The following is a 56,753-nucleotide window of genomic DNA, read 5'->3' as shown; positions in this document are numbered from 1 at the left end:
CGCCCTGTTTATCTATAAATTTATCAAAGACTTTTCGGTCATGGACGAAGTCAAGCAACGGGTCCAATTGGAAGCCGTGGTAATCGGTTTTTCATTTACCGTGATGTTGATCATGCTATTGTTTTTGCTGAGCTTGTGTGCTATTTCGAGCCCCGACTGGTTCAGTTATGGGTATCTGGTTATGTATTGCTGGCTCTTTTATTTTATTGGCTGGGCTATTTCGAATAAAAAGTACGGGGTATGAGAAACACGCTTAAGGTGGAACGAGCGAAGAAAAACTGGACACAAGCTGACTTAGCCAAACACATCGGCATATCCCGACAGGGGTTAAATTCGATTGAAACGGGGAAATTTATTCCCTCCACGGTCTTGGCCTTACGGATGGCTAAAGCGTTTGATACGACGGTCGAAGTGTTGTTTCAACTGGATGATAACGAGTCGTGATGAGGGGCAAGTCAGATTGCATGTAGAAGAAGATCAACCCATGAACCTACAACAGGTATAAACCGCTCATCGAGCATGCCCTAGTGTTTAACCAAACTTCCCACAAATCAGCGTGAGCAATATTGGTGAATACGGACTCGATTGGCTGGCTATCGACAGGGGTTAATGGTAACAGCAAGTTTCTCTTATCCAGTTCAATATCACGGCCGCCTAGGTAACTGATGCCTATGGTCACGGTGCAAGAGGGATATGAGGTTATTCTGGGGAAGTTTAACGCCTAGCAATTTCTCGGTTGATTTATCGTATCTGCTTGGAGAGATAACCGTTGTTGGACCGTCTGGTTTGAAGTAGAAGCCCAAAGCTCATGGTTACGAATATGAATACTCCTGGGTAACACATAGGAGCGTTTTAGGAGAATTGTCTTTTAAGAAATATATCTTAAGAAGGACTGTCCGTCCGAATGACACCGTTTAACCTATGGGGCTTAGACAGGCAAGTAAACACTAAACGTGGCCCCTTGACCAGGCTGGCTCGTGGCCGTAATAGCCCACCATGATTGGTCACCACCTTCTCACAAATCGCCAGCCCGATACCTGTGCCGGCAAATTCGTTTTTGCCGTGCAACTGCTGAAAGACCTGGAAGATGCGATCCAAGTACTTAGCCTTGAAACCCAACCCATTATCTACCACATTAATCCGGTGATACTGGAGAGCCAAACCACTGGGCTTCACCCCGTCTGGTAAGTCGACGGATGCCACTTCTTGCGCCCATACCTGAATCAGGGGCGGGGTATCGGCCTTATGAAACTTAAGGGCTTTACTTAGCAGGTTCTGGAACAGCTGACTTAGCTGGGAGGCATCCCCCGTGAGCGTAGGCAGTGGCCCCACCTGTTGCTGAGCCCTTGTTTGCTGAATCGTCCAGTCCAACGTATTGAGCACGATGGCGACAATGGTCTGCAGCGAGACGGGGGCACTCTAATCTCGCTGGGGGCAATACGGGAGTAATCCAGCAGGTCCCGAATCAGCGTCGACATCCGGGAGGCCGCCGTCTGCATCCGTTCAAGATACCCGAATGCCTCGCTGGTTGAGTTCGTGTACCGCCTTTTCGGGTAAATCTAAAAAAAGGGAGCAAATTCGTCACGTTCATTTTACGAATCTATTTTACTGTTCTGGCACTGAGTATCTCATGCAATTTAAAGATAGTCGATAGGGGGCTATCGTCGCTAAAATCATACTCGCCTTGCAGATTGACATGATGCCAGGTGTGGGTGTTAGTTTGCAGAATGGCTTCCAATAAAACCTTACGTTCCGCCGAATTCGCACAACGTTTGAGCTGTTCACTTAAGTACAAGAGATTCCAGTAATTGATGGCGTTCATGATTAAACGCTTACAGCCCTCAGCAATTAATTGTTCCTGATACGTAGCCCAGCCAAGCTCGCCATTATTGCCCAGATTGACCGCTTTGGCAAACCGATTCGCATGTTCCACGCGGGTTAGAATTCCCTCAACGGTTTCCCTCAACTGGGGTTCGCTGATATAACGCAGAATGTATTCCGTCTTGAACAAACGCCCTAAATCCCGTAATGCCCGGTAAAGTGGATGCTGTCGGTCGTACGAATTAAGCCGCTTAAAAAGCTGTGATGCTTTAGCGTAGCCTAGTTTGATCGTGGCCACCAAACGCAGAATCTCATCCCATTGACTGACAACATGCTCATAATCGATACGCGCATCTGGCCCAATCCGACACCCCTGCTCTTTATAAATTGATACGGCATCAAGGCTGTAAAGCCGCTGTCGATGGATCGAGGCAAAGCGAGGACGAAACTCCACGCCAATCAGGCCGGTAACCCCGAAGATAGGTTCCGAAAAGCCGTGCTGGTCGGTGGCGTGGGCGTCAGGTGTAATCACTTCATTATACGTAATGGCGTCCAGCATGTACGGGGCTTCCCGATCAGCGGCACTAAACGCCGTCGAATAAATTAACTGACCGGCTTCATCCAGATGGGAGTAAATCGTAATGCCCTGACCATTGCCAAAATACTTGTAAGAGGCTGAAGCCCGTAAGAGGGGAATTGATACGTCATATTTCTGACCATCCGAGCCGGTTTGAATAAAGTTTGCCCGGCGCCGAAACTGTTCGGTCAGGGGTAATTCGTTGCTTTTGGTTAGAATCAGATCGTTGGCCTTTAAGACGCTTTCGGGCGAAAAGTAGTGAGTTGCCACGGTTTCCAGACTGTTGATCGGAATGTTTTTGGAAATCATGGCCATTTTGCGAATGCCAATATTCTCCCCATAACCAATCAGGGCGGCTAACAGCAGGCTATTGTCGGGTCGAGACGGTTTGTGAGCGAAACCCTGGTGTTCAAAGGCGGACAGGAAGTCCGTTAACTCATCCACGTCCAATAGCACATCCCGCAACGAGATGACCCGGCTGGTTGGATAGAGATTGGTTTGAGGAGATGGTTGTTCTGATTCTCGCCCCCGGTAACGATGTAAATGCCAATCCCCGGCCTTGTCGAAATAAACCTGGGCGTTGGTGTTGAGGTGCTGGTTGGTCAGCCTAAACTGGGCGTTGAGTCGCTCATTGATCTTGGCTAACGTTGGTTCGGCTTTTACATAGCGAAGTAGATTAGCTTTTTGTAAATACGCCTGACGATGGATCTGCCACTGGCGACGGGGTATCAGGTATTCATCAAAAGCACGATGTTCATAGGAGGACAACACATTTAGACTGCCATCCCGTAAATGATCACGGATCTTCCAAAACAACAGCGCTTTGTAGAGTGATACCCGCAATTTACCGGTTAGGGTGAAGATGCGTTGCCGGTCCGCCATATCCAGAAAGTCGAGAGGAAGGTTATTACTTTGAGTGAGTTCACCTTTAGTGGCTTGAAACAGGCGAAGGGCGGCTACCAGGGCGGGGGGTGAGCTTTGCTCATCGAAAACTAAGGCTTGGACCACTCCTGCCACACGAGTCTGAAGCTTCAGCGACGCTCTTTCCAAAGCGTCATAGAAGTCATCCCGGTCATGAATGGACTGATTGACCGTTTTCAGATCGATCAATCGCTCTTTATCGGTTTGCAAATCGTTACCCGACAGGCGATGACGTTGAAATAAGTCCCGAATCTGGTCAATCTTCTGGGCAGCCTCCAGGCCCGGCAAATCAACGATTTCTTCGATCTGAACTAGCGCCTGAATATGGATGTCGCTCCGCCGGGTGACCCGGTGAACCAACTGGGCGTTGGCGTATCGGCTTTCGAACTGCTCATCCTTGAGGGTTTGTTCACATTCATTGAGAATGTTGGTTACCGCCTGTCGCAGGGTGAGCACTAATGCGTCACCCACACTTAAGTACTGATGAATAATAAATGCAATCAGTCGTAAGTACCGTTCGCTGGTGCGTTGAACAGTCTGTTTGGACTGGGTGTCTAATACGTATTGCGCATAATAGCGGATGGCATCATCCGATAAATTTAATCGGACAATCAAGGGAGCCAGCTGAGAAAAGAGTAGTTTTAATTCCCGGAATAGCTCGACCCGCTGTTTAATTTGACCTGGCTGCATCGACTGACTGATTCGTTTGAAGTGAGTCAGTCGATACGGAAATAACTGAGTAGCTGAACCGGCTGGGCTGCTCTGCCGCCCCAACAGCGTATCCAATAATTGGCTGTCGTTTTCCTGGAGGTAGCGGTCAATAATTTGCTCCAGATTCGCTTGAAAGGATTGCAGCGCTTCAATTAGGATAAGCCGCAACGTATTATAGGGGGGTATTTCAATCCGGCGTTCCTGCAAATAACCCGTCAGGGCATCCAACACTAGAGCAGGGCGGGTTTGGAGGTGGGCCAATCGCTGGGCTTCTACCAGTAATTCCTGCTCGTGGGTCCGATCAAAAGCCTGATAGCCTAAATGAGCTAAAATGGTTTCTCGGTGGCGGAAGGCTGTCCGGCTGCGGGTATATTTAGTTAAATCGATTTGGTTGGGATCAAGCTGCGTTCTTGCACAGAGCCAATTGATGATGTCAGGCTCAAATCGATCGGCCACGAAGAAGCGGTTAGTGATTCGGAAGTAGCCAAGTTGTAGCAAAAAGCCGATTTTATTGGTTGAGGATTGGATTTGCCCCATATAGGTCGTAGCCCAGGTTGGCAAATCCAGCAAGATGGTTCGGTGCTGTTGAGTTAATACAGGCGGGGAATCAAATCGAATTCGCTCTTCAGCAGAGATAAAGGCTCGACGTGGCATTCAACAGACGATTGAAAGTAAGCACTGCTCATGGGGAAAATAAATGATTAGGAATAACTGAGCAACGCATAGACCCACTGAGTAGCCAATAGGAATCATTCTATCTGCAACTGCGTACTACGACTGAGTGACATCAAAATAAATGGATATTAAAGGTGGATTTCGCGAACATGGTATTCTACGCTATGTACGACATCCTTTGTATCTGGGGATGATTCTGGCGCTGTTTGGCGTTCTTGTATATCAACCCACCTGGGCCAACCTTATTTTCCTTTTGGCCGCCAGCCTTTACATACGCATTGGAATTTATTTCGAGGAGCGGAAACTCATCGAGGAATTCGGTGAACTCTACAGGCACTATCGCCGACGGGTTCCCATGCTCGTGCCACACTGGTCAAAAACTGGTTAGAACGTACTTCGTTTGATACGTTGATCGACAGATGATTCAACATGCTTAATTCTAAATACCTGCCAAGGCTATTGACTCAAGTTTTCTGAGTAAGCAACTTGCCGGTTATGTTGACTGTTACACTATCAGCCTATTAATATAAGGACTATTCGATGACATTGACGACCACTTATTTGCAGGAAACGTTTGCTGGTACGTTCGAACTCGCGTTACTGACTGACATGGCGCAGGCAGGACTCTATAAGCGGGTGCCCACGGGTGCTTATTTAATTCGACCCGGCGAATACATTCGGTCCGTACCCATTATTATTCGCGGTTCGGTCAAGATCATGCGACCGGATGAGCTGGGTCGGGAAGCCCTTCTGTATTATCTGGGCGGTTTAGATTCCTGCGCCATGTCGCTTACCGGCTGTCTGGGCCAAAAGAAAAGTGAGATCACGGCCCTGGTCGAAGAAGAAACCGAGCTGATTGCCATTCCCATGGAAAAAGTCGATGAGTGGATGTGCCGCTATTCAACCTGGAAACAGTTTATATTTCATACGTACCAGAAGCGATTTAACGATCTGCTAGGGACAATCGATCAGGTAGCGTTTCATAAACTCGACGAACGGCTACTGGCTTATCTGCGTAAAAAGACCCAAAGCTGCCAGTGTACCGTCATTTCAATCACCCATCAGGAAATCGCCCAGGAACTGGCTACGTCACGGGAAGTGATTTCCCGCTTGCTGAAACAGCTGGAGAAAGCAGCCCATATAAAATTGATGCGCCATAAAATTGCCATACTCTAGGAGAATTCGGGGTTCCTGTAACATTTGTCACGGAAGCCTAAAAGAAGGCCCGCTACTTTCGTTAAAAAAGTAGCGTTTATGACCACTCTGCAAGTCGCTGGTTTCTCTTCATCCATTCTGATCGGTATTAGCCTGGGCTTACTAGGGGGTGGTGGCAGTATACTGACTTTGCCCGTTCTGGTATACCTGCTCCACATTAATCCCATCCTGTCAACGGCTTATTCCCTGTTCATTGTTGGCACAACCTCCCTGGTAGGGTCAATCAATTACATGAAACAGGGGCTAATTAATTACTCGGCGGCTGTTGCCTTTGCACTCCCTTCCCTGGTTACGGTCATCCTGGCCCGTCAGTTTATGCTGCCTCATATTCCCGCTCAACTTCCGCTTTGGGCCGGATTTGTGCTGACGAAACCAGTCGCGCTGATGGTTCTGTTTGCGCTGATTATGCTGGCCGCAGCCTATTCAATGATTCGGGAGAACAAAGCCGTCTCCGTAACTGAGCGGGAGGATAAGGGAACTAATTTTCCCGTCATTGCCCTGGAGGGAGGGCTGGTTGGCCTGGTGACCGGTATCGTTGGGGCGGGTGGGGGATTCCTGATTATCCCGACGCTGGTGCTCTTTGCCCGGTTGCCCATGAAAACAGCCATTGGTAGTTCGCTGCTGATTATCGCATTCAATTCACTCGTTGGGTTTACCAGCAGTCCAGCCGACCAGGTAATCGATTGGGGCTTTCTGAGCGTATTTACGGCACTTTCCGTGGGCGGTATTTTTCTGGGCAGTCAGTTGGCCCGCTATATCGCCGGGCAGCACTTGCGGAAAGCCTTTGGCTGGTTTGTGCTGGGCATGGGCGTATTCATCCTGACAAAAGAGTTGCTTTTTTAGATGATTTTGAGGGCTGTGTGACAAGTATCACAGAACCCCGGAGATCCACTTCCTAGTTTTGATTCACTATTCAGTCCGTATGTTAATCCAATCGTTTTATGAAAATTGAGCAGATTTATACCGGTTGCTTATCGCAGGGAACCTACTATATCGAAAGCAACGGGGAAGCCGCTGTCATTGATCCCTTACGGGAGGTGGCTTCGTACCTGGAGAAAGCTCATAGCGATGGGGCGACGATTAAGTATGTATTTGAGACGCACCTGCACGCTGATTTTGTGTCGGGTCATCTTGACTTAGCCCGGCAGGCAGGCGCACCAATCATCTATGGCCCCAACGCACAGACTGGCTTTGAATCCTATAGTGCCCGCGCCGGAGAAGAATTTCCACTGGGTGCGCTAACGATTCAAGTACTGCATACACCGGGTCATACGATTGAATCGAGCTGTTATCTGCTCCTGGATGCGGCCCGGCTGCCCATCGCGCTTTTTAGTGGCGATACCTTGTTTATTGGCGATGTTGGGCGACCCGACCTGGCACAGGGATCTGCATTGACCACGCCGGATTTAGCCGGCATGCTCTTCGATTCGCTTAGAACTCAGATTATGCCCTTACCGGACAACGTAGTGATTTATCCGGCTCACGGAGCGGGCTCCGCTTGTGGCAAAAGCATGAGTAAAGAAACCAGCGATACGCTGGGCAATCAGAAACGGGTCAATTATGCGCTCCGAGCCGACATGAGCCGGCTGGAATTTATTCAGGAAGTAACCGACGGACTAGCCAAACCGCCCCCTTATTTTCCTGAAAACGTCCGCATGAACCGGGAAGGCTACGAACAGATTGACCGTGTGTTGAAACGGGGCGCGCAGCCACTTAGCCCACAGGCCTTTGAAGCGGCCGCCAACCAGACCGGTGCGCTCTTGCTGGATACCCGCGACGCACAGCTCTTCGCTACCGGGTTTGTGCCCAACGCCATTAATATTGGCCTGAATGGGCAGTTTGCTCCCTGGGTAGGCGCACTCATCCCAGACGTGAGACAGCCAATTTTGCTCATTACAGAAGCGGGCAAAGCGGCTGAATCGCTGGTTCGATTGGCCCGGGTGGGTTACGATCAGGTTATTGGCTACCTGGATGGCGGACTAAACGCCTGGATCAATGCCGGTCATGAGGTTGACTATATTCCGTCTCTTTCAGCCGATGAAGTGGCCACTCGGTTAGCGCTGGATGAGCTTACCCTCGTGGATGTACGTAAGCCGGGCGAGTTTGCCGCTGAGCACATCGATGGGGCGATTAATCTACCCCTTGATACGTTGAATGACAGGATGGCGGAAATAAAAAAAGAAGGGTCGGTCTATGTGCACTGCGCAGGCGGATACCGCTCCATGATGGCCCTGTCGATTCTGAAGGCCCGTGGCTTCGATAACCTGATCGACATTGCCGGTGGGTTTGCCGCTATGCAGCAAACCGGGCGTTTCAACACGACTAATTTCGTTTGTCCCGCTACCCAGCAGTAATTTATCACTATCATGACTGAAAATCATCAACACTGGGAAACCGTTTACCGGACCAAACAACCCGACCAGGTAAGCTGGACGCAGGCTATTCCCCAGACATCGCTGGAATTCATTCGCCGTTGCCAGCTACCCAAAACAGCCCCCATCATCGACATTGGGGGGGGCGATAGTACCCTGGTTGACTGTCTACTCGCTGACGGTTACGAGCAGATTACCGTACTTGACATTTCGGCCCACGCCCTGACCAGAGCGCAACAACGAATCGGCCAGCAGGCAAACCGGGTCAACTGGATCGTGAGTGATGTGCTGACCTTCCGGCCAACGTCGACCTATGCCATTTGGCACGACCGGGCCACGTTTCATTTTCTAACGTCGACGGATCAGATTGCGACCTACCTTCAGACGGCCCGACAGGCCGTTACCGGATTCATCACCATGGGTACCTTTTCGGAGAATGGGCCGGACCGATGCAGTGGACTGGCCGTTAAACAGTACTCTGAACCGGAGCTGGAAGGGCAACTAAAGGCGGGCTTTACGAAGCTTCATTGCGTGACGGAAGATCACCAAACCCCATTAGGTACCACCCAGAACTTTCTGTTTTGTCGCTTTAAACGGAATTTATCAAGTAGCTTATAGCCAATCGAGTACCTTATGGAATTTCTGCATATAATCCGTCAACCCTGGCCCTGGTACGTAGCGGGGCCGCTCATCGGCCTTACCGTTCCCACGCTGCTACTGATGGGCAATAAGTCATTCGGTATCTCGTCGTCGCTTCGGCACATCTGCGCGGCCTGCCTGCCCGCTAACATTTCCTTTTTTCACTATGACTGGAAGAAAGAAGCCTGGAATTTATTTTTTGTGGCGGGTGTGCTACTGGGTGGCTTTATAGCCACCCGCTTTTTGGCCAACCCTGATTCGATGCGCCTAGCACCTCGGACCGTAGTGGCTTTACAGGCTCTGGGGATTCGGGATTTTTCGGGACTGATGCCCGCCGACCTATTCGCCCTGTCGAATCTGTTTACGCTCAAAGGGTTGTTCTTCAGCGTTATTGGGGGGTTGATGGTGGGCTTCGGAACCCGGTGGGCCGGAGGTTGTACATCGGGGCATGCCATCATGGGCCTCTCCAACCTGCAATGGCCATCATTGGTGGCGACAATTTGTTTTATGGTGGGCGGCTTTGTGATGACGCACCTCTTACTGCCGTTTATTTTCGCCTGGGTCAACTAAACCATCCTTCCCCTTGAATCAATCCTTTCCCCTAAAGCCGCGTTCATCGACTGTCCTGGGATCTCTCCACGAAGCGCCCGGGGCAAAAACTAAACCCGAAACGGGGCTTGCCAATCTAAAGTACCTGATTGTCGGTCTGCTGTTTGGCGTTGTCTTCGTCAAAGCTGAAATCATTTCCTGGTTCCGGATTCAGGAAATGTTTCGGCTTGATTCGTTTCACATGTACGGGGTTATCGGCAGTGCCGTTGTGGTAGGGCTCTTATCCGTACAACTCATTAAGCGCTTCGGTATCAAAACGATGACTGGCGAGCCGGTTCATATTGCGCCTAAGGTTTTTTACAAAGGCCAGATCTATGGCGGGCTTATTTTTGGCTTGGGTTGGGCCATTACCGGTGCATGTCCAGGCCCCTTATTCGCTCAGATTGGCAGTGGGTATGGCCTTGTGGCGGTTACACTGCTGAGTGCTATAGGAGGTACGTGGCTGTATGGCTACTTCCGGGAGAAACTGCCGCAGTAATAGGGTCGTTTACGTTTCCACACGGCGGTTTTCACGATTTATAGTATAACGGCCTGTCCTGGTTCGGTCATGTAATGAAACTGAATACCTAATTTCTCAACGTAAGGCCCGTATGTTTCATACCGTTGCTTAAGAAAGAACGATTTGGCATACCCATCGTGAACGGGCAGGATCTGTTTGGGTTGCATCTGTTTGGCAAAATCGGCCACCACGAGCTCGGTCAGAAACGGAGCCATGACGGGCAGCACCAGCAACTTGATCCCTTATTAGTCAGCAAAATAGGGGAGAACGAGTCCGCGGGATTGAGCACCTGATTGTCAATGACAAAGGCAAACATCTTAGGTAAGTGATCGACCAAAACGGGCTCATGAGGAACCGAAATCGCTTGTAGGGTAAACGGACCGAGTTGAAGGGTTCCTTCCTCAATAACCCGCACCGGAATTGCCTGCGGGTGGAGTTTATCGGCGACTTCCTGCGTCGAAAATACCTGGGTTCAACTCAAGTTGGAGATTTCAGAGGCATAGAGCAATGGTCCCGCTCCGGCGTACAGGCCGTGCGGTGGATTCCGTAGCATTTTGACCGGGTCACGCCAGACCGGGTCACGCCAGACCGGGTCACGCCAGACCGGGTCACGCTTGACAGCACCACGGTCAGTTTAACGTGAAATAAATAGCCGCCGTGGCGCGGTCCGTCATTTTTGAAATTGGGCGGCCCCGCGGGGTGGTCAGTTTCGCTGAAATCTTCAAGTTGTCAATTAAATGAGCTAAAAAATGCCTTAGAGTTAGTGAGTCTTTATACTGATTACAATCATTGGGTATAGCCGAGCAGGTGTGCCGCGGCAGACGGTCAGTGTCCAATTAGTTTAAATCCAACCCCTAATTTTTCAATAATAAATAAATTTTTTGAGACGAAACCAGATACCACTGTGGTAAAGCAGCGGGCGACAGCTGCCAACAAAACACTTGTAACCATGTAATCCAGTCCTTAATCCGTATCATCCAGCCAATGTGTTATGGCAAATTTGATGTCGCGCAGACAGACTTGCCGATTAACTTCGCTGCCCGCCGGGTAAGCCGTCGTTCTTTGGTGCCGAATGGATGTAACGCCTGACTGATTGATCGCCTGCTGGACGGGTTTTTCTATCGCCTTCATCAGCAGAAGCAAACTGGCGGGCTGGTAACTACGCAGCCGTTGACTCAGGGAGTCTATCGCTAGGTGACGATCATGCTGCCGTTGGCGTTTACTGGATGTATCGATGGGTTGCCAACTAAGATGATCCAGGTAGCAGCCCAAGGAGGCAAAAAAGTAAAGAAAGGCTTCCGTTGATGCAAAGGGCCCAAACACGTCCTTAAAGGCAGCATAGACAGTTCGGTATAGATTGGTGTTGCCCAAATAAAAATGCTTTTCGGTCGTGCCGGGGGCTTCGGCCACAAACAGTACGTTGATTCGGGCTGGTCTGTAGCGTTGATCGAACCGATTCCGATCAAACTCAGGAGTGGTCATTGTTTAAGTATTTATACTAATAGGTGAGACGCACGGTTACGGAACTCCCGGCAAAAGATAAGTCGCCAGGCCGTAACGCGTTGATTCGGTTTTTAAAAAAAGACAGTTAACTAGATCGATTGGACAAAAATCGTACGTTGTCAACAACCTTAGGCGCACTGACAACGCACGATTTTTCTGGCTACAATCAAGTAGGATAACCTACCGGGTATGCCACTTAGGCGTCTCAAGCGGGAGTCTACGCCCGTCGAAGGGCGTTTTGATAGGACCGTAATTCTTGACCAGATAATCCAGAATCGGCTTTTCTGTCTCGCCCAGGTCCCAGAGTTTCTGGGTGCGCTGCATCCACCGAATCCGCTCGACCCACTTCTCGCGGTCGAAATGACTTTGCAGAATCAGCTTGCTGCTGTGGCAGACGGTGCATTGGCCTTTCACCAGAATCATGTTCTCGCCCAGGGCTAGCCCCGTTGCTTCATCGACCACCACGCCCTGCGCATTAAGGGCCGTCGCGTCCATCGGGGCCGTTTCGGTGGCTACCACAGCGGCTGCTTTGGCTTTAACGGGCTTTTTTGTCGTCGTGGTTCGGCGGACCGGAGCCGCCGTGTGCGCTTTGGCCGGGGCTTTCTTCGCCGGAACCGGCTGCTGGGCTATCCAGGCACAGAGCAACCACACGCACAGACTGGCCAGTAGCCAGCGGAACTTCGCCGTCCGCCGGGTATTCCCGGTTTCTTTATACATGTCTTTCTGTTTCATAGTATTTTTCCGTTTGTCCCTCTCGTCCTTTCTCCTTTTCTAAACCACCTTCACCGCAATCCGGTGGCAGGCGTTGTTGAGGTAGCCTTCGGGGTTCCACTGCGGCATCACCATCGGCTGCGATACGCCCTTGTCGTCGGTGGCCCGCGCCCACACTTCGTAGTAGCCCTGTATCGGGAAGTTCACCTCGGCGCTCCATTGCTGCCAGGCCAGCCGGTTTTTCGGGGCCTTCAAATCAGCCTTCTGCCAGGTTTCGCCAAAGTCAATCGAGACGTAAAGTTCTTTCACGACACGGTCGCCCGCCCAGGCGTGGCCGCGCAAGGCGAGGGGTTTGCCCATCGGCGTTTCCAGTCCCGTCTGCGGGAAGGTAATTACCGATTTGACGGGCATCGACTCGATAATCTTGAAATCACTATCCGGCGGATCGACACCCGGTACCACCGGATGGATGGGGACGCGGTAGCTTTTGCCCGTCATCTTGGCCCCGTCGTGCACCTTGTTGCGGATGGCAATCGTGTGCAGCCACTTGCCCGACACCGACGCGGGCCAGCCGCCAATTACCAGCCGCAGCGGGTAGCCGTGCACCAGCGGAATGTCCTGCCCGTTCATGGCCCAGGCTACCAGCGTTTCGTCTTCCAGGGCTTTGGCGATGGGGACGCCCCGCGAGATGACCGGCTGATTGGGGTCGCCACTCAGGTGCAGGTCCTGCCCGTAGTAGCCGATGTATACCGCCGTGTCGGTGATGCCGACGTCGGCCAGAATGTCTTTCAGCCGGACACCCGTCCACTCGGCGCAGCTAACGCCCCCTTCGGTCCACTGGTTGCCCGCCGTTTTGGGGAAGTACCCCGCCCGGCCGTTACCCCCGCACTCGACCACCAGTTGGTAGGTGTAGGGCTTGAATTTAGCTTTCAGCTCGGCGAGCGTATAGGTTTTGGGTGCTTTGACCGATTCGCCGTTGATGGTCAGCTTCCAGCCCGCCAGGTCGATGCTAGCCGGAATCTGCCCGTTGTTGCGGATAAACATCTTATCGGCGGGCGTTACGTCGTCGTCGAGCAGGTAAGCGGGTGTTTCGACGTTCCAAGGCTTGTCGTTGAGCACCACCATATTTTTGTTTTTGGTGGCCATCGGGTTGGTAGGGTCGTCCAGCCGGAAAACCAGCGGTAGGTAGTGTTTGGGTAGCCGGTCGGCAAAGGCGATGGGGATACCCAGCAGGCTCGTCAGTGTGGCCAGCGAGGAGGTCTTGAGAAAGCCCCGCCGGTTAAAAAGCGACGCGTCGGATTGATTGGTTTTCATACGAACTAGAGTAAAAGGGTGATGCAATTTACGAGAGAAGTTGAACGAGGAAAGACGCAGGAAGAAAGATAATGGCCGGTCGTCAGGTCTTTCATCTCTCCTCTTGCGTCTCTATACTAAAACGTCAGAATCGCCCAGAGGGACGCGGCCGAGATGAGCATCCAGAGCACCACGCCCTGCGCCAGCGGCTGCCAGCCCACCGCCCGGATTACCTTGCCCGACAGCCCCGCTCCGATCAGAAACAGCGTCAGCGTCAGACCAATATGCGCCAGTCTGACCAGCACGTCGGCTACCGGCTGAATGGCGGGTACGTAGGTGTGGACGATCATCGCCAGGATAAACAGGCCGATGAAGTAGGGCATGGTGATGGTGCCCTTGCCGGTCTTGAACAGAGCCGCCGTACCCAGCGCAACGGGGATGATCCACAAGGCTCGCGCCAGCTTGACGGTGGTAGCGACCTGCAAGGCTTCCGGGCCGAATTTGGCTGCTGCGCCCACGACCGAGCTGGTATCGTGAATGGCCAGCGCACACCACAGCCCGAACTGATTCTGGGTCAGGTGCAGCCACTGCCCGATGGCCGGAAAGACCAGCAGAGCCACCGAGTTGAGGATAAAAATGGTACCCAGTGCGACGGAGAGCTGCTTTTCTTCAGCCTTCATCACCGGCGACAGGGCCGCAATGGCGCTGCCCCCGCAGATGGCCGTACCGGCGGCAATCAGGTGAGCGGTAATCTTATCGATCTTGAGCCATTTGCCCAGCAGAATCCCGACTGTCAGCGTACCGGCGATGGATGCGACGGTAAACAACACGCCTTCTTTACCCGCCTGCACCGCGCTGTGGACGTTCATGCCGAAGCCCAGCCCCACCACCGATGCCTGCAAGAGCCAGTGGGTTGCTTTATGGTTCAGGTGCAGATATGGATGACCGATGAACTGGGCGATTATCAGCCCCAGCAACAGGGCCAGCGGGGGCGACATGATCGGCGTCAGGCAGAGGATAACGGCCCCGATAAACACCAGTTGGCGGGTAGTAAAGCGGTGGTCGAGCAGGTGTTGCGCCCGTTGTTTCCAGAGGTGCAGTTGGGTAGCGGGGCGTTCGGCGGTTGCGTGGGCAGTGTTCATTACGTGTCCTGATTTGTCTACAACAAAGGTACCGCCCCTATACCACCGGGGCCAATCACGGCTACTGATGCCCAATTACCGGGCGTTATACTGCCGCCGGACAAAGCGCATGAACGTATCGGCCAGCCCTTCACTCATCCCTTGTAACTGGATCGCGTAAAAATCGCGCTCGATCGTCAGATCGGCCACATCGAGTACGCGCAGCGTCCCGCTTTTCAGTTCGTTTGGCAAGGCGAAGATCGACACGAAGGCCATGCCCGATGAACTGCTCAGGTACGTTTTGATACCCTCAGTGCTGCCCAGTTGCATCGCCTGTCGCAACTCCGTCGGGCGCAGGCCCGCCCCGCGCAGCGCGTGTTCGACCACCTCCCGGGAGCCCGACCCCGGTTCGCGCAGTACCAGTGGCACCGTCTTCAGCTCGTCCAGCGTGATCTCGTCGCGTCCGGCCAGCGGGTGATCCGCGCGACAGACCAACACCAGTTCGTCCTTCACGAAGGGCGTGTAGCGAACGTCGCTGTGGTGGGTACGGCCTTCCACCAGTCCCAGGTCAATCTCGTCGTGGAGCAGTGCCTGTTCGATCTGCTCGGTGTTGCCACTCAGCAGCGACAGCGTGACGTCCGGGAACTGCTCGCCGAAGCGGGCCAGCACCGCCGGAATGACGTACTGGGCGATGGTGGAACTGGCCCCCAGCCGCAGTCGTCCGCCGGGCTTTCCCTTCAATTCGTTGAGGTCAAACTCGATCTGCCGGTACACGCCCATGATGGTTTCAGCATGGCGCAGTAATACGTTGCCCGCCGTAGTCAGGCTGATCTGATTACCCCGCCGGTCGAAGAGGGCCGTGCCCAATTGACTTTCCAGTTCCTGAATGTGCTTGGTGACGGCGGGCTGGGTTACAAACAGCTCGGCGGCCGCTTTGGTAAAGCTCAGCCGCCGGGCCACGGTATAAAAAACGGTTAGGCGAAAGTCGAACATAAATGCGTATGAGTGAACTAATAAATCAGAAAATGCAACCGGACTTACTCATAGCGTGATGACTGGTCAGCTCGTATCAATAAGAATCTGTCGGCTGTCATTTCTTTGCGATCAGAAACAGCCCGGCGGCGCCAATGACATAGACAATCAGTACCACGAATGAGTCCAGCCCCATGCGGGCGATCTGCCGTTTAGGCCGGAACAGCGCACCGTAGAGATAGGGAATCGTGACCAGTATGCCCAGTCCAGTCAGGTAAATATCGCTCTTCTGGGCTGTCGGCAGCACTGGCTTGCCTGTAATCACGGTTGCCAGCACCAACAACACCGGTAGGAATGCATTACCGCCGAAAATATCGCTGACTGCCAGCGTATAGTCCTTTAGTTTAACGGCGGCCAGACCCGTCGATACTTCGGGCAGGGACGTGGCCGCAGCGAGGATGGTCGCTCCGAAAATGACGCCATCCATGCCCAGCGTTTTCGACATCGCATCCCCGCTTTCTTCCAGTGCTACCCCGCCCGCCAGCGTCGCCAAGGCCGCTACGCCGAAAACAAGGAGCATCTTACCCGTGCTGCGTTTATCAGACGTATCATCGTCTTTCTCGGGAACTTTTTCGGGCGGGTTTGTCCGCCAGGGAAGGCCCTTCTGTGCTTTACCAGTAAGCCAGACACCCACCACCCATGTGCCGACGAGCAGCAGACTGTCGGGCGTGAGCCGAGCAAAAATAAGGTCCTTCGGGAGCTGATGCCCTATAACGACCAGCGTCAGCATGGCAATGACCAGGGCTCCCTCCAGCACCAGTGTCAGCGACGATTGCTTCGCGGTGAGCGTATCCTGCTTGCCTATCCCCACCGCATCGAGCAGCACCAGCACGACGGTTTGCAAGGCAATACCGCCCAGGATATTACCCACCGCTAGTTCGATTTTGTCGCTGAGTGCTGCGCTGACGGTAATAGCAATTTCGGGCAGGTTCGTGACGATGGCCAGGATAATAGTACCGCCTAACGCTTCGCCCAGTTTAAAGCGTTTGTCGAGCGAATCGGTGGTGTTGGAAAGGGAAATGCCCGCCCGCCAGACAACGGCAGCGCCCCCGGCAAAGATCAATAATAAAAGTGGTAACGAGAGCGACTGAAACATAGTCAGGCTGGGGAATGAATCGAACCGCCGATGCGGCTGTAATTTTTGTGATAACCTGCCTAGCCTGACTCATTGGTGCGTTTGCGAATCGGTTCCAGTACATGCATGAGGAACTGTTTTTATCGCCTGTATCGTCGGCCTGACAGGGTGCTTGTCGGGACTACATAAATTAATTGATCAGCTATTTCGGTGACTACCATAACATCACGGCAAACGTCGAGATCATCGGCCAATCAGTACCGCCTGGCCACCTGAAAACAAAACAACATACCGATAATCGGCTGGTTTTTCTGGCCGGACCATCGTCTTGATACTCCCCGTCGACTGCCCGGTAAACATGCCTTTCTCGTCCGTTTTGAATTCATTGATCGGGGTATCGCTCCGGTAAGGGGCCTGTGCCGAGCGGGTCAGCGCCAGAGTATATGTTGTGTTTGGTAACAGGTGCGTAAACGTTTGCAGAGCCAAGTCAGTCAGGCCAATGCTGCGGACAACGACACTCCCTTTCGCTAATCCACCGGCAACCGGCGTCATCGCAATCACCTGCGAGTGGCTCTTGTCGCCAAGGGGGACCAAGCCCGTTACCGACGGGCTGGCTAAGGTCGTTGCCTTAGTCGCGTAAAGCAGGGCCTGCGGACACTGACCAATGGGAATGGTTTTCAGAACCGCCATCGTTTGCAGATCAATAGCCTGAACGGCATCGTCATTCTCCAGGCCAACGTACACCTGCCTGCCGTCGCCTGTCGGCCAGACGCCGTGGGGTAATGAGCCCGTTGATACGCTGTCCGTCAGCGCAAAACCCTGATTGATCCGGTACACCTTCAGTTTGTTTTCGCCACCCACCGTCACCAGCATCAGGGGTTCGTTGTTGAGCACCGTGAACGTTACGTGATTGGAAATCGGGCCGGATGGCAGGACTTTTTCAATCTGCCGGGTCCGGGCATTGAGAACCGTTGTTTTTCCCACGTCTTTGTGCGTAAACGCGACCCAGTTCCCATCCGGGCTGGCAAAAATATTGGGCGAAAACGGACTGACAACGGGCAGCGATTTGATCCGCTTTTGGGTAGACCGGTCAATGATGTCGAGCTGGGGGGTGAAACTGGAACAAACGTAAGCCGTCTTCCCATCGGGACTGAAAGCGACCATCCCCGGTCCGTCGGATACCGCAATGCGTCCGATCTCCTTCAATTGCGTAGCGTCGATCACGCTGAGGTAAGCTTCCCCCCGAACCGACACCCAGATTTGGTTACCATCGGGGGTAAAAGTAGCTTCATGGGGTGCCCGACCCACGTAAATTGTTTTCAGAATACGATTATCCTGCGTTGAGATGAGCGTGACCGAGTTGGACCCAATCGATACGACGGTCAGCATTTTTCGGCGGGGGCTGTAGCCCAAGCCATGTACTAGTGCCTGCCCCTTATAGAGCGCGGAGAGAATGTCCGGCTGGGGTTTGCCCAGCGGAATTTCGCCCAGTAGTTTCTGCGTGGCCGGATCAATGACGGATACGGTATTGGATATCTGATTGGCCGCATAAACCCGGTCCTGTGCATATACCGTTTGCGCCTGGACGCGGTACGAAGCCGCGCCGATGAGGGCAAAAAATAAAAAGGTTCTTCCGTTCATTTAACTTGTTTAGCTTGATTTTTCCTGGAATCGATGAATTCATGTAGTTGATCAATCTCGATCTGTTCCGCCGAAATCAGCCGTTCGGCGTATCGCCTGACCGCCGGGTCCTGACCGTATCGGATGACGATCTGTGCCATCACGACCGCAGCCTGGTGGTGAGGGACCATGAGCCGGGCAAATGCCTGATCCGTATCACGTAACAGACCGGCGGGGGGTAGCTGCTTCATCATGGTCATCATAGCCTGTCCCTGTAGCCGGACGTGATCCGGGTCAGAGGTCTGAACGTGAGTCAAATCCCGTAGCCAGCGGTTCATCCATTGCATGTCGATCTGCTGCTCCGCCCGGATACTCTTCGCCATTTGCACTAGCTGGGTGTTCCGACCGTGACTGATTTCATACGTCGCCATGTCGACCGCTCCCTGATGGTGGGGCAGCATCAGAGCCAAAAAATACTGGTCGGCCGATGGGCTGGCTGGCACCGTATCCATGCAGACCATCATGCTGTCCATCATCCGGTTGAACGGGCTGACCATCGCGGTAGCGGCATGCATCGGGTGGTGCTGGGCGTGGGCCGTGGTAACGGTTAGTAGGGTGAACAAGAACACAAATCGATAGACCATATACGTTGAGTTGACAGGCAAAGAGTCGTGAATCTGGACACGAACTGGTTTGTCCGGGGAACATCCCCGGTGCTCCTGCGGCCGATCAGGGTGTACTCAGCACCACCGCAGCGGCCGGGTTTTTGTCGCCCTGCAGAACCAGCATATACCGGCCCGTCAATCGCAGCTTTATCTGGTAATAGGCATAGGTCTCCACCGCCCCCTGATCGTCAGTGGTGAAACTCAGCACGGCCTCCGGGTTAACCGCCACGGTTTTCTGATCGGACAGGTATAGGGTATACGTCGTCGTGGGAGCCAGTTTCTTGAGCATCAGAATTGCTTCATCCACCCCATCGATGGTGCGAAGCGTTACTCCACCCCCCACCCCTGGAACGGGCGGGGTTCCCACCGGGCTCAGGCGCACGTTAAGGGGCGGCCCACTGGCCAGGGGAACCAGATTCGTCAGGCCCGTGGCGGGGGGCGGCACCGCTTTCACCACGTAGATGAGTGCCTGGGGAGCCTGGCCGCTGGCGATTTCCGTTCGCTTCGTGTTCGTTTTGGTGTCGATCACGTCGACGGCATCGCCGTTCTCCAGGCCAACGTACACCTTACTGCCGTCGCCCGATGGCCAGACGCCGTGGGGATTGGGACCCGTCGGTATGGTGGACACCAACTGCCGGTCCCGGCTATAAACCTTCACCGCGTTTTCCCCGCCGACGGTTACGTAGGCAAACGCACCGGCCGCACTGCCGCTGTAACGGGTACCCCCGTCAGGACCGGCAAAGTTCACGTGGTTGGTGCCGGGCCCGGTATCAATCACGCCTTCAATTTCATACGTTCGGGCATTGAGCACACTGACTTTACCAACGTCCTTGTGGGTAAACCAGACCTGATTGCCGTCGAAGGTGGCCGCCAGGTTGGGCGAAAACGGGCTCACCACCGGAACACGTTTGATTACCTGGTAGGTTTTGGTATCGATGACGTCGATTTCTGCGGTAAACGAATGATTCACGAAGGCCACCAGCCCATCGGGCCGAAAGACGACCATGCTGGGCCCGTTCGCTGTAACGACCCGCCTAATTTCCTGCTGGGTGCTCATATCAATGACGGAAACGTAGTTTTCGCCCCGCACGGCCAGCCAGTACTGCTTGCCGTCAGGCGAGAAAAAACCTTCGTGTGGGTTGCGGCCCACGTAGGTTTTCATGCTGACCAGATTGGTCATCAAATCCACAAAGGAAACCGAATTAGTGAGCGTGGACACCACGGCCAGATACCGATTGTCGGGCGAAACGCCCAGCCCATGCACATTTACCTCGTGGTTGTAGAGTGGACTTAGATGATCGGGGCGACCGGTACCGAATTTGATCTGCCCCAGCAGTTTGTCGGTGGAGGGATCAATAACGGAAACGGTATTGGAACTCTGATCGGCGGTGTACACCCGGTCCAGCGACGAAATCATCACCGGATTGGTGTCTCCCGGAAGAGTGGGGTCCAGTTTGTGGTCGCAGCCAGTCAATAAACTAGTGACGAGCAGCAGGATAAAATAGCGCATGGGTTGTTTTCGGGTTGAGGTGAACCTAAAGATAAGCCAAAACGCCCGGTACCGGGCGTTCTAGACTATGAATTCGGCGTTAATCGCTGTCCATTGACAACGGGACTGATCTGCACGACGCGGGTTGCGGTTCCGGTTTTGCCCGTGTTATCCGTTACCCGCGCGGTAATCGTAACCGACGTTTTGCCCGGCGGCAGCAGTAGCGAGCCACCAACGACCCAACCGAAGGTCGTGCGCACGTACCCGGTTGGATCCAGTTCGCTACCCGCAATGTTGAATACGGGGGCCAGGTTGTCGCCAGCCACGATGATGTTGCCAGTGGGTTGCAACAGGGGGACGTCGAAGGTCACCGTCAGCCCGGTCACGTAGCGATTAGGCCCTTTGGAAGACTGGGTAGGGTCAACAATCGTCCCCCGGGTCGCGTCATCGCGTCCATCCCCGTTTTCATTGACGCCAATGCCCGCCCGGCTTACGTCGAGGGCGGATACCTGGACGAAAAACAGCGATGCGTTGGTGGGTGGGGTCGGGGCGGCAGTGGGGCCGGTTGCTACGCTGGAAGGCGTACGGGGCGCCAGTATCGTCACCACCGGTCCAGCCGGATTATCGGCTCCGGTCGTGTTGAGGGTTGGTAGAGGGAGCGGGGTCAAGGCCTGTCCGCTGGTAGCCACACCGGCACCGCTGGCAACGGCAAGGGTAATTTTATCGGTACCCGTTTTGCCCGCCTTATCCTGAACCGATACTGTGATGGTGAACTGGCTGACATCCACCGGCAGCGATTCCAGGACGTGCCACCCGGTCCACATCGTGACGCCTGCACCGGGAGTGTCGTCGGTACCGGCAATGTTGAACAGGTTCGCCAGATTCGTGTTTTTCGGAATGATCCCCCCGTCGGGCTTGATCAGATCCGTGTCGAAGGTAACCGTGAGTCCCGGCATATTGGGATTGGGATTACCCAGCAGGGCCGTGTTACGGATGTTCAGACTTTCGTTGGTAATAACGTTGACCGAGTCGTGGGTAATTACTTCCACGTTGATCTCGAAACCGCTACCGTTGAAACTACCGGCTCCTGGTCGGCCGTCCCCCCGGGCTACGCGGGCGTTGGCTACGGGCGAGACAATGTGAACCGTCGGCGAGAAGTCGATTGGCGGCTCCCGGTGATCCATACAGGCTGTGGCACTCAGCGCCAGCATGCCAATCAGTAGTGATTTGGGTACAATCATTTTTATGCTTTTTTTAGACGTGATGACATTATGGACTGATACGGACAGACCGGTGCAGAGGTTGCGTCGGCAATGGGCTGGTCCTTACAATTTTGGGGGCATGAAGCCGTACTTTTTGTAGATCGCCTGGCCCGTTGGGCTCATCAGGAAGTTCACGAAGTCGGCACCGGCCTGGGCGTGTGGGGCCGTTTTGACGACACCACCCATGTACTCGGCTACCACGTTGTGGTTGTCGGGAATCGGTACAAGGTCAACCGGGTTCTTTAGCATCTGCTGGTAAAACGCTTCGGTGTACCAGACCGGCCCCGCGTCGGACTGATCGTACAGCACCCGCATGGGCGTCTGCCGGTGGTGAATCTGGGTCAGAAAGGTGGTTTTGTCGCTTACTTTCTGCTGCATGATGGCCGACTTCAGCGCGTCGCCCCCGGCCTTGACGTAGGCTTCCTCGATGCGCCCACCGATACCCTCCCAGGCCGGGTTGGGCATACTTACCCGCAGGTCGGCCCGACCCAGATCGTTGAGCGTTTTCACCTGCTTCGGATTCCCTTTTCTGACCATGATCGCCAGTTTATTACGGGCGTAGGTGACGATGCCGTTGAGTTTGTCGCGGTTTTCCTCGACGCGTTTTTTACCGCCCAGGTACACGTCGGGCTGGTGGTCGATCCGCATGTTGCCGATGACGATGGAGCCGCTGTTCATCTGCTTCGCTAAGATACCCGGCGGCAGCGTTTCCACGAAAATACGGGTGTAGGCCGGGTACTGCTTTTTAAAGGCCGTCAGCAGTTCATCGAGCACCATAAACTGATTGCCGCCCATAAAGACGACAAGTTGGGGGTTGACGATGTCGCCGTAGAGGTCGGGTACATTGTCGACGCCGGGTACGGTAAACGACACGCCCCCGGTGGGCGGCTCGTTCCAGGGTGGGTCGTAGCGGTGGGGTTTATCGGCCATCGGCTGGGCCTGGGTTGACAGAGTGCTCATCAGCAGGGCGGTCAGAAGGGGGAGTTTCATAGGAGTTTATAGTTTTTGAATTTCGGTTTTCAGTTGCGGTTCCCCCGCACCGGCGGACCTGCCGGGACTGGCGCATCGATGTTCCCACGAGACGTACGGCATATCGACTCGTCTGACCACCGTAAGCCGTAACCTGAATACCATAGACTTTTTAAGGGTGTATAATCGTCCAGCCGTCCTGCCCCCGGATGATCAGTTCGCCGTTGCCGCTGGGCACGTAGGAAAGGAAGGGAAACAGCTCATCTTTGGTGATTTTGCGTTCGCGCATGGTGTTTTCGCACATCGCCAGCACCACGCCCTGGTCCTGGAGTTTCTTCACCGTTTCTTCGTAGCCACTCTCTTTTTTGAAAGCTGCAACCCCCGCCCCGAACACCACGAGTTCGAGCTGTAGTTTACCCTTTAGGCGCGGGTCGTTGATGGCATTCTGGATGTTGCGGAGCGTACCTTTGATTCGATCCGGCTCTTCATTGTCGAGCTGATAGACGGCCCGGTAGGTCGATTTGGTAGCGTCGGCACCGTGAAAGGTGGCGGGGTTGGTGATCTGGGCCATTGTGGGTAGCGTTGCGCCGATACAGGCGGTGAGGAGCAGAATTTTCAGAGTCTTCATGCCAGGTTTGTTGTTAAAAAGTTGAGAATTAACGTTGGTTTACCCGCTGGAAACGGGATAACTTTATGCCTTTGTCGCTTTCTTTTTCGCGTCGGCGATAGGCTGGTAGGGGCCGTATTTGTGCTGCTTTTCGCTGAATGAATCGGCGTAAGGCGCGAAGGGAAAATCGACGGGCTTGGCGGCTGGTTTGGGCCAGTCGTGACGCTGGTCCCGGTGGGGCCGGGGCATCGAGTTGATGAACGCGGCCACGTCCCAGGCTTCCGCGTCGGTCAGCATCGGACTTTCGTAGCTGGCTCCAAACGGCATATTGTTCTTGACGTAGCCCGCAAAGTTCGACAGCCGGAACAGGCCCGCGCCGTCGTTGTAGCTGTGGGGACCCCACAGGGGCGGGTAGGTATACTGGGCGTCGCCCGCGACGGTAATACCTTCCCCCTTGGCCCCGTGGCAGCTCTGGCATTTGGTGGTGTACACCAGCTTACCTTTGTCGGGGCTGGCGGCCCGGTCAAGGTAAGCCAGCTTTTCTAGCCCGGCCCCGTTAGGTTTGTCGCCTTTGGGTACACCGGTGCCCAGCCATTTCATGTAGGCTACCATCGCCCGCATTTCGCGGCTGCTGCTGTCGGGCGAGCGTCCGTTGAGGCTGCGCTCGAAACAGTCGCGGATGCGCTTGACGATGGTTTCTTTGGTGCCCGACCGTTCGCGGTATTTGGGGTAGGTCGAGAAAACGGCCGAATAGTTGTTGCCCAGCACCTTCGTACCGGCGTCGAGGTGGCAGTTCTGGCAGTTCATGCCGTTGGACAGGTGCCTCACCGACCCCGCCGGACCGAGGTATTTCGCCGTGTGCGCCACTAGTTCGCGACCGTAGCTGACTCGCCTGCCTGCTTCACCCGCGGGTAACTGGCTGTCGCCGGGCGGGTGCCAGTAGGCGGGTTTAGGCTGCGCGGCCGGGGCAGTCGACGCGGCCGTGCTCACCGGCGTGCGGGTGGCCCTCGCCAGCGCCACCGGCTGCGTGGCCGAGCCGTTCAGCCACAGCATCAGCGTCAGCAGTAGGCCCACGACTAATAGGGCCGTTAGCCCACCCAGGGCCATGAGCAACCGGACGAGCCGACGAAAGGGGTTGGGGGGTGTTGGGTTAGTATTCATCAAAAAGAAATTAGTTAGTGAGCACCACCGAACCACAGTTTCACGGCGATAAAGACGAGCAGCAGGGCAAAGCCTTTGGTCAGCAGGTTGACCGGGATGGCCGTCGCGATTTTGGCCCCGAAGAAGCCGCCGATCAGAAAGCCAGCCGCAATCCAGATGGCCGCGTGCAGATCGATGGCTCCCTCGCGGTAGTACGCGTAAGCGGCTAAAAGGCCAACGGGCGGAATTAGCGTGGCCAGGGCCGTTCCCTGCGCGGTGATCTGTGAGAAGCCGAACAGCAGTACCAGGGCCGGTACGATGATGATGCCGCCCCCGATGCCGATCAGGCCACTCAGCGCCCCGGCCACCAGACCCAGCAGTACTAAGAGCAGGACATGTGTCATGGTGCGGCTTAGTTAACGTAGCGGGTGGCGTCGCGCTGAAGCATCCGGGTGAGGAGTTCCTGCACCAACCCTAGCCCCACCAGAAACAGCCCCACGTAGCCCAGGCTGGCCGTCAGTCCGTCGGGGCGCATGATGAGCAGGAAGGCAAAGCCCCCGGCGATGAAGACGCAAGCAAAGTGGATGACTTCGACCCAGTAGTCTTTGTCTTCGTTGGCGCGGGTACCCAGGAAGTAAAAGTTGGCTTCGATGGCCTGCAAAAAGGCGTAGATGATGGCCCACAGCCCGATGGTGTTGATCATAGCGCCCATCGGCTGATTCATCACCGCCAGCAGCCAGACGCCGAAAATAATGTCGCGGCCACTGGAGAGAATGAACCACAGGTTATCGGTGTCACCCCGCTGCCGACGGTGCATGCCCAGCGTCAGCGTGCAGATGCCCGCCAGCAATAGCAGGCCACCGAGCAGCCCGGTCCGCAGGGGTGAGGTTTCCGTCGGGTGAATGAGCAGGGCGACGCCCATCAGCGCGTAACAAACGTTGTGCAGGTGCATGAGCCACCAGGGCTGAGCAGGGTGATGTAGGGTTTTCATGGTCATAAGGGCAGGTGCCCCGGTTGATTGAAACAAAGGTCATTGTTTAGAGCTAACCCGGCCAATCACAAATGGTTATGCCCGATTCTGAACTAAGCTCAGTTCACGCTCCGCCGACACCAGCGCCTGCTCATGGGGCAGGTTCGATTCGGGCGTCAGCGCATAGGGTACCGTCTGCGGAATAAAATCGTCGGGCGCCCCGGGTTTGCTGTAGTCGTAGGGCCAGCGGTACACCAGCGGCAGCTCGTCCGGCCAGTTGCCGTGGGGCGGCACGATGGGCGTCGTCCATTCGAGTGTATTCGAGTGCCAGGGGTTTTGCGGGGCGCGCTTTCCCCGGAACATACTCCCGAAAAAGTTGACCAGAAAAATGAACTGCGCGCCGAAGGTGACGAATGCTGCCAGGCTGATAAAGGCGTTCATGTCGGCGAAGGCGTGGGTAAAATCGTAGCTGGTGAAGGCGTAATACCGACGCGGAAAGCCCGCAATGCCCAGGTAGTGCATGGAAAAAAAGACCAGGTATACTCCCGCAAACGTCAGCCAGAAATGCACGTAGCCCCAGTTGGCACTCATCATCCGGCCAAACAACTTGGGATACCAATGATAAATACCCGCCATCGTGCCGAAAAACGAAGCCGACCCCATAATCAGGTGGAAGTGGGCGACCACGAAATAGGTGTCGTGCAACTGAATGTCGAGCACCGAATTACCCAGCACGATACCCGTTACGCCCCCGGTGAATAGAAACGATACCAGCCCAATAGCGAATAGCATGGCGGGGGTAAAGCGAATGTTGCCCCGCCACAGGGTGGTGATGTAGTTAAAGCCTTTTACCGCTGAGGGCACGGCAATCACCAGCGTCAGAAACATGAAGATCGACCCCAGAAACGGATTCATGCCCGACACGAACATATGATGCGCCCAGACTACGAACGACAGAAAAACAATGGCTCCCATCGAAAGAATCATAGCCCGGTAGCCAAAAATGGGTTTTCGGGCGTTGGTAGCGATGACTTCGGAGGCAATCCCCAGGGCGGGTAGAAAGATGATGTAGACTTCGGGGTGTCCCAGAAACCAGAACAGATGTTGGTAGAGAATGGGCGAGCCACCCGTTTCGGGCAGCGCCTGCCCGCCCACGTATATCTCGCTGAGAAAGAAACTAGTGCCCATCGAGTTGTCGAAAAATAGCAGCAGAAATGCCGACAGCAGCACAGGAAAGGCCATCGTAGCGATGATGGCGGTGAACAGAAACGCCCAGACCGTCAGCGGCAGGCGGCTCATTGACATCCCCCGCGTACGATAGTTGATCACCGTGGCGATGTAGTTGATGCCCCCAAGCAGCGTGGAGACGACGAAGAAGGCGAAGGCCAGCAGATATAGCACCATACCCAGCCCCGACCCACCCGATGCCTGAGGTAGCGCGCTCAAGGGTGGGTAAACCGTCCAGCCCCCTTCGGGTGGCCCCGTTTCGACTAAAAACACGGAAAACATGACCGCGCTGGCCGCAAAGAAAAACCAGTAGGAAAGCCTATTGATGAAACCGGACGCCATATCCCGGGCACCAATCTGAAGTGGAATGAGCAGGTTGCTGAACGTGCCGCTCAGCCCCGCCGTCAGCACGAAAAACATCATAATAGCCCCGTGCATCGACACCAGCCCCAGGTAGCCGTCGGGGGTGAGCTGCCCTGACTCGGACGTGTAGCGGCCCAGCAGCGCGTGCAGAATGGGCAGGTGCAGACTGGGAAAGCCCAGTTGAAGCCGGATAAGCATGGATGCTCCCCCGCCAATCACGGCCCAGGCCATGCCCGTCAGTAGAAACTGTTTGGCAATCGTCTTGTGGTCGGTGCTGAAGACGTAGCGGGTCCAGAACGAGTGTGGTTCGTGGCCGGTCGCCGTCGGCGCGGTCACGGGAAGTTGATCCGTTGTCATGAGGGAAATTGGTTAATCGGGTTGGTAGCGGGCTGTATCGGCCAGCAGCCGGTCCAGGCAGCCCAGCAACGGCCGCAGCCGACCGGTGACCCGCTCCGGCCGGTTAGCCCCACTCGCGTGGCAGACGGCGTGAAGCTGCCCGAAAAGCCGGTCGAGCAGCCCCAGCCGGAAATCGGTCGGTGGTAACGACCAGCGGCAGGCCGTCGGGTCAGCTGGCTGGTGGCCCGGCGTTGGGCGGACGAAGAGTAGATAAGCGCGGGTGTTCTCATCCATTGTCCAGCCCTGCACCTGGCCGGGTCGCACGTAGCAGAGTTCCCCAGCCTGAAGCAGACAGACCTGCTCATCGACGGTCTGTACGACGGTCCCAGCCACCACCAGCATCAGCAGCTGATAGGGCTGCGGGTAGGCTTCCCGGCGGCTAGGACCTGCCGAGCCGTCGTGTCGGATGAGGTGAACGGCATCGGACGTGGGCTGGTCGTCAGGCGGCAGCAGCCAGCAGCTGAACGGCTGGATTTTCGTGGCTGAAAAAGTCATGGACAAGGAGTTTAATAAGTCAATAATCAACGTTATTTTGATACAACGTTGTTCGTTAGCCGGGGTAAAGGTCCACCAATTTGACTACCTGTGCCAATCACCATTCGTAAGGGGCCATTCAGAAATAGCATGAACATTACTGAGCGGGCGGGCGCACTTTTGCCCCAGAAATAGCGGATAAGTCCATGCCGGATTTAGCCGCCAAAACCACAAATCGCCTATGAAAACTCTGTTAATCGCCCTGCTGATGACGACACCCCTGCTGACCGATGCCCAAACCACGACCGACACGCTGTACGTTTACGGCCCCGGCGGACCACTGGGTCCCATGAATGAATGCGCTACGCTGTTTGGCGAGCAAACCGGCCACCCGGTTAAAGTAATTGCTGGGCCCGAAGCCAACTGGCTCCCGCAGGCGCAGCAGCGGGCCGACCTGTTCTTTGGTGGCTCGGAATATATGCTGACCCAACTGACAGCCGCCCACCCTGACCTCATCGACGCCGGTAGCCGCACGGAACTCTACCGCCGGGCCGCAGCCATCCTGGTCCGTCCGGGCAACCCCAAAGGCATCAAGACCCTGCGCAACCTGACCCGCCCTGGTATTACGCTACTGGACGTCAACGGAGCGGGGCAACTAGGGCTGTGGGAAGATCTTGCCGGGCGGCAGAAGCTGATTGGCGGCATTCAGGCCAACATCGGCCAGTCGTTTGCCAATTCAGCACTGGGCATTGCCGCCTGGAAGCAGGACAGCCGCTACGATGCCTGGATCACCTACTCGTCGTGGCACAACCGGCTGACGGCCGAGACGGACCTAGTGCGGTTGCCCGCTGCGGAAACGGTTTACCGGGGCACGCCCGTTGCCCTGAGCAAAACGACTCGCCAACCCGCTATAGTCCGGCAGTTTGTCGATTTTCTGCGCTCCGAAGCTGGGCATGGAATATTTAAAAAATGGGGCTGGGACTAAGCTGGAGATTTCAGAGGTATTGACCAGTGGATTCCGTAGCATTTTGACCACCAGTGGTGCTCATCAAATTACAGCTAACACTTTGTTGGAAAGGGGATTAAAGTGGTCAGTTTAGAGCGAAACAGGTGGTCAGTCGATTTCGGAATGAGATGATCAGTTTCAGCGAAATCTCCATTTAAGGACGAAAAAAAACAGAATCACTTCTTCGTTTACCTGCATTTGCCCAACTAATCAGCATCCATAAATTCGCTACCAACTCGATAAACCTACTAAAAATTGGTTGAAGCACGAAGCCGTTATTTCATCAAAAGCCAGTACCCGTAGCGTTCTGAGCAATGACCGACTGCCCACTGCTAACCTGAATACGGTAGGCGCTCATCGTTATATTGCGGGCGTTTTGCAACACCAGTCCCGTCTGGGCGCTGATTTGCAGGTTTGATAAAGTCAGGTTCTGGAGCAGGCTATTGGTCAACCCTACCAGACTCCCCGCGTTTTTGGCGCCCGTCACACTTAGTTGGTCGATGGTCAGGCCCGACACCGACGGGATGTCACTCGCGTAGCCATTGTTATTATTGAGCGAATAGGCCAGATCGATGATCAACGGATTAGTCACGTTGGTCATGGTAATCTGACTGTACGACAGGTTCTGAATGGCCCCGCCCAATCCTGGTTGCGACTTAATGCGAATACCATTGGTCGTACCGGTGAACGTGCAGTTGGTTACCGAGACACTCGATACCCCACTGGAGGTTTCACTCCCTACTGATAAGCCATGCCCGTGCAGAAACCGGCAGTTCCGAATCTGGATATCCTGGCAGGGTTGAACGATCTGCCCATTACTGCGTCCGCCTTTGATAGCAATGTTATCGTCGCCATTGTCAATGGTGCAGTTCTGGATCAGGACGTGGGTGCAGTTGGCCGGGTCGATGCCGTCCGTGTTGGGGGAGTCGGACGGGGCGGTGATGGTCAGGTTCTGAATCGTTACGTTCTGGCACTGACTGGGAACCAGATGAAACGACGGCGAATTAATCAGCGTCAGCCCATCGATGGTTACGTTTCTGGAGCGGGTCAGGTAAATCAGGCGTGGCCGGTTCAGGGTTTTACCACTGTCGATAAACCGTTGCCACCAGACGGCCCCATTACCGTCAATGGTACCTGTCCCGGTTAGACTCACGTCGGTCAGGGAATCGCCATTGATTAGGTTGGGTAGTTTAGGAGTATAGTCGGCCGCGTTGGTACTGGCCAGTAGCGTGGCTCCTGAAGCCAGTTGCAAATTAACGCGGCTGCACAGGCTGATAGGACTGATCAGGTATCTTCCGGCTGGTACAATCAGCGTACCACCCCCGGTCGCTCCGCAGGAGTCAATGGTTTGTTGCAGGGATTTGGCCTGATCAGTTGTGCCGTCGGCTAATAGGTGAAGCGTTACCGACGTGGGAGTAGGATTTGATTGAGCCTGCGGACTACAGGCTAACAGCATCCATAACCAACCACTTAGTATGAACGCTGGGAGCCATTTATATTTTATAGTTCTCATAGAACAGACCAATGAAGCTGATTGATTAATACTTTGCTTTCTATAACGGGTGCACAGACATAGAGTTTTTCCAGTCATAAAGCAGTCGCAATAGAGTCGGCAAAACCAGTAATAGCAGCGGCAGCCCCACGACAAAGCCCCCAATGACGGCTACGGCCAGGGGCTGCTGCATCTGAGCTCCTAGTCCAAAACCAAGGGCCAAGGGCATTAAGGCCAGAATGGCACCAATGGCTGTCATCAGTTTAGGTCTCAATCGCAAAGCAATGGCGTAGTTAACCGATGCCTCCACGTCGCCGGTGCGGGCCAGCGTGTGCTCAAACTGATTGACGGTAAAAATGGCGTTCTCCGCAATGATTCCCACGATCATGATAATACCGGTATAACTACTGACGTTCAGGGGAATATTCGTCAGAAAAAGAGCCGCAATACAACCTGTAATTCCTAGTAGCGACAACACTAACACCAGCACTGACAGCCACCAGTCTTTGAATAAGAACATCAGAACGGCCAGCACCAACAGTGAGGCCAGTGTCAGAATCAATAGCAATTCTCTGAAAGATTGTTGTTGTTCCGAATAGGCTCCGCCGTAGCCGATCGTATAGCCTTGTGGTAAGGGTAATTTCTGAGTAAATTGGGTCTGAATCTCTTTAATGGCGCTACCTAGATCACGTGCATCCAGCCGGGCCGTGAGCACAACAGTCGATTTAAGATCCTCCCGGCGCTGCTCTATTTCACCCGCCAGTACGCTCACGGTACAGAAAAACGATAGGGGGCGTGTGGTGCCATCGGGCAGAAAGATCAACACGTTGCGCATTTTATCCAGATCATTCGCAGTAAAGTTGGAAAACCGAAGTACCATCCGACGCATCTGCTCCCCGTCCTGAAACGAACCCACCTGAATACCCGCCGTTAGCGCGGCCTGTGCCGGTGATGGGACTGGCTGGGCAGCATTAGGTCCCAGGGCCACCCCGCCCGTATAGGCTGTTAACTGCGTTTGAAAATCGGTTAGCCCAATCTTATACTGACTTAATTTTTCCTGATCTGGCTCGAAGACCAGTGATGGCCCCGCTTCCACCAGACCATCGTTCACATCGACGATGCCCGGCACCTTTTCGAGTATTCCCGATGCCTGTTTGGATAAACGCTGAAGCAGTGCATAATTATCGCCAAACAGCTTGATCTCAATTGGCTGGGAGGTGCTCATCAAATCACCCAGCAAGTCGGCAATGCGCTGACCAAAGGAGATAGCTAAAACCGGCTCCACGGCGTGAATGCGCGTGCGCAATTGATCAATGACCTCGACCGTAGTTTTCGTACGGCTCGATTTGAGTTGAATGGAATAGTCACCGAAATTGGGGGGGACGCCCTTAAAGGCCATGCGGATACCCGTTCGGCGTGAATAGGTAGCTACATCGGGATGGGTAGCAATGACTTTTTCCGCTTCCCGCAGTATCCGGTCCGTTTCCTGAATGGACGTACCCGGGGGCGTAAAGTAATCCAGTACGATCGTGCCTTCATCCAGATCGGGCAGAAAGCCCGTTTCCAATCGACTGTAAGACCACCAGGTACCAACACCCAGTAACCCCACAAATACGAGGGAGATTAGCGGTTTGGTGAACAGGTTCGTTAGCCAGCTTAGCTGACGAACGTTGGCGGCCTCGTCAATCGGTTTGGCATTTTTCGCCGAACGCGGCCCCGGCAGCTTAAAGCTAATTAGCAGATGCAGCACCGGCAGCAGAAGCCAGGTTACCAGAAATGAGCAAACCATTGTGATCTGCATCGTATCCGACAGTTCCCGGAAGAAACTACCGGCCAGTCCACTCATCAATCGGAACGGAAAGTGAATGACGATGGTACTGAGCGAAGAGCCAACCATGGCCGGAAAAAGGGTATGAATTGCTTCCTGCACGACGGCAAATTTATTCTTCCTGGGTTCCTCTTCATGTCCCCGGTAAATCTGCTCGATAATAACAATGGCATCATCGATGATCAAACCGATTGAGGCTGCTATGGCCCCCAGCGACATAATGTTAATCGTAATGCCCACTACGAACAGTACCAGCACCGTAAAAGCCAGCGTAACAGGAATGGTCAGTAGCACCACCATTGAGGCCCGCCAGGATCGCAAAAAGACGATCATCACCAGAATAGCCAGAATCAACCCTTCATAGATCGTTTTAATTACGCTGTGAATGCTATCGCCCACGAAAGCCGATTGATTATAGTACGGCTTGACGTGCATGCCTTTGGGCAGAATCCGGTTGATTTCAACGGCTTTAGCCTCAGCGTTTTTGGCGAAATCAATCAAATTGATAGCTGGCTGTTTGACCAGATCAATCTGAACTGCCTGATGGCCGTTGGCATTGACTACCAGAAATTCCTGCTGCTGCTCCTGGACTTCGATGCGGGCCACTTCGGACAGATGAACAATCCGGGTGCCGTCATTTTTGACAATCAGTGCCCCTAATGCATCGACATCCAGCACACGGGTATCAGTCAGGGTCAGATAGAGTCGTCGGTAATCGACCATATACCCGTTAGAAAGGACACTGTTGTTGGCATTGATGGCCGTCATCAGCGCCGAAATCGATAGATTGACCGAGGCCATTTTGACTGCATCGGGCAGAATGACAACCTCCTTGGCCTTGCCACCCCGCACCACGACATTGGAAATGCCGGGTACCTGGGAGAAGATAGGCCGGACCAACAGGTTCGCCTTGTCACGCAACGCCACCAGTCCGTGTCGACCTAGCGCGGTCCGATCACTTTCCAACGTGAATCCATAGACCGGAAACAGGGACTGGTTCATGGCTTCGATGGACAGGTTCACCCCGGGTGGCAGAAAATTACGAATCTCGTTGATGCGACTTTCCACCTGCGTCTTCTGGGTGTAGATATTCTGCCCCCACTCAAAAAACACGTCAATGGTGCAACTACCCCGGCTGGTGCTGGTTTTCACGATGGTTACCCCATTGACCTTTTTCACGGCGCTTTCCAGGGGTTTGGTAACCGTAATCATCATCCGGTCGATGGGCTGCTGCCCATTGTCGGCAATGATGGACACGCGCGGAAACAACACTTCGGGAAACAGATTGGTCTGCATCCGAGTGTAGGCGTAGATACCCGCCAGCAGCAGCAACACGCCCGTAAACAGAATGGGGCGGCTAAACACCTCGAAATACGACCGTTTGGGTTGGTCGGGTCGACGAACGGGCTCCGATACGGTTGGTTGTTCGATCATAGCTGCTTAGCGTTTATCTGCACCCGGGCCGTATCAGGCAGGCCATAGTTGCCTTCTGTGATGATCCGATCGCCAGTCCCAAAAATTGGGCTTTTCACTTCGACAGTCGTCGTGGTCTTTTCGCCCAACTGCACGGGGACTTTAACGGCGATACTGTCGTTAATTAGTCTCATGACCCAAAAATGCTGGAGCATTTCATCACTGAGTATGGCGGCTTTAGGCAACAGTTGAGCCTGCGCATTGGCCTGGCTCGTCACATCGACCTGCACGGTGAGGTTTTCGGGCAAGGGTACCGAACTTGTCATACGGGCCAGCACGCTCTGGGTCTGGGCCAGTGCATTGACTGTCGTCAAAGGCGTCTGGAAGATAGCGGTCAGAGCGCGCCCATCGGGCAGTCGAACCCGGCATCTACGTCCTGGTTTGGCCAATGCCTGGTACTCATAGGGAACGTTGACCTGAACAGCTAGCGCATTATCCTCGGCAATAGTACAAAGCTGAGTACCTTCCAGGACATAATCGCCGGTCTGTTGCTTATCGAAAGTACTGATCAGACCACCCGAGGCCGCCTTGACGATGATTCGCCCTAATAGTGCTGAGTCGCCCCCAACGGATAAATTACCCAAGGCCCGACGCTCTTTGGTTTCGAGCTGATAGAGCGGTTGACCCGCTTTCACCCGCTGCCCTAAACTGATATAGACCTTGGTTATAAAGGCGGCTACGGGTGCCGTTACGGCGTTCCGGCGCAGGTAGAGGGTAGTACCAAACAGGGTCAGACTGTTGCTGATACCGCCCCGCTCTATTGATTGTACCGTCACCGGCGTGCAGGGAGAAATCTGATCCTGAGTTGTCGTGGAATTAGTCTGTTCGGAGGAGCTACAGGAAGCCAGCGCCACGAGCAGGGTAAGCCAGAGGCTACCAGTTATAATAATTGAACGCATTGATGAGGAGTTGTCGGTTGGATTCGAGGAGTAGGGCATCCCGGCGGACGGCTACCATATTTTTGACGACCGTGATGTAGTTGATGATGGGAAGTTGCCCCTGCAACAGCTCCCGGCGATAGGAAGCCAATACCGATTGGTACCCCGCGATTTGCTGCTGGTAGACGAGCAGGCGACTCTCCAGCCCCCGAAGCTCTCCCCGTATCCGCTCCCGACGCACGCCATTTTGATTGATCGCGAACCGGCGGTAGTTGCCATAGCTTTGCTGGAGAATGGCCGTTCGCTGGGCGTTCAGGCGTTTTTGGTGACCATCGTAGAGCGTCCAGATGAGCGACACACCCGCGCTAAATCCGAATCGGCGAGGCAAATCAGGTAAGTAGGACGTATTAAGCCCACCGTTAGCGATAAAATTCCATTGTGGCTTATAGCGCAACTCAAAAATGGTTTGCTGAGCCCCTAGCGCTAAACTGTCCAGCGCATACCGCCGGGTAAAGCCGGATTCAACCGGCCCGATGTCAGCATTCATCATCAACTGCAGGGGAGCCAGTTCAACGACCGTCGTATCGGTAAGACCACTCAGGGCATTGAGTTCCAGCACATCGCGCCGATAAGCGGTCTGATAGCCGACCCGTAGATTCCGTTGTGTTTCCGTTTCGATGTCTACCAGCGTCAGATCCGATTGCTTGAGTAGCGACGATTCAACGAATTTTCGCACGATGCCCCGCTGCTCAGCCATCAGTTGCAGTAAACTATCGGTGTATTGCACCTGTAGGCGGTCCTGCAAACAAAGAATATACTGGTCGGTAACGGCCCGTTCGACATCGTGCTGGCCAAGCCGAATTACTGTCTGCCCAATCTGGGAAGCCAGGACAAACGGTTCGGCGTAGGCTTTGGCGCGAAAAAGATTGGAAAGGGGTTGGTTCACGCTAATCAGGCCCTGATAGAGCCCCCCGTTTGAGACGGCCAGATCATACCCAATATACTGGTCAGCCCCGCGCGAGTTTAGCTCCGGCCTGACGCCCCCGTTGTCGGTAGAGACAATGGGGGCGAACTGGGCCGCTCCGGTCAACTGGACTAAAGGCTTTGTGTACAGGGCTTGAAGCCGCTGGGCTTCGAGAGCATTGGCCTGTAGCTGATTCCGGTTGTCGAGCAGGAGCGGGGAGGTCTGCCGGGCGGACTCGACATAGTACGTTATGCCCCGTTGCGCCACCTGCGCCCGTACGACTCCCATGCCCAACTGCAGGGATAGCGCCAGTAACGTCGTTAGCTTGGAAAACCAGGGATGTCTGTCCATGATCAATCTTTCTCTTCTTCGATATATGTACCCGCCTTATCAAAAACGACCTCCATGCCCGTGATCCGAATCTCATAGTGCATGCTCCCGTTCGCTTTCGTCACGGTTTCAGCCGCCTGCATCCGTTCATTCGGGTAATGCTGCTTTATGTACGTTGAGATGACTGGCGGCAGGCTGGTAATGGGTATTCCTACTTCGGTTTCGGCTACTTGGCCCTTCACGTCGAATTTGATAGCCCGGTGGTTCTGGTTGAGGGTAAAAATGGCTTCGTAGTACGGGGCCGCTCGTTCCCACTGGAGATGCTGTACCGCTGGATGAAGTTTTCTAAGTGCCTGTTGAACCGGTATAGGTACCTGTTTTGCCGGAATTAATTGGGCCTGTATTGTACCCGTTAGTGTACCAAGCAAGAGTACTAAAGGAGTTAAATGCCTCATAAATTTTTGATCTGGTTTACGAAAACAGCGTGAAGACTTGGCAAACCTAGTGGTGAATTCTATCGGAAATCTGATAACAGCGGAGTCCAGGTAGCATTGGTAAGGCATCGTATTCTCCCATCAGGATTGCATCAGATTTGGGTTGTAGGTTTACTGCCATAACCAACAGCAAGGATCGAATCATGAAAACGTATGTCATTGTCAGCGCCCTGCTTTTGGGCGCGACATTCACTGATGGATCAGCCCAGTCAGCGAGTACCAACCGGGTGCCGCGGACCGTAAAAACGGCGTTTACGAATACGTACGCTACAGCCAGGCAGGTAAAGTGGGATCGGGAAGGAAAAGATTGGGAAGTGTCATTCACGTTGAACGGCGAAAAAAAATCGGCGCTTTTCAACCCAGACGGTCAGCAAACCGAACTTGAAACGGAAATTTCGGTAGCGAAGCTTCCCCAATCCGTGCGAAGCTATATGGATGGTCAGAAAAAACCCATTGTCGAAGCGGCCGAAATTACCGATGCGATGGGGAAACGTTATTATGAGGCTGAATCGGGGGGTAAGGATTACCTGTTTACCGCCGAGGGCAAACCGGTGAAAAAGATCGGCCAGTAGATTTCATGAAAGCCTGATGGTCGTTGCCGCGACTATCAGGCTTTAAAACCATAGAGGACACCCGATGATGAAACAGCTTATTTTTTTAGTCATCCTGACGACGTTTCCGCTTTCTGTCACCCAGGCTCAGTCCGATACAACCCGTGCGTCTGCGGCCGCAACCCGCGCGGTTTTTCAACCCTCGGCCTACATCGTACCCGTTGGCTTGATGACGGCGGGGCTGATCACGCAGGGAGCTATCAGCCGCCATGTTCAATCAGAGGTAGTTGGACGGTATCCCGGCTTTTCGTCGCATGTGGATGATGTCGGTCAGTTTGTGCCCACACTGGCCGTGTTGGGTCTGGGTGCTTTGGGGATAAAGGGAAAGCACGCTTTTGGGGATCAGGTGGTTCTTACTATTTTGTCGCACGGGGTCGCACAGGCGATTACGCAGGGACTAAAGTACACTGTTGCCTACCCCCGGCCCGATGGCGTAGGTAACGAGTCATTCCCATCGGGCCATACGTCATTTGCCTTCACGGGTGCCGCCCTGCTGGCTCAAGAATACGGCGAACGTAGTGGTTGGTACAGCGTTGCAGGCTACGGTATGGCCACGACAGTGGGCGCGTTGCGGGTAATGAAAAACCGGCACTGGCTGGCCGACGTTCTTTTTAGTGCGGGGGTGGGTATCGGCTCAACCGAGCTGGTCTATCAACTTTATCCATGGCTCCGCCGGGTCGTCTTTCACAAAAAGAACATGGCCTTAGTGCCCATTTACACAGGTTCCAGCACGGGGGTATGCATGATGGCGGTTTTTTAGGCAGATTCTCTTCCGCTTTCACCTGTTTATTTGATGCGGCATTGATCAATTATTGATGCGTTACTGACGTTTAGAATCATCACCGTATCCGAGAGAAGATCGCCCGGACGGTTTAGCGGTTAATGATGCCACTACTTTTACGGAATGACAAAATCGGCGAGCGGACCGGTTGGCTATAGCTTCTCGACAACACTGTATGCACTGAGGTGTTGCCACAGAGTTTGCAGACTACATACCTGCACGTGCTCCTGTAACCGAAAATCGTCAGCCGACGGCGTGACGACCAACAACGGAATATCGCCTAAATCCCGGCTGGCAATGTAGTTTCCCCGGCTCAGGGTAGGCGCATTCGTGTATTTTATCTCAATGCCTACGACGGGCTTGGTACCCTGCACCAGCAGTATATCCAACTCTGAGCCGTCGGCCGTCCGGTAAAAATAGGGCTGGATATCATAGCCAATTGTCGCCATGACTTGCTGAACAACATAGCCCTCCCAGGAACTACCCACGTATAGACTGCCACTCAGCACCTCCAGTGAGCCAATGGCTGCCAAGGCGTGAAACATACCACTATCCCGCAGATAAAGCTTGGGTGATTTGACCAGACGTTTGCCAATGTTGACAAAATATGGGGGTAATCGGCGAATGAGAAACGCCTGTTCCAGAAAGTCCAGGTAGTGCTGAATGGTGGGCACACTCAGTCCCAGGGATCGGGCCAGTTCGGAAACATTCAACTGATTTCCATGAACACTTACCAGCATCGATAGCAGCGTACGTACCCGGGCGGGTGACGCCCCTAAGCCAAGAGCTGGTAAATCCCGTTCGACATAGGTTTGAATAAAATCATTCATTCGTCGGATGGCAGATCGATCACTATTGGCTAATAGCATATCTGGATAACCGCCCCGCAGCCAGTGGGTTTGATAGGGGAGTTGCTCCTTTACCTCAGGCCAGCTTAATGGCTGCAGTTCCAGGTAAGCAATTCGACCGGCCAGAGACTCCGAACTCTGCTGAAGCAGTTGCGGAGAAGCAGAGCCCAATAGTAAAAAACGGCCCGCGACCCGGTGACGATCAATCAGCGAACGTAGTAGGGGAAATAACTGGGGCATCCGCTGGACTTCATCAATGATAACGAGTTGCCGCTGACGGTCGGACAGATACAATTCCGCATCCTGCAAACGGGCCAGATCCTGACTCGATTCTAAGTCCAGATAAAGCGGCTGCGTTTCAAACTGAGCCGCCAGCGAATTGACCAGGGTTGTCTTGCCTACCTGTCGGGGACCAACCAGGGCCACGGCTGGTCGATCCGCCAGTAGTTCTACTAATTCAGGTGCAATAAGTCGATTAATCATAACCCCGCAAATTTAAAATTAAATTTTAAATTTGCGGGGTTAGTTGTTGAAAAATATGGATGAAAGAACTAGCTTTGAGGTTAAAGAATCAGCACCAGCGTGCCCCCAATGATGAGGCTAGCACCCAGCGCTGTTTTCCAGGTTAAGTCCTCACCCAGAAAAAGCACTGATAGTAAAATCGCAATGGCGACGCTGAGCTTATCGACCGGAGCTACCTGCGACACTTTGCCAAGTTGCAGGGCTTTGAAATAACAGATCCAGGATAGACCCGTGGCAATACCGGATAATACCAGAAACAACCAGTTTTGACGAGTCAGCGTAGGCAACCCATCCAGACCGCCCCGCCAAAAGACCAGCCCCCAAGCCACCACCAGAATCACAAGGGTACGAATGGCTGTCGCCAGGTCAGTATTGACGTTTCTGATACCGACTTTCGCTAGCACCGCCGTCAGCGCGGCAAATAGGGCTGACAGCAAAGCATATGTCCACCACATCGACTTAGCTATTTTTGGTCCATGCGAACCAGTATCCGCTTCATCTGGGCAATTTCCCGCTCCTGCGCCGTGATAATCGATTGGGCCAATTCTTTCACTTCAGGGTCTTTCAACTCCGCCCGTTTGCTGACCAGGATGGCAATCGAATGATGGGGAATCATCGACTGCATAAACCGCTGATCGTTGATTAATACCTGATTCCGAATGCAGAACAAAGCTGTGGCAAATACCAGCACGCTACCGCCGATAATGAGCTGATTCATGCGTCGATCCGTGTACATGGCCCGCATAAAGCCGAGCATAATAAGGGCCATGGCCGAGATCATCAGGAAGGTCACATAAAGCCGGTTTGTGCTTAAATAAAAATGGTCAGCCTGTTCCAGATTGGCGTACGTCAGGGCATTCATGACGACGAACGAGACACCTAGCATGAGAAAAAAGCGGCCGTAATGACCGGACTGCATGGGGGCTTTAGCGGTTGCTGGCATGTTCATAAGGTTGTCAGTTTAAACAGATGAATTGAATTAAATCGGTCCTCGTTTGAATTAGATTATAGAGTCAGCGGCACTGTGACTTGGCTGTAGCCCCAGCTCAAATCGGTGAATGGATTGGTCTGCGTTGAACTGGTAGCGAAGAGGAAGCCCGTATCGGTCGGCAATCTGTTTGACAATCGCCAGGCCTAGCCCCGTCGCATCGGGGAGGGCGGGATTCTTAACGAAACGGTCAAAGAGCTGGCTGGCCGGAAAGGGCAGCGGATCCCCCGTGTTCTCAATGCAAAGCATTGTGCGGGACACCGTACAGGTCAGCATGCCCCCTGGCTGGTTATGCCGGATCGCATTTTTCAACAGATTCCCCACCAGTACGTCCGCCAACTGCGGATTCATCGAAAGGGTGGTGTCCTGGGCCGTCAAATGACGGAACGTCAGTTGTCTGTGGACAATAAAATCCGCGTACCAGTCGAGTAATCGAGCGGTCAACGCCCCTATATCGACGGGACACACCTCGGCATACTGCATATTTTCAATTTTAGTGAGCAGCAATAGCGCCCGGTTAATATGGGACAGTCGATTGACGGCACTGGCAGCTTTCTGCACGTGATCCAGCGCGTCATCGGGCAAGTCATCCGTTTGCGAAAGCACTTCCAGTTCAGCCGACATGATGGCCAGGGGCGTCTGCATTTCGTGAGAGGCATTTTCAGTGAATTGTTTCTGGGAAGTGTACACCTGCTGGTTGCGGGTCAATAGAGTGGTCAGGGACTGATGCAACTCCCGAAATTCATCGATCTCAGTAGTCGACCAGCTGGGCGCCTGGTCACTTTCGAGCCGGAAGTTGCGTATCCGCCGTAAGGCATCCGTGAAAGGTTGCCAAAGTGACCGGGTAATCCGCCGGTTAATCAGTCCCAGTCCTAGTAAGAGTAGCAGGAGTAGGCCCGTTTGCAAACCGGTAATGGTTAGCATAAAATCCTCCTCTTCAACCAGCGACTGACGAATAAAGAGTTGATAGACTTCTTCCCCGGCTTTCAGGCAGGTGACTAATTCCCGATGGGGTTCGAGTTCATGGAGTAAGGGTAAATAGTAGTCCTTATCATGAAAGTAGTCTGAACCAGGACAACTGGCTACCCGTAACAACCGGATGTTGGGGTCCGTTGAGGGTAGATACTGTAGAGTAGAAGCCGGCCGTTTAACTACCAACTGTTGAATCTCCTGCTTGCGGGCCAATAAGGCTTCATCGACATCGACAATCACCAACCACTGAATGATTCCGTAAAAAACGGGGACGCTCAGGGCCAGCACGCCCAAAGCCAGTCCCGCGTAGTACCGGTAGGTCAGGGCTAATAGTTTCATGTATCCAGCGTAAATAAGTAGCCTGCCCCGTAACGGGTCTTGATGTAATCCGGGCAACCAGCGGCCAGCAATTTCTTTCGTAAGTTCTTGACGTGCTGGTAGATAAAATCGTGTGAGTCGGCTAATTCCATCGAATCACCCCAGACGTGCTCGGCGATAGCCGCCTTCGATAATAGCCGGTTTTTATTACTGATCAAGTATAGTAATAGATCATATTGCTTACCCGTCATTTCAACGGGTTGCCCCTGAATCTGCACCTGCTGGGGTTGGGGATCAATCGTCAGCGCACCGAAGGTAATGATCTGACTGCCCGCAAATAAGCGTCGTCGCAGCACAGATTTCAGCCGGGAGTTCAACTCCGATAGGTGAAAGGGCTTAGTCAGGTAATCGTCAGCCCCCAGGTCCAGCCCCGTAATGCGGTCATCGAGCGCGTCCTTCGCCGATATAATGATGATGCCCGTCTGAGGCTGGAGCTGTTTGACCTCCCGGATAATGTCCAGTCCATTACCCCCCGGCAGCGTAATGTCAACCAGCAGACAATCATACTCGTAGTCGTTAGCCCGCCGGGAGCCCTGCAAAAAGGTATCGGCCGTGGTGACCCGGTACCCTTCCCGCTCCAGGTAGGTTCGAATGGTTTGTTGCAATACCGGTTCATCTTCAATCAGCAGCAGTTTCATCGCCTTATTTTTTCAGACTAGTCTAAAGGTAAGGCCCAATTCTGATGCAATCCTGAATCGGCCGTTTGACTAGATAAACACGTGATATTGCCAGGTCAGTTAGCCACGGCGACTAATGGGGGCAATCTGGTTGCCCATTTTCGCAATACCATCGGGTATACATTTCAAAACCAGTTATCTTTGTTTAACGGCCTTTCCGAAAGATAGCAATACATCTTCATAGAATCTGTCCGGTTGCCGGGTATACAACCTGAATGAAGCCAGAAGAGTGGAAAGCGGTAATCGCGGAAGGAATTGGTACGGCCTTGCTGGTTTTCGGAGGCATATCGTTTGTCATTATTGACTTCGGACCTGGAAGTATTGTAGCCAGTTACGTGCCTGACGCGATGGTGCGTCGGTTTGTTACCGGCTTTTTGTTTGGCAGCGTTGGGTGCCTGATCACGTTGTCGCCCCTGGGACGTATCAGCGGGGCGCATCTGAATCCAGCAGTCACTATCGCTTTTTTTGGACGAGGTTTACTGCCATGGCGGGCGTTGTTTGGCTATATTATTGCTCAACTAGCAGGCGCTACGCTCGGTGCGGGAGCGCTGGCGGTATGGGGATCGATGGGTGATAGTCTACGCGAAGGAATAACCGTACCGGGACATAACGTGGGGACGGCATTTGCGGGTGAAGCATTCGTTACGTTTTGTCTGATCTGCGTGATTTTACTGTTCACCAGCCATGACCGACTGAAAGCCTATACCCCTTTCATGATACCACCATTGTTTTCGGTGCTGGTCGGTCTGGAAGCGCCCCTGTCCGGGTGCAGCGCCAACCCAGCCCGTAGTTTTGGCCCCGCCGTTTGGAGCGGTATCTGGACTGACCACTGGCTTTACTGGCTGGCCCCCGTAACGGGTACATTTGGCGCTCTGCTTGTATTTGCTCTTCCTGTGCTGCAATGGCTGCGAACGGATATTGCCAAATTGTATCATTTCCGGCATGACGAAACGGGATTTTTGCGGGGGCAGGAGCAACCAGCCAGTATTTAACGTAATAGGTAGTGCATAACTGACGAATTCGAAAGTTTCGCACAAAACCGAGTAATCGCATTTTTTTGCGAAGCTTTTTAGCCTTTTTGCCGTTCAGTAGAATTGGAATAACTATTAAAACATAAGCAGTTGATCGGTAAGGATTTGCGGTTAAAGTTGTTACCTCCTACGCCCGTTTCAGTGCAGGAGGTAACGGTAAAAGCAGGGCGATCTCTTCGCCTGCTGCCAAGGTCTGACCAAGGATTCATCAGGTCTGAATCGTTCGAATGAGCACGATCAACTGGCCTATATCCTGATCATTGTCTGCTGGGTGCTCATCGGTTGTAAACGCGCCGTACCCTGGCATCTGATCCGAACGGCTGTCCTGTAGATCGACCCAAAGCGACGAGCTTAACGCATTGAGTCGTTGAGACCAGGCAAGCCGACGAGCCGAAAGGCCATATTTGTGCACAAGCTGACCAATCAGGTCTCGAATGGCCTGAATCTGCTGGTTAAGCAACTTTTGCTGATCGGCCGAAAGGGCTGGTTCCAACTGATACGTTAGCCCGTTGGCTCCATTCGTTAAATCAGCCTGCAGCTCATTCAGCCGTAGTTCAATCACGTGCAATACGGTCCCAGGCGACGCTGGTGGTTTGGGAATAAGTGAGTCGTTGTCATCTTGTTAACGAGTTTTGAATTCAATCACTGCCCAAACGCATCCCGGCCCGCAAAGCGAGCAGCCGCCCCCAGCCGATGCTCGATGCGCAAAAACTGGTTAAACTTCTCGGTCCGTTCCCCCCTGCAACCCGACCCGGTTTTAATGGCTCCTGCGCTGGTCGCTACCGCCAGATCGGCAATAAATGTGTCGACGGTCTCTCCGCTCCGGTGCGAGATGAAGATTCGGTACTGATTTTGCTGCGCCAGCCTGACCGTATCGAGTGTCTGGGTCACTGTGCCAATCTGGTTGGGCTTGATGAGCACCGCATTGCCTATTTTCTGGTCGATTCCCTGCTGAACCAGTGCCGGGTTGGTACAGAATATATCGTCACCCACCAGCTCAACCCGGTGGCCAAGCGTAGCAGTCAGAGCTTTCCAGCCCTCCCAGTCGTGCTCACCCAGGCCATCTTCCAGCGAAACGATGGGATATTGACGCGTCCAGTCCTCCCAGAGCCGGATCATGGCCTCCGTAGATAAGATTTGACCCGTGCTTTTACTCAATTGGTAATGACCATTCTGCCAGAGTTCACTGGCCGCCGGGTCGAGGCATAAACTGACCTGTTCACCCGGTTTGTACCCGGCCCGGGTGATGGCCTCTAAGATCAGGTCAACGGCCTCTTCGTTGGCTTTTAGGTCGGGAGCAAACCCACCTTCATCGCCCACGCCGGTGCTCAGGCCGCGTTGCTTGAGCAGCGCTTTGAGGGTGTGGAAAACCGTTTCGCCCATTTGAATGGCCTCCGCAAATGACCCGGCTTGATGAGGGGCAATCATGAATTCCTGAAAATCAACGTTGTTGTCAGCATGGCGCCCGCCATTGATGACGTTCATGCAGGGTACAGGCAACCAGACGGCTTCGGTAAAGGGCCCTTGTAAGTAACGATAGAGCGGCAGTTGCTGTGCTTGAGCCTGAGCACGGGCGAAGGCCATCGAAACGGCCAGGATCGCATTGGCACCCAATCGGGCCTTGTTCGGCGTACCATCCAGTTCAATCAGTTGATGATCCAGTTGCGACTGATCCATAAAATCGCGCTGAATTAAACTGTTCCGAATCTGGGTCTGAATGTTGGCAACGGCCTGCCGAACGCCCTTGCCGCCGTAGCGAAGCGGGTCGTTATCGCGCAGTTCCACCGCTTCGTTTTCGCCGGTTGAGGCTCCTGAAGGAACGATGGCCTGGCCCCAGCTCCCATCTTCCAGGATGACTTGAGCTTCGACGGTTGGATTACCCCGGGAGTCCAATACTTCGAGGGCACTGATGTCTTGAATTTTCATGATGAATTGTTTAGATAATAAATACTAGAGATTAAAACGCTTAGTCCTGCAGATGGGTCGGTACGACCAGCACCGGGACCTTACTGTGCCGCAGGACGTAATCGGTCATACTACCCTGCAACAGGTGAAGTAGTCCACTCCGGTCATGAGTGCCGATCACCAGCAAATCGGCACCTGCATCCTCAACCGCAGCCAGGATCGTTTCCTCGGGTTTGCCCTCGGGCATCAGCGTCTGAACGGTCAGGCCCGAACCCGCGCTTTGTTTCAAGTTATCCAGGAGCGTTTGCCCGGCCGCCCGTTCGCGCTGACGAGCCTGGTCGGGAAACTCACCACCGTCGATGTTACCCATTTCCAGTACGGGGTCAATAACGTAGATCAACGTTACGTCGGCCCCGCAGGAACGGGCCAAATCAAAGCCAGCCTGCGTCGATTTTAGGGAGTACGGACTGGCATCAACCGCCATGAGTATGTTTTGAAAAGCCATTGTCGTATGAATTAAGAGTAGTCAGTGATTAATGAGGGAGTAGGTGTGTCGCGAAAAGACCAGTGTTCAGCAGCTTTATACACCATCGTTTTGTGTTGCAACAGCGCATACTGTTGCTGGCAGAAAGCTTCCAGGGCGTCCTTGTGGTCAATCAGCTCCACGTAAATATTCAAGCGGGGGTTACCCTGTTCGGGATGATCGTCCTGTAAAGCGCCCCGGTTGGTATAGCCATACTGCGAATGATGAATCGTCGCATGGAGAATTCCGGCCGCTTTAGCCCGGTGAATCAGCTCCCGGGCGAGCGGCTTGCCCAGCAGTCGTCCCAGCAAACCCGGTGCGGGTAACTTGTCGGTGGGTGTCAGGTAAATCCGTAATTTTCCCAGTTCCGATTTATGTAAGGTTGGCATTGCTTTGGTTGATTAGTCGATCCGATTTCCGGTAAAGGCCCTCCGGCGTAACGTTTGAATGCGGCTCAAGGGAGCCTGGTGGACAATATCTCGGCCCGTTGATTTAGTCACGCCCAGCCGTTGGGCGGAATAGATGCTGGTATGGCCACTGAAGAAGTAGGCCACAAAGCAGGCAATCGCAAAAAAGATCAAATTGTCGGAGCCAAACAGCTCCAGGCCCATCAGCGTCGAGGCAAGCGGAGTATTAGAAGCCCCAGCGAAGATGGCGATGAAGCCCAGGGCTGCGAATAAATCGACGGGCGCATTAAACCAACCAGCCAGCAGATTGCCTAGGCAGGCGCCGATGAAAAAGAGCGGGGTTACCTCGCCCCCTTTAAAGCCGCTGCTGAGGGTGATGGCCGTAAACAACAGTTTCCAGAACCAACTCCAGGGAGTTATCCCACCTGAATGAAACGCATTGAGAATGGAAATGCCGTTAGGCTGCTGACTAACCACCCCCAATCCTAGATAGTCGCGGGTGCCTACCAGCCACACTAAACCAATTAATAAGACACCCCCAATAATAGGTCTGAGATACGTTGACGGCAAATACGTCTTATAGAGACGTTGCAGTCCGTGCGTCAGTTCCGAGAAGACCAGCGCTGCCAGGCCAAATAAAGCGCCAGCCAGGGCCACTTTAGTTAGTAGCCAGCCATTCGGCACCGAAAAGGTCGGGATGGCCGTATGCGAAAAGGCAACCTGATAATGGATGTGGTGAATGCCCCAGGCCGCGCAGGTAATGTCGCCAAGAATACTGGCCATCAGACAGGGAATCAGGGCCTGATACCGCAGCTTGCCAATGGTCAGCACCTCCAGGGCAAAGACAGCCCCAGCCAGGGGAGTGCCGAATATGGCGCCAAAACCAGCGGCAATCCCACTCATCAGTAGGATGCGCAAATCGGCTTCCGAGAGCCTGAGCTGTCGGCCCAGCACCCCAGCGATACTACCCCCCATCTGAACGGCGGTGCCTTCCCGACCGGCTGAGCCGCCAAAAAGGTGGGTCAACAGCGACGTTAGCAGCACCAGGGGAGCCATACGCCCGGGTACGCCCCCGCCCGGTTGATGAATTTCATCGATGAGTAGGTTGTTCCCCCGTTCCGCATTTTTACCGCCCTTCTGATAGAGCCATAGAATCAGAACGCCAATCAATGGCAGCCCGTAGAGTAGCCAACCATGTTGCCAGCGAAGCTGGGTAACTTCGTCGAGCGCCCACAAAAAGAAAGCGCTGGTCGTACCGCTAAGCAGGGCCACCGGCAAAATCAGCAGAAACCATTTTCCTAAAAATCGCAGGAGGCTGAGGTGATCCTGAACGTAGTGAAGGGTTGTTTTCATTATTGATTCATGAGTTTTTGTCGAACCAGGCAATAGCCAAGCGACTCAAGCCGTCAGAATGGGGTGAGATAGAATTAGGGGGATACAAGAAGGCCTGTCCGAAGCGGGGAACCGCGCGGAAAACTGAACAGCCGTGACGATGAGGGCCAGCCACAGGCAGGCACATCAGCCGGCATAGAAAATGAATAGATTGGGGTGATGAAAAAGCTGAGCATACAAACGTCCTGTTTCGGGGAAACGAATACAGGAGTTATCAGCTTTTTGAGGGCGGTTCCAGGCGAACTCCATCACCTTTGATAGGTCTATTACAATGGATGCGCCGAAATAGTTTCTTAATGATTAAATACTGAACGACAAGTAAGTATTGGAGGTGGTCCGTTTCGTCCGGATTCTATTTGAGTCAACGTCTAAAAAAGTAGTTCGTTCCCTTTCGTACTAAACCCGCTATCATTGTACAAAATCATAGATATCCTTATCTGGTATGCACAATGGGTGACTATCGTTAAACGGTTTCTTTATCTGTTTCGCTGATTTTGTCAACAGATGCATCTGCTTGCTGACGATCTGCCAACGTTTGACTATAAAAGGATTCTAGTTCAGATAGTCGGTCAAGTATAGCTATCGGTACTAAAGCGGCTACCCTCTTTTGTCCTTTTGTCAGCACGAAAGACTTATTTGCATAATAGGTCTGGTTAATGTATTCACCAACCTGCCGACGAAATTCGTTCATGGCTACATTTTCCATTGTGCATAGTTATGTTAATGCAAAAGTGCATAAAAAGTTTTTAAGTCCTTTATGTAATCAGCGATTAATTACATTAAAATAAATTTATAGAAAAGTATTAAAAACTGATAACATATAATATTGTTATACTTGTTATTTATTCAATTACAGTCATTTGTAAAATAGACTTAAATTCATTTTAGTATTGATAAGTAAATGTTATCGATAGTAAAGTGCAAAATGAATGTTTAGCTGCTTTAATGTTTGTGTATCTTATGCGCAATCCGTAGGTTTGTTAACATTGACTGTAATATATGGATAAGCAAACTGTGTCCTTTTTACCTATTACGCAAAACGATCCATTTTCGTTGGTTATTTTGCCTCAGTTGAGTGGGGACCAGCAGAAGTATTTGCTGAAAGGGTTACAGGGAGCGGCTAATACCGAGCGAGCGTACCGAGCTGACCTAAATCATTATACTACCTGGTGCCAGCAGCAGGGGGTGGACGCTTGGCCCGCTACGTCGGCTGTGTTGGGAGAGTATGTCTCAGCCCTGGGTCCGAAGCGCAAGTGGGCAACTATCGCGCGTCGACTTTCGGCCGTGCGCAAATGGCATGAATTGCTTGACCTACCCAGCCCGGTTGATGATCGCTGGTTAAAGGCGACACTGAAAGGTATCCAGCGGGAACATGGTACCCATGCTGAGCAGGCACCTGCGTTTGGCGCTAATCAGTTGAAAGGTATTCTGCGTAAACTTGTCACCGATAGTAAGGGGGTACCCCGGTTTGGACCACTGCGTGATAAAGTCGTTTTGCTGCTGGGTTTTACGGGGGCCTTTCGCCGGTCGGAGCTGGTGGCGCTCAATGTCGAGCAACTTCATTTTGGTGAGGACGGTGTGGTGATTACATACTACGGAAGTAAAACCAATCAGATAGGACAGCGAGAAGAAAAGGCCCTTTTTTATAGTCCCGATGCTCAGATTTGTCCCGTGCGTACATTACAGAAATGGGTAGCTCTGCTGGAACGAACCAATGGCCCCTTGTTGGTAAGAATACGAAAGGGCAACGAACTAACCGAGGAGCGATTAACAGATCAGTCGATTGGAGCCATTGTTAAAAAGCATATGGGTGACCGATTCTCAGCGCATTCGATGCGGGCCTCATTTGTGACAACGGCCAAGCTCAACGGGGCTGATGATTCAGAAATCATGCAACAGACCAAGCACAAAACCAGCGCCATGATCCGAAGGTATACCCGATTAGATTCGATCAAGCAGCATAACGCGGCTAAGAAGTTAGGCTGGTAAAGCGAATTCCGAAAGCCATTACCAATGCTAAATGTTAAACGGCTTGTCATCCGTAAATCAACCGTCTAAATTGCCAACTAATGTAATTTTTTCAACTCTGCACCTTTTTTTCTAATGGAAGCTGTCATTTCAAATAACGAATTTATAACCAACATTGCTGGGAGAGTACGCAATCTGAATCTACCCCTAAAAAAAGCTTTGTGGCCATTATTTGAAGTTGTCAGCAACTCAATACATGCTATTGAAGAGCTAGGCTCAACGAAGAAAGGAAAAATAAATATAACACTAGATCGGGAAGGTCATGACGAAGCCTTAGTTTCTCTCGGCGATGTAAATCAGTATTTTATTAAATCGTTTATTATTACGGATAATGGCATTGGCTTTAATGAACGAAATTATAAATCGTTCCTCACGGCAGAATCAGATTATAAAGAAGATAAAGGATCAAAAGGTATTGGGAGATTTGTCTGTTTAAAAGCATTTAAAAAAATAGAATATAGTAGCACCTATCAGAATAATTTAGGCGAAACTGAAATTAGAAATTTCACATTAAAAGCGTATGGTAAGGGCTTTGATGAAGAGCCCATTGTAAAATCAGAGGCTAGGAAAGAGTCAGGTACTAAAGTCATACTTAATTCATTTTATGATGAATATAAGAACCACTGCCCGAAGTCAATTGATGAAATAGCAGAACTTATAATAGAGCATTTCTTTATCTATTTTATTGAAGGTAAATGCCCGATCATTACGATCATTGATACAAATGGAAATCAGGTTACGTTACAGGAAAAGTTTGGTATAGATTTATTACCTAACTTAATTAAACGAACCTTTAAAATTAAAAATACTGAGTTTACTCTTAATTTATTGTTAGTGGATAAAACCGAAGGTGGTCACCGGGTACATTATTGTGGAAACTCTAGGGATGTTGTCAATGAACCTATCAGCAAATATATTCCTGATTTGAAAAGTAACGTCTACTTAGTTGAAAGTGATCAAAAGAACCTCAAAGTTTACATTACCTCCACATATTTGGACAATAACGTCGGGAATGAGCGGACTCGGTTTAATTTCCCAGACAATGAGGAAGATGCTCCCTATGATTATATTGTCACGTTTGAGGATATAAAAAAACAAATAGAACACGAACTGGAAGAAGAACTAAAAATTCCGTTAGCAGCGCTTAGAGAGCAAAAGATGGCATCTGTTAAAAAACATGTCGAACAATATGCTCCTCAATTCAAATACGTGTTAAAGTATAAAGAGGATGAAGTGAAAAAATTACCAGCTACTCTAACGGGAGAAAAACTTGATGTCGAACTATTTAAGATACAACAGAAACTGGAACTTGATACGAAGATTCTAGGTAATGAAGTGCTAAATGGCCATGACTATAAGAACGTTGAGGAGTATCAGAAAGCTTACGATCAGTATCTGGAACAATCCAATGATATTGGCAAATCGAATCTAGTTAAGTATGTCATACATAGACGAGCAATTATTGATTTATTAAATAAATATTTAGGTGAGGAAGGAGATAAATTTCAGAGCGAAAAAACAATTCATGAAATTTTCTTTCCTATAAAGAAAGAGTCTGATGATGTAAAATATGAACAACAAAACTTATGGCTCATCGATGAACGGCTTGCCTATCACTATTACTTGGCATCCGATAAACCAATGGCTGACATGCCTGTTCTAGAAAATATTAAAACGACTGATCGACCGGACTTATTTATTTTTAATAGCAGCTTTGCCTTTGTCAATGAAGAGGCCCCTTTTAACTCGTTTATTATAGTGGAGTTCAAGAAACCTGAGCGGAATGATTATTCGGACAGGGATGAGAAAAAGAATCCTGTTGATCAGGTGATAGATTATATTGGTAAGTTAAGAAGTGGTTCGGCGTTAGATAGAAGAGGTAAATTTATTCAGGTTTCTGATAAGGACAAAATACCTTTTTATGCCTATGTTATTTGTGATTTCAATCCTAAACTTATTAATATTCTAACTACCAGAGACTATATAATCACGCCAGATGGGATGGGTTATTTTTACTATCACAAACAATTTAATGCCTATATAGAGGTGATTTCTTATCAAAAGCTAGTTAAAGATGCAAGAAATAGAAATCGAATACTTTTTGAAAGGCTAGGAATATCCGTTTGAAGTAGGAAAGTTCTGTAGAAGAGTACGCCATACACAGCCAGTACGGCATCCTTAACGCCTGTTGTAAACTTGAGAATTATTTATACAAATCATCTCTGATAATGTCTGTTTCTGGCAGTAAAAGTGCACTAATTGACGTCTTAAATTAATGGTACGAAGTACATATTTTTAGTAATTTACTCGCTTCTAATGAAACATTCCGTACGAATGTAGGTACCCCCCAATAATGGTTAATTTTAGTTATTTCAGGAATAAAAGAGTTGGTTTATATCAGTTAGCCAGGCCACTTCTCTAAGCCAGCTGCAATCCGTAAGGCTCGTTGGATGTCTTCCCAGTAGTACCCACTGTCGTAACCCGTAGACAGGCGATCACAGATACTTAGAAAATCTGTGGCGTCCTCCACGCGCTGTTTTTGAATCACCGATTGATCGGGCTGAGTGGGCAATTGATCGGGCATGGCTTCCATGCTGCAAAATAAGCCTTAATCAGCTAAAAATGTAAGTAAAAAATTGGCCAAATCGGCCCGCTACACTTGTCATAGTACCGTGTTAAAGCGCTCCAGCAGAATAAAAGTTTGTTCGGTAATGCCCATACTTCCCATACTATACCCATCAACTGTATTTACTAATTCAATGTGTAGTTGAAGTGACGAATTTGCTCCCTTTTTTTAGATTTACCCCTTTTCAAGAGATCACTAAACTGTTAAATCTTGCGCAGGGGTTTTTATAAATCGTGGCTGGCGATACTTGAGCATGTCAAGATGAATAACTATGAATTAGTGTGGCGCGATTGGGTTTAGATTGATAAGCTCAATTACAGGCAATATGGTAACTCGTTTCAGTGACGTTGCTTATAAAATTTCAATATTCTAAGAAAATAGAATATTTCTAATAATCTGGCCTGCTATTCTCAGATAGAAAGAACATATCTACCACTTATGTATTAGCCATTATAAAGAGAATAATTTAATATTTTTTGACCAAAATCCCATTCTGCAAACGTTTGCGCAAACGTTTGCAGAAAATTATACCCCTTTTTAGCCTATTGTGATATTCATTATTGCTTGACATCTTGTACTTATTGAGTATTTTAGTAGAATATATTCAGGAAAGGGGTGTAATGGGCTGTAGCTACGTATTGATTGCTTTTACCTACTCTACTCCATTAATTGTATTTTCCCAGGAATGAATGCTCTTAGGCAAGTTTATTAATAATGATTTGTTTTGATTATTTGATCGGATTGTGTTCTAAAGACACCAATACTGCTTTACAATTTTACTTAAATTAATTATGGCGTGCTCACAGACAATTCCTGCGGATGAACAGCTAATGGCTCAGCTCTGGATTCGGTTTAAATCTAATGATGAGCAGGCTTTTGATCAATTGGTTCAGGCGCGGTACCGGGTTCTGTTCAACTATGCGACACGGTTCACGAAAGATCGTGAACTTATCAAAGACTGCCTCCAGGATTTATTTCTGGAGCTCTGGAACCGTCGGGCCGCAATCGTCGAAACACCTTACGTGACAATTTACCTGATCAAAGCGTTTCGGAATAATTTATTCCGTCGGATACGCCGAGAAACGGCCCGCCCCTTTGTAACCGACGAAACATTGGATTTGGAAGCAATTGTTACGGAGGATTTAACGGCCGAGCATAAATGGATTGCCGACGAAATTTTGATTTCGACGGAGCAAAGTATTAAGCAAGCCGTCGATCAGTTACCAAAACGGCAACAGGAGGTTGTGTTTCTAAAATTCTACGAAGGGCTTACTAATGATGATATTGCGCAGGTAATGGATATTGAAAAACAAACGGTCGCCAATTTTCTCTATCGAGCTATGACGCAACTTCGGACTATCCTGCCTGTTCGCGTATTTTCCTGATTCAATAATTTTTAAACACCTAATGCCAGCTGAATGACCTAGTACAAAAAGGTCATTCAGCTGGCATTAGGTGTTTAGAGATAAGTAATCAATCAATCTTTGCTCCAATAAAATCCAAAAAAAATTTATAAAAAAAGAGTATGTCCCCGAATTAGCCGACTACTTCTTTATAAATAGGGAATTACTGACAATTCTATGCCCGATTATACAACCTATACATTTGACGACTTTGTGCTGGACGACCGATTTCGGCAATGGGTGTTTAGGAATGGGCCCACCGATCAGACATTCTGGAACGAATGGCTGAATAAGAATCCGGATAAAGTAGATCTTGTACTGGCTGCCCGTCAATTTGTAAGTCAGATGCAACAGGCGCAGGAAGAATTAACGGATGAGGAGTTAGCCAGCGAGGTATCTCGTATCCGAATTAACCGGAAGAAAGCACAGGATCTCGACGAGCTACAACCAGTACCAGTACCAGTACCAAGCCGTTTCACTGGCTGGTTACGGATAGCTGCGGCTGTTGCGCTTGTTGGCTTAGGAACAATAGCTTTTTTTTATTGGCGTACACCCGCTACGCCCCTCGCTGTTTACCAAAATATGGTTGAGCAACAGGCCGGAACGTTACAGGAAGTGCATAATACTAGCAATGCCAGCCAGTTGGTTCGTTTACCCGACGGAAGTAAGGTAACGCTTTATAAAGGGAGTCAGATTAAATTTCCCCGCGCGTTTACGGGTCGGAAGCGAGAAATTTTCCTGGTTGGTGAAGCTTTCTTTGACGTGGTCCGTCGGCCTAAACAGCCCTTTATGGTTTATACCAATCAATTGACAACGCAGGTGCTCGGCACCAGTTTCACCGTTCGTGCCTATGCTAATGATAAGGAAGCTAAAGTAATCGTTCGGACGGGAAAGGTTTCGGTTTTTAAGACGCTACCCAATGGAAAGCTGGGTGAATTGACCGGCAGCGAACCAGCACTTATTCTCACGCCTAATCAGCAGGCCACATTTCAAGCAACCGATCGCCAGTTGGAACGTTCGCTAGTAGCGTTGCCCGAGCCAATGGCCATATCCACGGGCCAGCCCCAGACACTCGTTTTCGAGCATACTCCGGTCGTAACGGTTTTCAAAAAACTGGAAGCCGCCTATGGAATTGTGATCAACTACGATGCAGACCTTCTGATCGGCTGTGAACTGACAGCAGAATTTGGCTCAGAATCCTTATTTGAGAAGCTTGACCTGATTTGTCGGGCTACCGGGTCCCGTTACGAAGTAATTGATGCCCAGATTGTTATTTATAGTAAAGGCTGTCAGTGACGGGTTTCAGCCCAGCTGGACCAACCAATTTAAACCAACAGGATGCTTATGAAAAGACCTGATCACTCACTCCGAAAGTAGCCTATGTGCTCGCTAAAAGCCTAAGCGACTCGAACGGTTTCCCCAACTTTTTCCTACCCACTAACAACAGTTTGATCCAGGCATGTACTGGGTAAGGGGATTTTTTGTGCCAATTCTAAACAAGTATTTTTATTTATAACTATGCAAATCATTACAAAACCACGAATGATTTTCACCAAAATCATGCGAATAGCCTGTTATCAGATCTTCCTGGTGAGCTGGTTTTCCAGTCTGGTCATGGCCCTCGATGGGAAGGGTCAGGAGTTGCTGAATCGTCCGATTTCCGTTACGATTGAGAACCAGCGGGTCGAGCAGGCGATCAGGCAGATTGGGAAACTGGCTTCGGTACGATTTATTTATAGTCCTCAGGTCATTCGTTCAGAACGAAGAGTAAATCTATCAGTACAAAGTCAACCGCTATCGTCCGTCCTGAATGCCTTGTTGACCCCACTTCAGGTTACTTACGAAGTCGTTGGCTCACAAATTATTCTGCGAAACAGTAGCACCAGCCAAATCACAACTGTGTTGCCGGAAAAAGCCGTTGCGGCTGCCGACCAGACACTCTCTGGAACGGTAACCGATGAAAAAAACGAACCATTGCCTGGCGTAACCGTTGCGATTAAAAACACCACGCGCGGTACAACCACCGATGCTAACGGTAAGTACTCGATTTCAATACCAGACGATAATGCCGTATTGGTATTCTCATTCGTCGGCTACGAACGGCAGGAGATTATTGCAGGCAAATTAACTTCACTGAATGTTCAACTGAAAGGAGAAGCTCGTGGCCTGGACGAAGTCGTCGTTGTGGGCTATGGATCCCAAAAACGGGCTACTCTAACCGGTGCTATTGCCACAATCGACAATAAAGTATTTCAGGACAGAGGAGTTGTCGACAATCCACTTTCTGCATTGCAGGGCCAGGTGCCGGGCGTCATCGTAACGCGCTCCTCAGCGGCTCCGGGCCGGGCCAGTTGGAATTTTCAGATTCGGGGAGCTACTTCTACTAACAGCACCGAACCGCTGATTCTAATCGATGGAGTTGCCGTCAGTAGCCAGGCTGCTCTGAACTCGATAAACCCAAATGACATTGAAAATATGTCTTTCCTGAAAGATGCCTCGGCCGCTATCTACGGGGCCCGGGCTGCGGGGGGCGTTGTACTGGTGACCACCAAACGGGCAAAATCCGGCAAAACCACCATTCAATACGATGGTTCGATATCCCAGAAGGCCCTTGGTTTACAGCCTCACCTGATCAATGTTCAGCAGTTTGGCCAAGGTCTGGTCGAAGGAACGACGAACGATTATTACGGTGTAGCGCCCACTTCGTTTCTTTGGTATAGGTTTGGACAATTGATGCTCAACCCACCTGCTGCGGGTTACCTTGACTATACAAACAACGGTACCGTATCGCCTGCTAATAACCCGCTCAATCCCGGCTTCGGTGACGTGAAGGATCAAACATTCTTTAACACCAACTGGGTAGACATATTATGGGGAAAGGCTACCTCAACGCAACATAACCTGAGCATATCGGGTCGCAATGAACGCTCTGGCTATCGGGTATCGCTCGGTTATCTGAACGATGGCAGTATGCTTCAGTGGGGTAAAAACTCCAATAGCCGATATAATATCCGCCTGACGCACGATTACCAGTTTACGAATAAGCTGAAACTCGAATCGAATATTTCGCTTGAAAAAAACGACATTATTCAACCAACCTTAATCGGTTCAGTAATGGGTCAGTACCAGCAACCAGGTTTTCCGGTGTCGACCATCAATGGCAGGCCCTACGCCTGGGGTACGCAGTACAGTCCAAACTGGCAGGCTGAGTTAGGTGGTGAGAACAAAGAATACAACAAC

At 52.0% G+C, this 56,753-nt stretch carries 56 protein-coding genes and 1 riboswitch (2 of these 57 cut by a window edge); of the genes, 19 read left to right on the top strand and 37 right to left on the bottom strand.

The genetic code is table 11. The features are described from left to right. Window positions 1-244, top strand: the 3' portion of a protein-coding gene (locus ACYVJM_RS28840; RefSeq protein WP_461151595.1) for a hypothetical protein. Its footprint begins 155 nt before the window's first position; 244 of the gene's 399 nt are visible here — the last part of the coding sequence; its start codon lies off the left edge, out of view; its stop codon occupies window positions 242-244. Next, window positions 241-444, top strand: coding sequence for a helix-turn-helix transcriptional regulator (locus tag ACYVJM_RS28835; RefSeq protein ID WP_461151594.1), 204 nt, complete (start codon window positions 241-243; stop codon window positions 442-444). Before ACYVJM_RS28840 ends, ACYVJM_RS28835 begins: the two co-directional genes overlap by 4 nt. Window positions 445-882: 438 nt before the next feature. Here ACYVJM_RS28835 and ACYVJM_RS28830 read toward each other — a convergent pair whose 3' ends face one another. Further along, window positions 883-1,383: a sensor histidine kinase gene (locus ACYVJM_RS28830; protein WP_461151593.1), complete on the bottom strand. Its 501-nt coding sequence runs from the start codon at window positions 1,381-1,383 to the stop codon at window positions 883-885. A gap of 217 nt (window positions 1,384-1,600) precedes the next feature. Next, on the bottom strand, window positions 1,601-4,684 hold the full coding sequence (locus tag ACYVJM_RS28825; RefSeq protein WP_012931353.1) for a Tn3 family transposase: 3,084 nt from the start codon (window positions 4,682-4,684) through the stop codon (window positions 1,601-1,603). Window positions 4,685-4,826: 142 nt separating this feature from the next. Between ACYVJM_RS28825 and ACYVJM_RS28820 the strand changes: the two genes are divergently transcribed. The 7 genes from ACYVJM_RS28820 (at window position 4,827) to ACYVJM_RS28790 (ending at window position 10,018) form a co-directional block, all read left to right on the top strand. Continuing rightward, the gene (locus tag ACYVJM_RS28820; protein ID WP_106139129.1) at window positions 4,827-5,093 is read left to right on the top strand and encodes a methyltransferase family protein; all 267 of its coding nucleotides are present in this window, start codon (window positions 4,827-4,829) and stop codon (window positions 5,091-5,093) included. 152 nt (window positions 5,094-5,245) lie between these two features. Further along, window positions 5,246-5,881 (top strand): Crp/Fnr family transcriptional regulator, encoded by a 636-nt coding sequence (locus tag ACYVJM_RS28815; protein WP_012931354.1) that lies wholly within the window; start codon window positions 5,246-5,248, stop codon window positions 5,879-5,881. Window positions 5,882-5,959: 78 nt separating this feature from the next. Continuing rightward, window positions 5,960-6,763, top strand: coding sequence for a sulfite exporter TauE/SafE family protein (locus ACYVJM_RS28810; RefSeq protein WP_460963623.1), 804 nt, complete (start codon window positions 5,960-5,962; stop codon window positions 6,761-6,763). A 98-nt stretch (window positions 6,764-6,861) separates the two neighbouring features. After that, window positions 6,862-8,274 carry an MBL fold metallo-hydrolase gene (locus ACYVJM_RS28805; RefSeq protein WP_460963622.1) on the top strand — a complete coding sequence of 471 codons (1,413 nt, stop codon included), beginning with the start codon at window positions 6,862-6,864 and terminating at the stop codon, window positions 8,272-8,274. 12 nt (window positions 8,275-8,286) lie between these two features. After that, the gene (locus ACYVJM_RS28800) at window positions 8,287-8,910 is read left to right on the top strand and encodes a class I SAM-dependent methyltransferase (RefSeq protein ID WP_012931357.1); all 624 of its coding nucleotides are present in this window, start codon (window positions 8,287-8,289) and stop codon (window positions 8,908-8,910) included. Window positions 8,911-8,925: 15 nt separating this feature from the next. Then, on the top strand, window positions 8,926-9,501 hold the full coding sequence (locus ACYVJM_RS28795; protein WP_460963621.1) for a YeeE/YedE family protein: 576 nt from the start codon (window positions 8,926-8,928) through the stop codon (window positions 9,499-9,501). Between the two features lie 55 nt (window positions 9,502-9,556). Next, the gene (locus ACYVJM_RS28790) at window positions 9,557-10,018 is read left to right on the top strand and encodes a DUF6691 family protein (protein WP_425291218.1); all 462 of its coding nucleotides are present in this window, start codon (window positions 9,557-9,559) and stop codon (window positions 10,016-10,018) included. A gap of 38 nt (window positions 10,019-10,056) precedes the next feature. On the opposite strand, the gene ACYVJM_RS28785 is transcribed toward ACYVJM_RS28790, so the two are convergent. Next, window positions 10,057-10,254 carry a hypothetical protein gene (locus ACYVJM_RS28785; protein WP_460963620.1) on the bottom strand — a complete coding sequence of 66 codons (198 nt, stop codon included), beginning with the start codon at window positions 10,252-10,254 and terminating at the stop codon, window positions 10,057-10,059. 170 nt (window positions 10,255-10,424) lie between these two features. On the opposite strand from ACYVJM_RS28785, the gene ACYVJM_RS28780 reads away from it, so the two are divergent. After that, a complete protein-coding gene (locus ACYVJM_RS28780) occupies window positions 10,425-10,589 on the top strand; it encodes a hypothetical protein (protein ID WP_460963619.1) in 165 nt (54 codons plus the stop codon). A gap of 413 nt (window positions 10,590-11,002) precedes the next feature. On the opposite strand, the gene ACYVJM_RS28775 is transcribed toward ACYVJM_RS28780, so the two are convergent. From ACYVJM_RS28775 to ACYVJM_RS28695, 17 genes are all read right to left on the bottom strand, one after another. After that, window positions 11,003-11,521 (bottom strand): hypothetical protein, encoded by a 519-nt coding sequence (locus ACYVJM_RS28775; protein ID WP_012931361.1) that lies wholly within the window; start codon window positions 11,519-11,521, stop codon window positions 11,003-11,005. A gap of 201 nt (window positions 11,522-11,722) precedes the next feature. Next, a complete protein-coding gene (locus ACYVJM_RS28770) occupies window positions 11,723-12,274 on the bottom strand; it encodes a hypothetical protein (protein WP_012931362.1) in 552 nt (183 codons plus the stop codon). A 39-nt stretch (window positions 12,275-12,313) separates the two neighbouring features. After that, window positions 12,314-13,567 carry a sulfite oxidase gene (locus ACYVJM_RS28765; RefSeq protein ID WP_012931363.1) on the bottom strand — a complete coding sequence of 418 codons (1,254 nt, stop codon included), beginning with the start codon at window positions 13,565-13,567 and terminating at the stop codon, window positions 12,314-12,316. A gap of 116 nt (window positions 13,568-13,683) precedes the next feature. After that, a complete protein-coding gene (locus ACYVJM_RS28760) occupies window positions 13,684-14,688 on the bottom strand; it encodes a YeiH family protein (RefSeq protein WP_012931364.1) in 1,005 nt (334 codons plus the stop codon). A 75-nt stretch (window positions 14,689-14,763) separates the two neighbouring features. Further along, entirely contained in the window at window positions 14,764-15,660 is an 897-nt protein-coding gene (locus tag ACYVJM_RS28755) for a LysR family transcriptional regulator (protein ID WP_460963618.1), read from the bottom strand. Window positions 15,661-15,757: 97 nt separating this feature from the next. Continuing rightward, on the bottom strand, window positions 15,758-16,795 hold the full coding sequence (locus ACYVJM_RS28750; RefSeq protein ID WP_106139118.1) for a sodium:calcium antiporter: 1,038 nt from the start codon (window positions 16,793-16,795) through the stop codon (window positions 15,758-15,760). A gap of 222 nt (window positions 16,796-17,017) precedes the next feature. Beyond that, the gene (locus ACYVJM_RS28745; protein WP_460963617.1) at window positions 17,018-18,415 is read right to left on the bottom strand and encodes a YncE family protein; all 1,398 of its coding nucleotides are present in this window, start codon (window positions 18,413-18,415) and stop codon (window positions 17,018-17,020) included. Then, window positions 18,412-19,038, bottom strand: coding sequence for a DUF305 domain-containing protein (locus ACYVJM_RS28740; protein ID WP_146141461.1), 627 nt, complete (start codon window positions 19,036-19,038; stop codon window positions 18,412-18,414). Before ACYVJM_RS28740 ends, ACYVJM_RS28745 begins: the two co-directional genes overlap by 4 nt. 85 nt (window positions 19,039-19,123) lie before the next feature. Continuing rightward, on the bottom strand, window positions 19,124-20,569 hold the full coding sequence (locus tag ACYVJM_RS28735; protein ID WP_106139115.1) for a YncE family protein: 1,446 nt from the start codon (window positions 20,567-20,569) through the stop codon (window positions 19,124-19,126). Window positions 20,570-20,634: 65 nt separating this feature from the next. Continuing rightward, on the bottom strand, window positions 20,635-21,789 hold the full coding sequence (locus ACYVJM_RS28730) for a hypothetical protein (RefSeq protein ID WP_245882370.1): 1,155 nt from the start codon (window positions 21,787-21,789) through the stop codon (window positions 20,635-20,637). Window positions 21,790-21,873: 84 nt separating this feature from the next. Then, window positions 21,874-22,800 carry a molybdate ABC transporter substrate-binding protein gene (locus tag ACYVJM_RS28725; protein ID WP_106139114.1) on the bottom strand — a complete coding sequence of 309 codons (927 nt, stop codon included), beginning with the start codon at window positions 22,798-22,800 and terminating at the stop codon, window positions 21,874-21,876. Between the two features lie 151 nt (window positions 22,801-22,951). Further along, window positions 22,952-23,407, bottom strand: a complete 456-nt coding sequence (locus ACYVJM_RS28720; RefSeq protein ID WP_460963616.1) for a DsrE family protein — start codon at window positions 23,405-23,407, stop codon at window positions 22,952-22,954. A 63-nt stretch (window positions 23,408-23,470) separates the two neighbouring features. Beyond that, window positions 23,471-24,547, bottom strand: a complete 1,077-nt coding sequence (locus ACYVJM_RS28715; protein WP_460963615.1) for a c-type cytochrome — start codon at window positions 24,545-24,547, stop codon at window positions 23,471-23,473. A 14-nt stretch (window positions 24,548-24,561) separates the two neighbouring features. After that, window positions 24,562-24,930, bottom strand: a complete 369-nt coding sequence (locus ACYVJM_RS28710) for a TSUP family transporter (RefSeq protein WP_460963614.1) — start codon at window positions 24,928-24,930, stop codon at window positions 24,562-24,564. A gap of 8 nt (window positions 24,931-24,938) precedes the next feature. Next, a complete protein-coding gene (locus ACYVJM_RS28705) occupies window positions 24,939-25,517 on the bottom strand; it encodes a DUF308 domain-containing protein (protein WP_460963613.1) in 579 nt (192 codons plus the stop codon). A gap of 75 nt (window positions 25,518-25,592) precedes the next feature. After that, window positions 25,593-27,443: a cytochrome c oxidase subunit I gene (locus ACYVJM_RS28700; RefSeq protein ID WP_460963612.1), complete on the bottom strand. Its 1,851-nt coding sequence runs from the start codon at window positions 27,441-27,443 to the stop codon at window positions 25,593-25,595. Between the two features lie 12 nt (window positions 27,444-27,455). Next, window positions 27,456-27,977: a cupin domain-containing protein gene (locus tag ACYVJM_RS28695; RefSeq protein WP_012931374.1), complete on the bottom strand. Its 522-nt coding sequence runs from the start codon at window positions 27,975-27,977 to the stop codon at window positions 27,456-27,458. Window positions 27,978-28,197: 220 nt separating this feature from the next. Here ACYVJM_RS28695 and ACYVJM_RS28690 point away from each other — a divergent pair, with 220 nt between their 5' ends. Further along, window positions 28,198-28,941 carry a substrate-binding domain-containing protein gene (locus tag ACYVJM_RS28690; RefSeq protein WP_012931375.1) on the top strand — a complete coding sequence of 248 codons (744 nt, stop codon included), beginning with the start codon at window positions 28,198-28,200 and terminating at the stop codon, window positions 28,939-28,941. 304 nt (window positions 28,942-29,245) lie between these two features. On the opposite strand, the gene ACYVJM_RS28685 is transcribed toward ACYVJM_RS28690, so the two are convergent. The 5 genes from ACYVJM_RS28685 to ACYVJM_RS28665 are packed head-to-tail and all read right to left on the bottom strand — an operon-like array spanning window position 29,246 to window position 36,382. Next, on the bottom strand, window positions 29,246-30,475 hold the full coding sequence (locus tag ACYVJM_RS28685; protein ID WP_425291210.1) for a glycoside hydrolase family 28 protein: 1,230 nt from the start codon (window positions 30,473-30,475) through the stop codon (window positions 29,246-29,248). Window positions 30,476-30,515: 40 nt separating this feature from the next. Then, window positions 30,516-33,716 carry an efflux RND transporter permease subunit gene (locus ACYVJM_RS28680; RefSeq protein ID WP_460963610.1) on the bottom strand — a complete coding sequence of 1,067 codons (3,201 nt, stop codon included), beginning with the start codon at window positions 33,714-33,716 and terminating at the stop codon, window positions 30,516-30,518. Beyond that, on the bottom strand, window positions 33,713-34,654 hold the full coding sequence (locus tag ACYVJM_RS28675) for an efflux RND transporter periplasmic adaptor subunit (RefSeq protein WP_460963609.1): 942 nt from the start codon (window positions 34,652-34,654) through the stop codon (window positions 33,713-33,715). The genes ACYVJM_RS28680 and ACYVJM_RS28675 overlap by 4 nt, the downstream gene beginning before the upstream one ends. Next, window positions 34,629-35,948 carry a TolC family protein gene (locus tag ACYVJM_RS28670; protein WP_012931379.1) on the bottom strand — a complete coding sequence of 440 codons (1,320 nt, stop codon included), beginning with the start codon at window positions 35,946-35,948 and terminating at the stop codon, window positions 34,629-34,631. The genes ACYVJM_RS28675 and ACYVJM_RS28670 overlap by 26 nt, the downstream gene beginning before the upstream one ends. Before the next feature lie 2 nt (window positions 35,949-35,950). After that, window positions 35,951-36,382, bottom strand: coding sequence for a PepSY-like domain-containing protein (locus ACYVJM_RS28665; RefSeq protein WP_012931380.1), 432 nt, complete (start codon window positions 36,380-36,382; stop codon window positions 35,951-35,953). Window positions 36,383-36,564: 182 nt separating this feature from the next. On the opposite strand from ACYVJM_RS28665, the gene ACYVJM_RS28660 reads away from it, so the two are divergent. Beyond that, window positions 36,565-36,993, top strand: a complete 429-nt coding sequence (locus ACYVJM_RS28660; RefSeq protein WP_460963608.1) for a hypothetical protein — start codon at window positions 36,565-36,567, stop codon at window positions 36,991-36,993. A gap of 64 nt (window positions 36,994-37,057) precedes the next feature. Continuing rightward, window positions 37,058-37,792 carry a phosphatase PAP2 family protein gene (locus tag ACYVJM_RS28655; RefSeq protein WP_012931382.1) on the top strand — a complete coding sequence of 245 codons (735 nt, stop codon included), beginning with the start codon at window positions 37,058-37,060 and terminating at the stop codon, window positions 37,790-37,792. 173 nt (window positions 37,793-37,965) lie between these two features. Here ACYVJM_RS28655 and ACYVJM_RS28650 read toward each other — a convergent pair whose 3' ends face one another. The 5 genes from ACYVJM_RS28650 to ACYVJM_RS28630 all read right to left on the bottom strand — a co-directional run bounded on the left by ACYVJM_RS28650 (window position 37,966) and on the right by ACYVJM_RS28630 (window position 42,159). After that, window positions 37,966-39,144, bottom strand: a complete 1,179-nt coding sequence (locus ACYVJM_RS28650; protein WP_012931383.1) for an ATP-binding protein — start codon at window positions 39,142-39,144, stop codon at window positions 37,966-37,968. A gap of 80 nt (window positions 39,145-39,224) precedes the next feature. Beyond that, window positions 39,225-39,638: an EamA family transporter gene (locus ACYVJM_RS28645; RefSeq protein WP_012931384.1), complete on the bottom strand. Its 414-nt coding sequence runs from the start codon at window positions 39,636-39,638 to the stop codon at window positions 39,225-39,227. Between the two features lie 8 nt (window positions 39,639-39,646). Next, window positions 39,647-40,132, bottom strand: a complete 486-nt coding sequence (locus ACYVJM_RS28640; RefSeq protein ID WP_012931385.1) for a DUF305 domain-containing protein — start codon at window positions 40,130-40,132, stop codon at window positions 39,647-39,649. A 51-nt stretch (window positions 40,133-40,183) separates the two neighbouring features. Then, window positions 40,184-41,482 (bottom strand): sensor histidine kinase, encoded by a 1,299-nt coding sequence (locus ACYVJM_RS28635; protein WP_460963607.1) that lies wholly within the window; start codon window positions 41,480-41,482, stop codon window positions 40,184-40,186. Further along, complete coding sequence (locus ACYVJM_RS28630; protein WP_012931387.1) at window positions 41,479-42,159, bottom strand: response regulator transcription factor; 681 nt, start codon at window positions 42,157-42,159, stop codon at window positions 41,479-41,481. The genes ACYVJM_RS28635 and ACYVJM_RS28630 overlap by 4 nt, the downstream gene beginning before the upstream one ends. A 254-nt stretch (window positions 42,160-42,413) precedes the next feature. Here ACYVJM_RS28630 and ACYVJM_RS28625 point away from each other — a divergent pair, with 254 nt between their 5' ends. Continuing rightward, window positions 42,414-43,190, top strand: a complete 777-nt coding sequence (locus ACYVJM_RS28625) for an MIP/aquaporin family protein (RefSeq protein WP_012931388.1) — start codon at window positions 42,414-42,416, stop codon at window positions 43,188-43,190. Between the two features lie 247 nt (window positions 43,191-43,437). On the opposite strand, the gene ACYVJM_RS28620 is transcribed toward ACYVJM_RS28625, so the two are convergent. The 6 genes from ACYVJM_RS28620 to ACYVJM_RS28595 form a co-directional block, all read right to left on the bottom strand. Beyond that, window positions 43,438-43,791, bottom strand: a complete 354-nt coding sequence (locus tag ACYVJM_RS28620) for a hypothetical protein (protein WP_012931389.1) — start codon at window positions 43,789-43,791, stop codon at window positions 43,438-43,440. 80 nt (window positions 43,792-43,871) lie between these two features. Beyond that, window positions 43,872-45,155: a phosphopyruvate hydratase gene (eno, locus tag ACYVJM_RS28615; RefSeq protein WP_012931390.1), complete on the bottom strand. Its 1,284-nt coding sequence runs from the start codon at window positions 45,153-45,155 to the stop codon at window positions 43,872-43,874. A gap of 40 nt (window positions 45,156-45,195) precedes the next feature. After that, on the bottom strand, window positions 45,196-45,639 hold the full coding sequence (locus ACYVJM_RS28610) for a universal stress protein (RefSeq protein ID WP_012931391.1): 444 nt from the start codon (window positions 45,637-45,639) through the stop codon (window positions 45,196-45,198). An 11-nt stretch (window positions 45,640-45,650) separates the two neighbouring features. Next, on the bottom strand, window positions 45,651-46,046 hold the full coding sequence (locus ACYVJM_RS28605; protein ID WP_012931392.1) for a DUF190 domain-containing protein: 396 nt from the start codon (window positions 46,044-46,046) through the stop codon (window positions 45,651-45,653). Window positions 46,047-46,058: 12 nt separating this feature from the next. Beyond that, on the bottom strand, window positions 46,059-47,417 hold the full coding sequence (locus ACYVJM_RS28600) for a voltage-gated chloride channel family protein (protein WP_012931393.1): 1,359 nt from the start codon (window positions 47,415-47,417) through the stop codon (window positions 46,059-46,061). Between the two features lie 237 nt (window positions 47,418-47,654). Next, a riboswitch (Fluoride riboswitch) is annotated at window positions 47,655-47,718 on the bottom strand. Between the two features lie 201 nt (window positions 47,719-47,919). Then, entirely contained in the window at window positions 47,920-48,162 is a 243-nt protein-coding gene (locus tag ACYVJM_RS28595; protein WP_012931394.1) for a type II toxin-antitoxin system prevent-host-death family antitoxin, read from the bottom strand. Between the two features lie 293 nt (window positions 48,163-48,455). On the opposite strand from ACYVJM_RS28595, the gene ACYVJM_RS28590 reads away from it, so the two are divergent. Together ACYVJM_RS28590 and ACYVJM_RS28585 are read left to right on the top strand one after the other, a co-directional pair. Continuing rightward, window positions 48,456-49,445 carry a site-specific integrase gene (locus ACYVJM_RS28590; RefSeq protein WP_460963606.1) on the top strand — a complete coding sequence of 330 codons (990 nt, stop codon included), beginning with the start codon at window positions 48,456-48,458 and terminating at the stop codon, window positions 49,443-49,445. 114 nt (window positions 49,446-49,559) lie between these two features. Then, window positions 49,560-51,611 (top strand): ATP-binding protein, encoded by a 2,052-nt coding sequence (locus ACYVJM_RS28585; protein WP_460963605.1) that lies wholly within the window; start codon window positions 49,560-49,562, stop codon window positions 51,609-51,611. Window positions 51,612-51,885: 274 nt separating this feature from the next. Here ACYVJM_RS28585 and ACYVJM_RS28580 read toward each other — a convergent pair whose 3' ends face one another. After that, on the bottom strand, window positions 51,886-52,077 hold the full coding sequence (locus ACYVJM_RS28580; RefSeq protein WP_012931256.1) for a hypothetical protein: 192 nt from the start codon (window positions 52,075-52,077) through the stop codon (window positions 51,886-51,888). Between the two features lie 824 nt (window positions 52,078-52,901). Here ACYVJM_RS28580 and ACYVJM_RS28575 point away from each other — a divergent pair. The 3 genes from ACYVJM_RS28575 to ACYVJM_RS28565 form a co-directional block, all read left to right on the top strand. Next, window positions 52,902-53,495, top strand: a complete 594-nt coding sequence (locus tag ACYVJM_RS28575) for an RNA polymerase sigma factor (RefSeq protein WP_461151592.1) — start codon at window positions 52,902-52,904, stop codon at window positions 53,493-53,495. A gap of 195 nt (window positions 53,496-53,690) precedes the next feature. After that, window positions 53,691-54,809 carry a FecR family protein gene (locus ACYVJM_RS28570; RefSeq protein ID WP_461151591.1) on the top strand — a complete coding sequence of 373 codons (1,119 nt, stop codon included), beginning with the start codon at window positions 53,691-53,693 and terminating at the stop codon, window positions 54,807-54,809. 246 nt (window positions 54,810-55,055) lie between these two features. Further along, a protein-coding gene (locus ACYVJM_RS28565; protein ID WP_461151590.1) for a TonB-dependent receptor crosses the window boundary here: on the top strand, window positions 55,056-56,753 show its 5' end (the start). Its footprint extends 1,851 nt past the window's final position; the window shows 1,698 of its 3,549 coding nt (coding positions 1-1,698); the start codon lies at window positions 55,056-55,058; its stop codon lies off the right edge, out of view.

This window comes from Spirosoma pulveris, from assembly GCF_054781875.1.
Note: the sequence above shows the minus strand (reverse complement) of the source record. Positions and strands in the feature narration are given on the sequence as shown.

Excerpts from the sequence above, each read along its gene's own strand:
- ACYVJM_RS28835 (WP_461151594.1), top strand. The coding sequence starts at position 241 with ATGAGAAACACGCTTAAGGTGGAACGAGCGAAGAAAAACTGGACACAA.
- ACYVJM_RS28825 (WP_012931353.1), bottom strand. The coding sequence starts at position 4,684 with ATGCCACGTCGAGCCTTTATCTCTGCTGAAGAGCGAATTCGATTTGAT.
- ACYVJM_RS28820 (WP_106139129.1), top strand. The coding sequence starts at position 4,827 with ATGGATATTAAAGGTGGATTTCGCGAACATGGTATTCTACGCTATGTA.
- ACYVJM_RS28815 (WP_012931354.1), top strand. The coding sequence starts at position 5,246 with ATGACATTGACGACCACTTATTTGCAGGAAACGTTTGCTGGTACGTTC.
- ACYVJM_RS28810 (WP_460963623.1), top strand. The coding sequence starts at position 5,960 with ATGACCACTCTGCAAGTCGCTGGTTTCTCTTCATCCATTCTGATCGGT.
- ACYVJM_RS28805 (WP_460963622.1), top strand. The coding sequence starts at position 6,862 with ATGAAAATTGAGCAGATTTATACCGGTTGCTTATCGCAGGGAACCTAC.
- ACYVJM_RS28800 (WP_012931357.1), top strand. The coding sequence starts at position 8,287 with ATGACTGAAAATCATCAACACTGGGAAACCGTTTACCGGACCAAACAA.
- ACYVJM_RS28795 (WP_460963621.1), top strand. The coding sequence starts at position 8,926 with ATGGAATTTCTGCATATAATCCGTCAACCCTGGCCCTGGTACGTAGCG.
- ACYVJM_RS28785 (WP_460963620.1), bottom strand. The coding sequence starts at position 10,254 with ATGGCTCCGTTTCTGACCGAGCTCGTGGTGGCCGATTTTGCCAAACAG.
- ACYVJM_RS28775 (WP_012931361.1), bottom strand. The coding sequence starts at position 11,521 with ATGACCACTCCTGAGTTTGATCGGAATCGGTTCGATCAACGCTACAGA.
- ACYVJM_RS28770 (WP_012931362.1), bottom strand. The coding sequence starts at position 12,274 with ATGAAACAGAAAGACATGTATAAAGAAACCGGGAATACCCGGCGGACG.
- ACYVJM_RS28765 (WP_012931363.1), bottom strand. The coding sequence starts at position 13,567 with ATGAAAACCAATCAATCCGACGCGTCGCTTTTTAACCGGCGGGGCTTT.
- ACYVJM_RS28760 (WP_012931364.1), bottom strand. The coding sequence starts at position 14,688 with ATGAACACTGCCCACGCAACCGCCGAACGCCCCGCTACCCAACTGCAC.
- ACYVJM_RS28755 (WP_460963618.1), bottom strand. The coding sequence starts at position 15,660 with ATGTTCGACTTTCGCCTAACCGTTTTTTATACCGTGGCCCGGCGGCTG.
- ACYVJM_RS28750 (WP_106139118.1), bottom strand. The coding sequence starts at position 16,795 with ATGTTTCAGTCGCTCTCGTTACCACTTTTATTATTGATCTTTGCCGGG.
- ACYVJM_RS28745 (WP_460963617.1), bottom strand. The coding sequence starts at position 18,415 with ATGAACGGAAGAACCTTTTTATTTTTTGCCCTCATCGGCGCGGCTTCG.
- ACYVJM_RS28740 (WP_146141461.1), bottom strand. The coding sequence starts at position 19,038 with ATGGTCTATCGATTTGTGTTCTTGTTCACCCTACTAACCGTTACCACG.
- ACYVJM_RS28735 (WP_106139115.1), bottom strand. The coding sequence starts at position 20,569 with ATGCGCTATTTTATCCTGCTGCTCGTCACTAGTTTATTGACTGGCTGC.
- ACYVJM_RS28730 (WP_245882370.1), bottom strand. The coding sequence starts at position 21,789 with ATGATTGTACCCAAATCACTACTGATTGGCATGCTGGCGCTGAGTGCC.
- ACYVJM_RS28725 (WP_106139114.1), bottom strand. The coding sequence starts at position 22,800 with ATGAAACTCCCCCTTCTGACCGCCCTGCTGATGAGCACTCTGTCAACC.
- ACYVJM_RS28720 (WP_460963616.1), bottom strand. The coding sequence starts at position 23,407 with ATGAAGACTCTGAAAATTCTGCTCCTCACCGCCTGTATCGGCGCAACG.
- ACYVJM_RS28715 (WP_460963615.1), bottom strand. The coding sequence starts at position 24,547 with ATGAATACTAACCCAACACCCCCCAACCCCTTTCGTCGGCTCGTCCGG.
- ACYVJM_RS28710 (WP_460963614.1), bottom strand. The coding sequence starts at position 24,930 with ATGACACATGTCCTGCTCTTAGTACTGCTGGGTCTGGTGGCCGGGGCG.
- ACYVJM_RS28705 (WP_460963613.1), bottom strand. The coding sequence starts at position 25,517 with ATGAAAACCCTACATCACCCTGCTCAGCCCTGGTGGCTCATGCACCTG.
- ACYVJM_RS28700 (WP_460963612.1), bottom strand. The coding sequence starts at position 27,443 with ATGACAACGGATCAACTTCCCGTGACCGCGCCGACGGCGACCGGCCAC.
- ACYVJM_RS28695 (WP_012931374.1), bottom strand. The coding sequence starts at position 27,977 with ATGACTTTTTCAGCCACGAAAATCCAGCCGTTCAGCTGCTGGCTGCTG.
- ACYVJM_RS28690 (WP_012931375.1), top strand. The coding sequence starts at position 28,198 with ATGAAAACTCTGTTAATCGCCCTGCTGATGACGACACCCCTGCTGACC.
- ACYVJM_RS28685 (WP_425291210.1), bottom strand. The coding sequence starts at position 30,475 with ATGAGAACTATAAAATATAAATGGCTCCCAGCGTTCATACTAAGTGGT.
- ACYVJM_RS28680 (WP_460963610.1), bottom strand. The coding sequence starts at position 33,716 with ATGATCGAACAACCAACCGTATCGGAGCCCGTTCGTCGACCCGACCAA.
- ACYVJM_RS28675 (WP_460963609.1), bottom strand. The coding sequence starts at position 34,654 with ATGCGTTCAATTATTATAACTGGTAGCCTCTGGCTTACCCTGCTCGTG.
- ACYVJM_RS28670 (WP_012931379.1), bottom strand. The coding sequence starts at position 35,948 with ATGGACAGACATCCCTGGTTTTCCAAGCTAACGACGTTACTGGCGCTA.
- ACYVJM_RS28665 (WP_012931380.1), bottom strand. The coding sequence starts at position 36,382 with ATGAGGCATTTAACTCCTTTAGTACTCTTGCTTGGTACACTAACGGGT.
- ACYVJM_RS28660 (WP_460963608.1), top strand. The coding sequence starts at position 36,565 with ATGAAAACGTATGTCATTGTCAGCGCCCTGCTTTTGGGCGCGACATTC.
- ACYVJM_RS28655 (WP_012931382.1), top strand. The coding sequence starts at position 37,058 with ATGATGAAACAGCTTATTTTTTTAGTCATCCTGACGACGTTTCCGCTT.
- ACYVJM_RS28650 (WP_012931383.1), bottom strand. The coding sequence starts at position 39,144 with ATGATTAATCGACTTATTGCACCTGAATTAGTAGAACTACTGGCGGAT.
- ACYVJM_RS28645 (WP_012931384.1), bottom strand. The coding sequence starts at position 39,638 with ATGTGGTGGACATATGCTTTGCTGTCAGCCCTATTTGCCGCGCTGACG.
- ACYVJM_RS28640 (WP_012931385.1), bottom strand. The coding sequence starts at position 40,132 with ATGAACATGCCAGCAACCGCTAAAGCCCCCATGCAGTCCGGTCATTAC.
- ACYVJM_RS28635 (WP_460963607.1), bottom strand. The coding sequence starts at position 41,482 with ATGAAACTATTAGCCCTGACCTACCGGTACTACGCGGGACTGGCTTTG.
- ACYVJM_RS28630 (WP_012931387.1), bottom strand. The coding sequence starts at position 42,159 with ATGAAACTGCTGCTGATTGAAGATGAACCGGTATTGCAACAAACCATT.
- ACYVJM_RS28625 (WP_012931388.1), top strand. The coding sequence starts at position 42,414 with ATGAAGCCAGAAGAGTGGAAAGCGGTAATCGCGGAAGGAATTGGTACG.
- eno (WP_012931390.1), bottom strand. The coding sequence starts at position 45,155 with ATGAAAATTCAAGACATCAGTGCCCTCGAAGTATTGGACTCCCGGGGT.
- ACYVJM_RS28610 (WP_012931391.1), bottom strand. The coding sequence starts at position 45,639 with ATGGCTTTTCAAAACATACTCATGGCGGTTGATGCCAGTCCGTACTCC.
- ACYVJM_RS28605 (WP_012931392.1), bottom strand. The coding sequence starts at position 46,046 with ATGCCAACCTTACATAAATCGGAACTGGGAAAATTACGGATTTACCTG.
- ACYVJM_RS28600 (WP_012931393.1), bottom strand. The coding sequence starts at position 47,417 with ATGAAAACAACCCTTCACTACGTTCAGGATCACCTCAGCCTCCTGCGA.
- ACYVJM_RS28595 (WP_012931394.1), bottom strand. The coding sequence starts at position 48,162 with ATGGAAAATGTAGCCATGAACGAATTTCGTCGGCAGGTTGGTGAATAC.
- ACYVJM_RS28590 (WP_460963606.1), top strand. The coding sequence starts at position 48,456 with ATGGATAAGCAAACTGTGTCCTTTTTACCTATTACGCAAAACGATCCA.
- ACYVJM_RS28585 (WP_460963605.1), top strand. The coding sequence starts at position 49,560 with ATGGAAGCTGTCATTTCAAATAACGAATTTATAACCAACATTGCTGGG.
- ACYVJM_RS28580 (WP_012931256.1), bottom strand. The coding sequence starts at position 52,077 with ATGGAAGCCATGCCCGATCAATTGCCCACTCAGCCCGATCAATCGGTG.
- ACYVJM_RS28575 (WP_461151592.1), top strand. The coding sequence starts at position 52,902 with ATGGCGTGCTCACAGACAATTCCTGCGGATGAACAGCTAATGGCTCAG.
- ACYVJM_RS28570 (WP_461151591.1), top strand. The coding sequence starts at position 53,691 with ATGCCCGATTATACAACCTATACATTTGACGACTTTGTGCTGGACGAC.